The 57,671-nt window shown below is 54.0% G+C and carries 52 protein-coding genes and 1 pseudogene (2 of these 53 running past the window's edge); 16 read left to right on the forward strand and 37 right to left on the reverse strand.

Translation table 11 applies throughout. From position 1 onward, the window contains the following. The 4 genes and pseudogenes from HV213_RS15580 to HV213_RS15595 form a co-directional block, all read left to right on the forward strand. Positions 1–366 carry the 3' end of an MFS transporter gene (locus HV213_RS15580; RefSeq protein ID WP_181482393.1) on the forward strand. Its footprint begins 1,287 nt before the window's first position, so only the last 366 of its 1,653 coding nucleotides appear in the window; the start codon falls outside the window, past its left edge; the stop codon is at positions 364–366. 21 nt (positions 367–387) lie between these two features. Then, positions 388–1,473: an HlyD family secretion protein gene (locus HV213_RS15585; RefSeq protein WP_181482394.1), complete on the forward strand. Its 1,086-nt coding sequence runs from the start codon at positions 388–390 to the stop codon at positions 1,471–1,473. Then, the gene (locus HV213_RS15590; protein ID WP_181482395.1) at positions 1,470–2,849 is read left to right on the forward strand and encodes an efflux transporter outer membrane subunit; all 1,380 of its coding nucleotides are present in this window, start codon (positions 1,470–1,472) and stop codon (positions 2,847–2,849) included. The genes HV213_RS15585 and HV213_RS15590 overlap by 4 nt, the downstream gene beginning before the upstream one ends. Before the next feature lie 10 nt (positions 2,850–2,859). Further along, positions 2,860–2,973 (forward strand): annotated as a pseudogene (locus HV213_RS15595) (methyltransferase); the annotation flags it as partial. A 65-nt stretch (positions 2,974–3,038) separates the two neighbouring features. Here the strand turns inward: HV213_RS15595 and HV213_RS15600 are convergent. From HV213_RS15600 to hrpA, 4 genes are all read right to left on the reverse strand, one after another. Continuing rightward, positions 3,039–3,866 carry an RHS repeat domain-containing protein gene (locus HV213_RS15600; protein WP_181482396.1) on the reverse strand — a complete coding sequence of 276 codons (828 nt, stop codon included), beginning with the start codon at positions 3,864–3,866 and terminating at the stop codon, positions 3,039–3,041. 353 nt (positions 3,867–4,219) lie between these two features. Continuing rightward, the gene (locus tag HV213_RS15605; protein ID WP_181482397.1) at positions 4,220–5,056 is read right to left on the reverse strand and encodes a hypothetical protein; all 837 of its coding nucleotides are present in this window, start codon (positions 5,054–5,056) and stop codon (positions 4,220–4,222) included. Between the two features lie 32 nt (positions 5,057–5,088). Further along, positions 5,089–5,925 carry a hypothetical protein gene (locus HV213_RS15610; RefSeq protein WP_181482398.1) on the reverse strand — a complete coding sequence of 279 codons (837 nt, stop codon included), beginning with the start codon at positions 5,923–5,925 and terminating at the stop codon, positions 5,089–5,091. Positions 5,926–6,076: 151 nt separating this feature from the next. Beyond that, entirely contained in the window at positions 6,077–9,922 is a 3,846-nt protein-coding gene (gene hrpA / locus HV213_RS15615) for an ATP-dependent RNA helicase HrpA (RefSeq protein ID WP_249415951.1), read from the reverse strand. 260 nt (positions 9,923–10,182) lie between these two features. On the opposite strand from hrpA, the gene azoR reads away from it, so the two are divergent. Further along, the gene (azoR, locus tag HV213_RS15620) at positions 10,183–10,788 is read left to right on the forward strand and encodes an FMN-dependent NADH-azoreductase (RefSeq protein ID WP_110274817.1); all 606 of its coding nucleotides are present in this window, start codon (positions 10,183–10,185) and stop codon (positions 10,786–10,788) included. Between the two features lie 37 nt (positions 10,789–10,825). On the opposite strand, the gene HV213_RS15625 is transcribed toward azoR, so the two are convergent. The 20 genes from HV213_RS15625 to paaA form a co-directional block, all read right to left on the reverse strand. After that, complete coding sequence (locus HV213_RS15625; RefSeq protein ID WP_181482400.1) at positions 10,826–11,233, reverse strand: GFA family protein; 408 nt, start codon at positions 11,231–11,233, stop codon at positions 10,826–10,828. 216 nt (positions 11,234–11,449) lie between these two features. Beyond that, complete coding sequence (locus HV213_RS15630) at positions 11,450–12,133, reverse strand: hypothetical protein (protein WP_181482401.1); 684 nt, start codon at positions 12,131–12,133, stop codon at positions 11,450–11,452. 25 nt (positions 12,134–12,158) lie between these two features. After that, positions 12,159–12,563 carry a hypothetical protein gene (locus HV213_RS15635; protein ID WP_181482402.1) on the reverse strand — a complete coding sequence of 135 codons (405 nt, stop codon included), beginning with the start codon at positions 12,561–12,563 and terminating at the stop codon, positions 12,159–12,161. After that, complete coding sequence (locus tag HV213_RS15640; RefSeq protein WP_181482403.1) at positions 12,539–13,864, reverse strand: phosphatase PAP2/dual specificity phosphatase family protein; 1,326 nt, start codon at positions 13,862–13,864, stop codon at positions 12,539–12,541. Before HV213_RS15640 ends, HV213_RS15635 begins: the two co-directional genes overlap by 25 nt. Next, positions 13,854–15,614 carry a bifunctional alpha/beta hydrolase/class I SAM-dependent methyltransferase gene (locus HV213_RS15645; protein ID WP_181482404.1) on the reverse strand — a complete coding sequence of 587 codons (1,761 nt, stop codon included), beginning with the start codon at positions 15,612–15,614 and terminating at the stop codon, positions 13,854–13,856. The genes HV213_RS15640 and HV213_RS15645 overlap by 11 nt, the downstream gene beginning before the upstream one ends. A 30-nt stretch (positions 15,615–15,644) precedes the next feature. Further along, positions 15,645–16,562, reverse strand: a complete 918-nt coding sequence (locus HV213_RS15650; protein WP_181482405.1) for a phosphatidate cytidylyltransferase — start codon at positions 16,560–16,562, stop codon at positions 15,645–15,647. Continuing rightward, entirely contained in the window at positions 16,559–17,161 is a 603-nt protein-coding gene (locus tag HV213_RS15655; protein ID WP_181482406.1) for a CDP-alcohol phosphatidyltransferase family protein, read from the reverse strand. The genes HV213_RS15650 and HV213_RS15655 overlap by 4 nt, the downstream gene beginning before the upstream one ends. Positions 17,162–17,279: 118 nt before the next feature. Further along, complete coding sequence (gene paaY / locus HV213_RS15660; RefSeq protein ID WP_181482407.1) at positions 17,280–17,876, reverse strand: phenylacetic acid degradation protein PaaY; 597 nt, start codon at positions 17,874–17,876, stop codon at positions 17,280–17,282. Between the two features lie 159 nt (positions 17,877–18,035). Continuing rightward, positions 18,036–18,956: a phenylacetic acid degradation operon negative regulatory protein PaaX gene (gene paaX, locus HV213_RS15665; RefSeq protein ID WP_181482408.1), complete on the reverse strand. Its 921-nt coding sequence runs from the start codon at positions 18,954–18,956 to the stop codon at positions 18,036–18,038. A gap of 144 nt (positions 18,957–19,100) precedes the next feature. After that, the gene (gene paaK, locus HV213_RS15670; RefSeq protein ID WP_181482409.1) at positions 19,101–20,417 is read right to left on the reverse strand and encodes a phenylacetate--CoA ligase PaaK; all 1,317 of its coding nucleotides are present in this window, start codon (positions 20,415–20,417) and stop codon (positions 19,101–19,103) included. Positions 20,418–20,445: 28 nt separating this feature from the next. Further along, a complete protein-coding gene (gene pcaF, locus HV213_RS15675; RefSeq protein ID WP_181482410.1) occupies positions 20,446–21,651 on the reverse strand; it encodes a 3-oxoadipyl-CoA thiolase in 1,206 nt (401 codons plus the stop codon). Beyond that, complete coding sequence (gene paaI / locus HV213_RS15680; protein WP_181482411.1) at positions 21,651–22,073, reverse strand: hydroxyphenylacetyl-CoA thioesterase PaaI; 423 nt, start codon at positions 22,071–22,073, stop codon at positions 21,651–21,653. The genes pcaF and paaI overlap by 1 nt, the downstream gene beginning before the upstream one ends. Beyond that, the gene (locus tag HV213_RS15685; RefSeq protein WP_181482412.1) at positions 22,066–23,484 is read right to left on the reverse strand and encodes a 3-hydroxyacyl-CoA dehydrogenase; all 1,419 of its coding nucleotides are present in this window, start codon (positions 23,482–23,484) and stop codon (positions 22,066–22,068) included. Before HV213_RS15685 ends, paaI begins: the two co-directional genes overlap by 8 nt. A gap of 3 nt (positions 23,485–23,487) precedes the next feature. After that, complete coding sequence (gene paaG, locus HV213_RS15690; protein ID WP_181482413.1) at positions 23,488–24,276, reverse strand: 2-(1,2-epoxy-1,2-dihydrophenyl)acetyl-CoA isomerase PaaG; 789 nt, start codon at positions 24,274–24,276, stop codon at positions 23,488–23,490. A 2-nt stretch (positions 24,277–24,278) separates the two neighbouring features. Then, a complete protein-coding gene (paaF, locus tag HV213_RS15695; protein WP_181482414.1) occupies positions 24,279–25,046 on the reverse strand; it encodes a 2,3-dehydroadipyl-CoA hydratase PaaF in 768 nt (255 codons plus the stop codon). Next, positions 25,043–26,113, reverse strand: coding sequence for a 1,2-phenylacetyl-CoA epoxidase subunit PaaE (gene paaE / locus HV213_RS15700; protein WP_181482415.1), 1,071 nt, complete (start codon positions 26,111–26,113; stop codon positions 25,043–25,045). Before paaE ends, paaF begins: the two co-directional genes overlap by 4 nt. Positions 26,114–26,120: 7 nt before the next feature. Continuing rightward, positions 26,121–26,621, reverse strand: a complete 501-nt coding sequence (gene paaD / locus HV213_RS15705) for a 1,2-phenylacetyl-CoA epoxidase subunit PaaD (protein WP_181482416.1) — start codon at positions 26,619–26,621, stop codon at positions 26,121–26,123. 12 nt (positions 26,622–26,633) lie between these two features. Next, on the reverse strand, positions 26,634–27,389 hold the full coding sequence (paaC, locus tag HV213_RS15710; protein WP_181482417.1) for a 1,2-phenylacetyl-CoA epoxidase subunit PaaC: 756 nt from the start codon (positions 27,387–27,389) through the stop codon (positions 26,634–26,636). Positions 27,390–27,396: 7 nt separating this feature from the next. Then, on the reverse strand, positions 27,397–27,684 hold the full coding sequence (paaB, locus tag HV213_RS15715) for a 1,2-phenylacetyl-CoA epoxidase subunit PaaB (protein WP_062773507.1): 288 nt from the start codon (positions 27,682–27,684) through the stop codon (positions 27,397–27,399). A gap of 11 nt (positions 27,685–27,695) precedes the next feature. Continuing rightward, positions 27,696–28,625 (reverse strand): 1,2-phenylacetyl-CoA epoxidase subunit PaaA, encoded by a 930-nt coding sequence (gene paaA / locus HV213_RS15720; protein ID WP_181482418.1) that lies wholly within the window; start codon positions 28,623–28,625, stop codon positions 27,696–27,698. Between the two features lie 285 nt (positions 28,626–28,910). On the opposite strand from paaA, the gene paaZ reads away from it, so the two are divergent. The 4 genes from paaZ (at position 28,911) to HV213_RS15740 (ending at position 39,495) form a co-directional block, all read left to right on the forward strand. Beyond that, complete coding sequence (gene paaZ / locus HV213_RS15725) at positions 28,911–30,959, forward strand: phenylacetic acid degradation bifunctional protein PaaZ (RefSeq protein ID WP_181482419.1); 2,049 nt, start codon at positions 28,911–28,913, stop codon at positions 30,957–30,959. Between the two features lie 328 nt (positions 30,960–31,287). Beyond that, on the forward strand, positions 31,288–33,555 hold the full coding sequence (tynA, locus tag HV213_RS15730) for a primary-amine oxidase (protein WP_181482420.1): 2,268 nt from the start codon (positions 31,288–31,290) through the stop codon (positions 33,553–33,555). 514 nt (positions 33,556–34,069) lie between these two features. Further along, positions 34,070–37,063: an archaeal ATPase gene (locus HV213_RS15735; RefSeq protein ID WP_228288539.1), complete on the forward strand. Its 2,994-nt coding sequence runs from the start codon at positions 34,070–34,072 to the stop codon at positions 37,061–37,063. A 32-nt stretch (positions 37,064–37,095) separates the two neighbouring features. Further along, positions 37,096–39,495, forward strand: coding sequence for an amidohydrolase family protein (locus HV213_RS15740; RefSeq protein ID WP_181482421.1), 2,400 nt, complete (start codon positions 37,096–37,098; stop codon positions 39,493–39,495). Between the two features lie 988 nt (positions 39,496–40,483). On the opposite strand, the gene HV213_RS15745 is transcribed toward HV213_RS15740, so the two are convergent. Beyond that, positions 40,484–41,712, reverse strand: a protein-coding gene (locus HV213_RS15745; protein WP_110129298.1) for an IS3-like element ISEc36 family transposase whose coding sequence is annotated in 2 segments (ribosomal slippage) — positions 40,484–41,397 and positions 41,397–41,712 — 1,230 coding nt in all. Because the reading frame shifts where the segments join, the coding sequence is not laid out codon by codon here. 108 nt (positions 41,713–41,820) lie between these two features. Here HV213_RS15745 and HV213_RS15750 point away from each other — a divergent pair. After that, positions 41,821–42,018 carry a SymE family type I addiction module toxin gene (locus HV213_RS15750; protein ID WP_181482422.1) on the forward strand — a complete coding sequence of 66 codons (198 nt, stop codon included), beginning with the start codon at positions 41,821–41,823 and terminating at the stop codon, positions 42,016–42,018. 141 nt (positions 42,019–42,159) lie between these two features. Here HV213_RS15750 and HV213_RS15755 read toward each other — a convergent pair whose 3' ends face one another. Further along, positions 42,160–42,573, reverse strand: a complete 414-nt coding sequence (locus HV213_RS15755) for a helix-turn-helix domain-containing protein (protein WP_275944295.1) — start codon at positions 42,571–42,573, stop codon at positions 42,160–42,162. Further along, positions 42,573–42,887: a type II toxin-antitoxin system HigB family toxin gene (locus HV213_RS15760; RefSeq protein ID WP_181486429.1), complete on the reverse strand. Its 315-nt coding sequence runs from the start codon at positions 42,885–42,887 to the stop codon at positions 42,573–42,575. Before HV213_RS15760 ends, HV213_RS15755 begins: the two co-directional genes overlap by 1 nt. Before the next feature lie 343 nt (positions 42,888–43,230). Here HV213_RS15760 and HV213_RS33745 point away from each other — a divergent pair, with 343 nt between their 5' ends. Together HV213_RS33745 and HV213_RS15765 are read left to right on the forward strand one after the other, a co-directional pair. After that, complete coding sequence (locus HV213_RS33745; RefSeq protein ID WP_442788168.1) at positions 43,231–43,485, forward strand: hypothetical protein; 255 nt, start codon at positions 43,231–43,233, stop codon at positions 43,483–43,485. Further along, positions 43,416–43,661, forward strand: coding sequence for a SymE family type I addiction module toxin (locus tag HV213_RS15765; protein WP_442788169.1), 246 nt, complete (start codon positions 43,416–43,418; stop codon positions 43,659–43,661). The genes HV213_RS33745 and HV213_RS15765 overlap by 70 nt, the downstream gene beginning before the upstream one ends. A gap of 289 nt (positions 43,662–43,950) precedes the next feature. Here HV213_RS15765 and HV213_RS15770 read toward each other — a convergent pair whose 3' ends face one another. After that, positions 43,951–44,817 (reverse strand): arylamine N-acetyltransferase family protein, encoded by an 867-nt coding sequence (locus HV213_RS15770; RefSeq protein ID WP_181482425.1) that lies wholly within the window; start codon positions 44,815–44,817, stop codon positions 43,951–43,953. 283 nt (positions 44,818–45,100) lie between these two features. Here HV213_RS15770 and HV213_RS15775 point away from each other — a divergent pair, with 283 nt between their 5' ends. Together HV213_RS15775 and HV213_RS15780 are read left to right on the forward strand one after the other, a co-directional pair. Further along, positions 45,101–46,015 (forward strand): LysR family transcriptional regulator, encoded by a 915-nt coding sequence (locus HV213_RS15775; protein WP_181482426.1) that lies wholly within the window; start codon positions 45,101–45,103, stop codon positions 46,013–46,015. Positions 46,016–46,207: 192 nt separating this feature from the next. Continuing rightward, positions 46,208–46,690: a glutathione peroxidase gene (locus tag HV213_RS15780; RefSeq protein ID WP_181482427.1), complete on the forward strand. Its 483-nt coding sequence runs from the start codon at positions 46,208–46,210 to the stop codon at positions 46,688–46,690. Positions 46,691–46,777: 87 nt separating this feature from the next. Here the strand turns inward: HV213_RS15780 and HV213_RS15785 are convergent, their stop codons facing one another. Both HV213_RS15785 and HV213_RS15790 read right to left on the reverse strand, forming a co-directional pair. After that, positions 46,778–47,983, reverse strand: coding sequence for a serine hydrolase domain-containing protein (locus HV213_RS15785; RefSeq protein WP_181482428.1), 1,206 nt, complete (start codon positions 47,981–47,983; stop codon positions 46,778–46,780). 141 nt (positions 47,984–48,124) lie between these two features. Then, positions 48,125–48,721: a DUF1989 domain-containing protein gene (locus HV213_RS15790; RefSeq protein ID WP_181482429.1), complete on the reverse strand. Its 597-nt coding sequence runs from the start codon at positions 48,719–48,721 to the stop codon at positions 48,125–48,127. 269 nt (positions 48,722–48,990) lie between these two features. On the opposite strand from HV213_RS15790, the gene HV213_RS15795 reads away from it, so the two are divergent. Both HV213_RS15795 and gap read left to right on the forward strand, forming a co-directional pair. After that, positions 48,991–49,971 (forward strand): GlxA family transcriptional regulator, encoded by a 981-nt coding sequence (locus tag HV213_RS15795; RefSeq protein WP_181482430.1) that lies wholly within the window; start codon positions 48,991–48,993, stop codon positions 49,969–49,971. Positions 49,972–50,049: 78 nt separating this feature from the next. Then, entirely contained in the window at positions 50,050–51,060 is a 1,011-nt protein-coding gene (gene gap / locus HV213_RS15800) for a type I glyceraldehyde-3-phosphate dehydrogenase (RefSeq protein ID WP_181482431.1), read from the forward strand. A gap of 324 nt (positions 51,061–51,384) precedes the next feature. On the opposite strand, the gene HV213_RS15805 is transcribed toward gap, so the two are convergent. From HV213_RS15805 to HV213_RS15835, 7 genes are all read right to left on the reverse strand, one after another. Next, positions 51,385–52,368, reverse strand: coding sequence for a hypothetical protein (locus HV213_RS15805; RefSeq protein WP_181482432.1), 984 nt, complete (start codon positions 52,366–52,368; stop codon positions 51,385–51,387). A gap of 580 nt (positions 52,369–52,948) precedes the next feature. Then, a complete protein-coding gene (locus HV213_RS15810; RefSeq protein ID WP_181482433.1) occupies positions 52,949–53,764 on the reverse strand; it encodes a phytanoyl-CoA dioxygenase family protein in 816 nt (271 codons plus the stop codon). Between the two features lie 23 nt (positions 53,765–53,787). Continuing rightward, the gene (argE, locus tag HV213_RS15815; protein WP_181482434.1) at positions 53,788–54,957 is read right to left on the reverse strand and encodes an acetylornithine deacetylase; all 1,170 of its coding nucleotides are present in this window, start codon (positions 54,955–54,957) and stop codon (positions 53,788–53,790) included. Then, positions 54,950–55,624, reverse strand: coding sequence for a DUF1028 domain-containing protein (locus HV213_RS15820; protein ID WP_181482435.1), 675 nt, complete (start codon positions 55,622–55,624; stop codon positions 54,950–54,952). Before HV213_RS15820 ends, argE begins: the two co-directional genes overlap by 8 nt. Beyond that, the gene (locus tag HV213_RS15825; RefSeq protein ID WP_181482436.1) at positions 55,621–56,055 is read right to left on the reverse strand and encodes a RidA family protein; all 435 of its coding nucleotides are present in this window, start codon (positions 56,053–56,055) and stop codon (positions 55,621–55,623) included. The genes HV213_RS15820 and HV213_RS15825 overlap by 4 nt, the downstream gene beginning before the upstream one ends. Before the next feature lie 23 nt (positions 56,056–56,078). Beyond that, positions 56,079–57,338: a flavin-containing monooxygenase gene (locus HV213_RS15830; protein ID WP_181482437.1), complete on the reverse strand. Its 1,260-nt coding sequence runs from the start codon at positions 57,336–57,338 to the stop codon at positions 56,079–56,081. Positions 57,339–57,507: 169 nt separating this feature from the next. Continuing rightward, positions 57,508–57,671: the end of a LysR substrate-binding domain-containing protein gene (locus tag HV213_RS15835; RefSeq protein WP_112215697.1), read on the reverse strand. Its footprint extends 751 nt past the window's final position; only the last 164 of its 915 coding nucleotides appear in the window; its start codon lies off the right edge, out of view; the stop codon is at positions 57,508–57,510.

Below are 57,671 nucleotides of genomic sequence, written 5' to 3' on the forward strand. Positions count from 1 at the left end.
AGCCAGAATATTGGCGGTCTGCTGGGCTCCGCTATTCTCGGCACCTTCCAGACCTGGCGGGAGAAGTTTCACTCCAGCCAGCTTGCCGACCAGCTCACCACGCTTAATCCGCTGATCACCGAACGCTTACAGCAATACAGCCAGATGTACCAAAGCCAGATTGGCGACAGCACGCTGCTGAACGTTCAGGCCACCACGCTGCTGCAAAACGCCGCCACGCTACAGGCCAATATTCTCGCTTACAACGACACGTATCTGCTGACGGCGGCGATTTCCGCCGCCACGCTGGTATGGGTTTTCTGGCGCTTAATAAGATTGCGTATTACCGCCCGCATCGCGCTGAAACGCGCGACGGGCAGCAAATAAAATTTTCACTCTGGAGTTATTATGAGTCAGCAGGATGCGGCCAAACAGCAGGCCAACACCCGTAACAATATTCGCGTCGTTTCCATCTTTACCGCTGCAGCGATTGGTATCGTCGGCGTACTGGTTATTCTCTACGCCTGGCAGCTACCGCCGTTTACCCGCCAAAGCCAGTTTACCGATAACGCCTATGTGCGCGGGCAGACCACCTTTATCAGCCCGCAGGTTAACGGCTATATCACTCAGGTGAAGGTGCAGGATTTCAATCAGATTAAAGCCGGAGACGTGCTGTTTCAGATTGACGATCGCATTTATCACCAGCGCGTTCACCAGGCGGAAGCTCAGGTGGCGATGAAAGAGGCGGCGCTGAAGAATAACCTGCAACAGCGTAAAAGCGCCGAGGCAGCGATCGCGCGTAACGAAGCGGCGCTGCAAAACGCCCGCGCGCAGAATCTTAAAACGCAGGCGGATCTGAAACGCGTTCAGGAGCTGACCGCCGACGGTTCCCTTTCCATTCGCGAGCGCGATTCTGCCCGCGCCAGCGCGGCGCAGGGCAATGCGGATATTGAACAGGCGAAGGCAACGCTTGAGATGTCACGTCAGGATCTGCAATCGACCATCGTTAACCGTGATTCGCTGGTGGCCGATGTCGCCAGTGCCAAAGCGGCGCTGGAGCTGGCGCAGATCGACCTGCAAAACACCCGAATAGTCGCTCCGACTGACGGCCAGCTAGGACAGATTTCCGTCCGGCTGGGCGCTTACGTCACCGCCGGGACGCATTTGACCTCGCTGGTGCCGCCGCAGCACTGGCTGATCGCCAATCTAAAAGAGACCCAGTTGGCGCAGGTGCGCGTTGGGCAGCGGGTGACTTTCACCGTCGATGCGCTCAACAGCGAGAAATTCACCGGCACCGTGCAAAGTATTTCTCCGGCTACCGGCGTTGAATTCAGCGCCATTTCGCCGGATAACGCCACCGGAAACTTTGTCAAAATCGCCCAACGCATTCCTGTGCGTATCGCCGTAGATGAAGGGCAGAAAAACCACCAGCGGCTGCGTCCGGGGATGTCGGTGCAGGTCACCATTGATACGCGCGGGGAGGAGAAACAATGATCCGCCCGCTCACCCTCGCCGTCATTCTCGCGTTGGTTGGCTGTCAGTCTGCCGACATCCAGCAAGCCGCCCCCACGTTACAAATCCCCGCCGCCTGGCGCGCGGATGTCGGTCCAGGCAGCCCGGTGGAAGGCGTGTGGTGGCGCAACCTTCATGACAGCACGCTCAATCTGTATGTCGATCAGGCGCTGCGTTACAACAGCGACGTGCTGATTGCCCGCGAGCGGGTGAATGAGTATCAGGCGCGGGTTTATGCCGCCGACAGCAGCTTATTTCCCTCTCTTGACGCCGGACTAACCGGCACCCGCACGCGCTCGCAGTCGGCAGCGACCGGCCTGCCTGTTCATAGTACGGTGTATAAAGGCGCGCTAACCGCGAGTTACGATGTTGATATCTGGGGTGCAAACCGCAGTGCCGCCAGCGCGGCGGAGGCTAGCCTTGAGGCGCAAAAGGCCGCTGCCGCGGCGGCGAACCTGACCGTCGCGACGTCGGTGGCGGTTGGCTACGTTACTCTGCTCTCGCTGGATGAACAGCTGCGGGTGACGCAGCAAACGCTGAAATCGCGGGAAGATGCGTTTAATCTGGCGAAACGCCAGTTTGAGACCGGCTACACCTCCCGTCTGGAGCTAATGCAGGCGGATTCGGAACTGCGCTCCACGCGGGCGCAGATCCCGCCATTGCAGCACCAAATCGCCCAGCAGGAAAATGCGCTTAGCCTGCTGATCGGGTCTAATCCTGGAGCCGTTAAGCGCAATGAATTCGCCCAGTTGACGCCGCTGACGCTGCCGGCACAGCTACCGTCAACGCTGCTTAACCGCCGCCCGGATATCGTTCAGGCCCAGCGTCAACTGATCGCCGCCGACGCCACGCTGGCGTCCTCGCAGGCGCAACTGCTGCCGTCAATTAACCTTACCGCCACCGGCAGCATGCAGGACCGCACCCTGCCCGATCTGCTCGATAATCCGCTACGCTTATGGAGCCTGGGCGGCAGTATTTTGGCACCGCTCCTCAACCGTCAGGCGCTAAATGCTCAGGTGGATGTGTCGATGGCCCAGCGCAATCAGGCGCTGTACGGCTATGAGAAAACGGTACGCAGTGCGTTTAAGGAGGTGAACGACAGCCTCGATGCGATTGGCCGCTACGGCGAGCAGTTGACGGAGTTACAGGAGCAGGAGAAAGTCGCCCAGGAGACGCTGCGTATCGCCCAGAACCGCTATCGCAACGGTTACTCATCTTACTTAGACGTGCTGGATGCCCAGCGTACGCTGTTCTCCACTCAGCTCAGCGTGGTGCAGGTGAAAAACAACCTGCTGCTGGCGCAAATTGACTTGTACCGGTCGCTGGGAGGTGGCTGGTCTGATTCATCAGGGATGTAATACGGGAATAGTTAGAGAGTTTATCGCGATGATGGGCAGCGATCCGCGCCTGACGGTCACGGCACTGCAAACGGTGGGCAGCAAAGGCTGGGATGGTTTTACCCTGGCTTGGGTGAACGCGTAATTAACCTGAAAATCCGGATTGCGGCGCTAATCCACGATCCGGATCAGACTGGCTATTGTTATTAGTTAATTCTGATAATGGATTTGTGTATCAGACCGCATACGTCTCTTTTCCGCAATATCGCCCTTCGGCGTAATGTCCGTCTCAACCATATGACTTACTGTACAGTTACCCACGCGATCCCAGGCAGAACATACATCCTGTCGCACTAATTTTGCCTTAGCATTTTCGCGCACCACTTCAGTAGACAGCCAGCGCCCGCGGTCATCCCAGCGCAGCGTCTGGGTTCGATGCATTGCAGAGGTGCCGATTAAGCGACCGTTTTCATCATAATGAAATTCAGTCGTGTAATTTTGCGAGGTTTCATCGTCGTTTATTGTCTCGCGCAGCAGGCGGTTGGCGTCGTCGTAGTGATATTGCCAGGAGTACTGCCCACGCGTTTCACCGTTAACCGTCTTTTTTTCCTTCATCCAGGCGATTCGTCCAAGATCGTCGGTATAAAAATGACGCCTGGAAATAATAAGGGTCCCATGGCTGCCTTCTGCAACGCTCTCCTGTATCCACCCTTTTTCTTTACTCTGCTCCTGTTGGGTGAGCGTCATTTTTGTTTTGATCGACACCGCGCCAATACCTGAATAAGAAGTCACGACTTGCTTCTCCAGCAAACCACAGTGAGAAAAATCCAGCGTTTCACGATAGCTATTGGTATTACCGGCAATATGGACTATTTGCGGATTGCCAGCCAGCGCCGGGGACTGCGTCATAATGAGAACATTAGTCCTGTTGATAGCCAGTTGCGTCCGATCGCAGGAATTCCATTTCCATAGCGTAAATGCAACGCCGCAGGCTACGATGGCCAACGCCAGAAAAACGACTTTCGATTTTTTTCGCATGGCTATTCACTTCCCTGTGAATCATTCCCGATAATGAGACTGATGACAAACCTGTTTTATACCCGTCATACTTCAATTTGCTTATGTGTTGGCTACGCTCGCTCACCCCAGTCACATAGTTATCTATGCTCCTGGGGATTCACTCCCTTGCCGCCTTTAAGCAACTAGAATTATTTAGGGTATAGATATTGGGCGGTGGCTGACGCCTTGCACGGCCTACAAAACCCACAATATCATCATGTTCCGAATTTTCCGTAGGCCCGGTAAGGCGCTAGCCGACACCGGGCAATTCCAGAGAGGCGCACTTTGTCAGCAATTTGATAATCATTTCAACTTCGGCAGATACAATACGTTTATTGATACTCATACTGATATTTCCGCTGTAAGCGTTGCCCCTTTTCCACATATTCCCCATCCGCTGAACGTATTTTCGTAATAATATCAGCCAGCGTACAGTTTCCGATGTTGTCCCAAGCGGAACACACATTTTCCAGAATCAGTTTGGCATTGCCGTACTCAGCCTCGTCAGATAACCAGCGTCCTTTACGGTCCCAGCGAGACTGACGGACGTAAGCAGTGGAGGCAACGCGATTTAAGCGACCATTTTCGTTATAGCTAAAATCGGTGAAAACCTTCTGCGGTGAATCAACATCATATTCCCGAACCAGACGATGCTGGTCGTCATAACGGTAGCGCCAGGTTGTTATGTCGTTCGGTTTCCCCTTCCCTGTCTTGTATTCCTCTGACCAGGCGATCCGCCCCAATTCATCGGTATGGAAATAACGGTTTGTCGTTAAGGTAGACTCTTTTTTATCGCTATCAATGACAATCGTGATTTCCTGTACCCACCCTTTACCGTCATCCTCGCTGTTGCGGCTAAGTTTGATTTTACTGCTTGATGCCATACCACCACCAAAATCACTCTCCCGTGTAGATACACGACTTTCCAGCATACCGCAGCGGGAAAAGATCATCTTGGTGTGATACTGATTATCCTCGCCGGAAATCTGCACGCTACGTAGCTCTCCCGTAAACGGCAGCATCCTTGTCAAAATAAAAAAATTCGCTTCATTGATGGCCAGTTGTGCCTTATCGCAGGCCGGACTGTTTTGCCATTTCCATAGCGTAAATGCTGCGCCGCAGGCCACTACGCCCAACACCAGAAAAACGATTTTCGATTTTTTTCGCATGGTTGTTTACTTCCCTGTTAATCATAAAAATATCACTCTAAATTATTCGGCTGATAGTGTATTTGATAATTCACCTGCATTTCTCGTTCGGTTCCCGCGCGATTTGCATCCGCTTCCCACATATTGATTACCGTACAGTTTCCTACAACGTCCCACCTTGCGCATTTATCCTCAAACCGCATCGTATTACTGGCCGCATTCCCCTGAAGCATACTGGACAACCAGCGCCCTTGTTCATCCCAGCGCAGCAAGCGGGTGCGGGCCCCTTCGGTAATATGCGCTAAGTGCCCATTGATATCGTAGTAATATTCGATAATGATATCCGCCGGAAAATCAGCGTGTTTCATCACTTCACGTATCACACGGTTCTGATCATCATATAGATATTGCCAGGCCGTCGGTTCCCTTTGCTCTTCACCAACACGATATTGACCTTTTGCATGGGTGATCCTGCCCTTTTTGTCGGTAGAGTAATGTCGGGTATCGACGCCAGTCCTGTTCTTATACGAGCCATCAGTTGTTATCTCCATTAGCCATCCCTGCCGTTTATCACGCGTAATATGAATTATCGTTCGCATCGTTTTATTATCACCAATATCACGTTCTTCCGTTTCAGAGCGATTTTCCAATCTTCCGCAGCGGGAGAGAGACATGGAGCCGGATGACTCATAATAATAAAGCTTTCCACGGCCAGAAAACTGCATGGTAAGAGAACCTTCGTCAGGCATCATTGGCGGCATTTTTGTCAGAATAATATAATTTGAATTATTAATAGCCAGCTGTTCTGCCGAGCAAGCGGCCCCGGCCAGGGCTGGAGTACAAAATACGGCGGCTAAACTTGTAATAAGCCCTATTAATTTATTATTCATATGTAATCTATTTCCCTATAGATAAAATCAATGATCTAATGTCGTAGTTTTGCTTCTTGCAGTCATATTAATAGATGCAATAAAAATAATATCAGGTCGGCATGGCGTTTTCACTCCCCGAAAAGAGAATGAAAACGCCATTATCAAGACATCAGGCCGCGATTGCGTCCATCGCCTGCAACACTCGCTTATCCGAAATCGGGTACGGCGTACCGAGCTGCTGGGCAAACAGGCTGACGCGCAGTTCCTCGATCATCCAGCGGACTTCCTGCACGTCGTCATCCTGACGGCGCGCTGGCGGTAGCTTATTCAGCCACTGCTGCCACGCCTGCTCGAGGCTCTCGACCTTCAGCATCTGCACGCGGTCGCGATGCGGGTCGATAGCCATTTTCTCCAGACGTTTTTCAATCGCCTGTAGATAGCGCAAGGTATCGCCCAAACGGCGGAAACCGTTGCCGGTAACGAAACCGCGATAAACCAGCCCGCTCATCTGCGATTTGATATCCGACAGCCCCAGCGCCATGGTCATATCCACGCGGCCTTTCAGACGCTTGTTGACGTTAAATACCGCGGTCAGAATCTGCTCGACCTGTTTGGCTATTTCCACCACCGTCTCGTTCAGCTCGGCGCGCACTTTTTCATGCAGTACGGCAAAGCCCTCTTCCGTCCACACCGGCCCCCCCGCTTCATCGATCAGCTTATCGACGCCGCAGGAGATGCAGTCATCAATCAGATCCAGCACTTTACCGTACGGGTTGAAATAGAGCCCCAGCTTGGCTTTGTTCGGCAGCTTCTCGTGCAGATACTTAATCGGCGACGGAATGTTCAGCAGCAGTAAACGACGCAGACCGCGCCACATTGCCTGCTGCTGCTCCAGCGGATTATCAAACAGCTTGATCGCCACGCTGTCGCGTTCGTCCACCAGTGCAGGCCACGCTTTCACTTTGTAGTTACCACGCTTCTGCTCGTAGCTCTCCGCGAGGGTGCCAAAACTCCAGATATGCAGCCCACTCTGCTCGATACCATCGTCGGCCACCGCCGACAGCGTCTCCTGCACTTTCCCCTTCAGCGCATCCTTCAGCGCCTGGAGCGAACGTCCTTCCTGCAGCTTCTTGTTCTTATCATCCACTACCCGGAAGGTGATTTTCAGGTGATCGGGCACCTGATCCCACTGCCAGGACTCGCGGTCGATAGTCACCCCGGTCATCCGGCGCAGTTCCCGCTCAAGAGAATCCAGCAGCGGTAGCTCAAGCGGCGTGGCTCGGCCTAAAAACGCTTCTGCATAGTTGGGCGCGGGGACGAAGTTGCGGCGAACCGGCTTCGGCAGCGATTTAATCAGCGCGATAACCAGCTCGCGACGTAAACCGGGGATCTGCCATTCAAACCCAGCGTCTTCGACCTGATTTAATAAAGGCAGCGGAATATGCACCGTCACGCCGTCGGCGTCGGCACCCGGTTCAAACTGATAGGTGAGACGCAGCTTCAGGTTGCCCTGATGCCAGAAGTTCGGATAGTCCAGCTTGCTGACCTGCTCCGCCCCCTCTTTAATCAGCATGCTCTTCTCAAAGTTGAGCAGATCCGGCGTCTCGCGACTCGCCAGCTTCCACCACTTATCGAAGTGGCGCGCGGAGACAACGTCATGGCTGATGCGCTGGTCGTAGAACTCAAACATCGTTTCGTCATCGACGAGAATGTCGCGGCGGCGCGATTTATGCTCCAGCTCTTCGATTTCGTTGCGCAGCTTCAGGTTGTCGCGGAAGAAGGCGTGACGCGTCTGCCAGTCGCCCTCCACCAGCGCGTGGCGGATAAACAGCTCGCGGCACAGTGCCGGGTCAATCTGGCTGTAATTCACCTTACGCGCGGCAACGATTGGCAGGCCGTAAACGGTGACCTTTTCGGTCGCCATCACCGCGCCCTGCGCGCGCTCCCAGTGCGGTTCGCTGTACGAGCGTTTAATCAGATGCTGCGCCACCGGCTCAACCCATTCCGGGTCAATACGCGCGGCAATGCGTCCCCACAGACGGCTGGTTTCCACCAGTTCAGCAACCATCGTCCACTTCGGCGGTTTCTTAAATAGCCCGGAACCAGGGAAGATGGAGAAACGCGCATTACGCGCGCCAGTAAACTCCTGCTTATCGGCGTCTTTCATGCCAATATGCGACAGCAGGCCGGTCAGCAGCGCAACGTGAATTTCCCGATATTCAGCAGGTTCGCTGTTAACTGGTATACCCAGCTCTTTGACCACCTGACGCAGTTGGGTGTAAACATCCTGCCACTCGCGCACGCGCAGATAGTTAAGGAAATCGACCCGGCACTGTCGGCGGAACTGATTCGATGACAGCGCTTTCTGCTGTTCGCCGAGGTAGTTCCACAGGTTTACAAACGCCAGGAAGTCAGACTCTTTGTCGTGGAAACGGCGATGTTTCTCATCGGATGCCTGCTGTTTATCCATCGGCCGCTCGCGCGGGTCCTGAATGGAGAGTGCCGAGGTGATGATCATCGCCTCGCGCACGCAGCCGTGTTTTTGCGCTTCCAGCACCATCCGCGCCAGACGCGGATCGACCGGTAATTGACTGAGCTGACGGCCCATTGGCGTCAGCTTATACGCAGTCTGCTGCTCGTCGGTGGTAATCGCCCCCAACTCTTCCAGCAGGCGCACGCCGTCCTGAATATTGCGCTTATCCGGCGCTTCAACAAACGGAAACGCGGCGATATCGCCCAGCCCCAGCGCGGTCATTTGCAGGATAACGGACGCCAGGTTGGTACGCAGAATTTCCGGGTCGGTAAACTCCGGGCGCGACAGAAAATCATCTTCGGAATAGAGACGAATACAGATCCCTTCCGACACGCGACCACAGCGGCCTTTACGCTGGTTAGCGGAGGCCTGCGAAACCGGCTCGATCGGCAAACGCTGCACTTTGGTGCGGAAGCTGTAGCGGCTGATACGCGCGGTACCCGGGTCGATAACGTACTTGATACCCGGTACGGTCAGCGAGGTCTCCGCGACGTTGGTCGCCAGCACGATCCGCCGCCCGCTATGAGCCTGGAACACGCGGTTCTGTTCGCTATTGGAAAGCCGCGCATACAGCGGCAGCACTTCGGTGTGGCGCAGATTCAGCTTATTGAGCGCATCGGCGGTATCGCGAATTTCACGCTCGCCGCTCATAAAGATCAGAATATCACCGGCACTTTCGCGCCCCAGCTCATCAACCGCGTCGAAAATCGCTTGCAACTGATCGCGCTCGGTGTCGTCCGCATCTTCGACAATCGGACGATAGCGCACTTCTACTGGATAAGTTCGACCAGACACTTCGATAATCGGCGCATTATTGAAATGCTTTGAAAAACGCTCAGGGTCAATGGTCGCCGAAGTGATGATGATTTTCAGATCTGGACGGCGCGGCAGCAGCTCACGCAGGTAGCCAAGCAAAAAGTCGATATTCAGGCTGCGCTCATGCGCTTCATCGATGATGATGGTGTCGTACTGCATCAGCAGTCGATCCTGCTGGATCTCTGCCAGCAGGATACCGTCGGTCATCAGCTTGACCATAGTATTGTCGCTAACGTGGTCGCTGAAGCGGACTTTATAGCCGATGCAGCCGCCCGGCTCGGTTTGTAGCTCTTCCGCAATACGGTTGGCCACGGTTCGCGCCGCCAGACGACGCGGCTGAGTATGGCCGATTAAGCCTTTGACTCCGCGCCCCAGTTCCATACAGATTTTCGGCAACTGAGTGGTTTTACCAGAACCGGTCTCGCCCGCCACAATCACCACCTGATGGTCGCGAACGGCTTCGAGAATCTCTTGCTTTTTCTGGCTAACCGGCAGGTTTTCCGGATAGGTGATCTCAGGTCGTGCGGCTTCGCGCAGCAGGACTCTCCCTGCCGCCTGTTCAATTTCTTGCGCCATCTCCTGAAGAATGGCTTGTTGAGCTTCAGGATTTTTAACCTTCTTCACGCCATGCAGGCGACGGGCGAAGCGCGGTTTATCGCGCAACATCAGGCCGTCAAGCCGTTGCAGGAGCTGTGAGAAGGTGAGTTTTTGTTGTTCTGTCATAGCGTTATCGGGCAGCGCACTGCCGGGAAAAATCTCTTTTGAAGTATCGCGTTAGAGTACCACATCCGCGCATTTCGTGCCTTGTTCAAAAAAATTGAACACAGAGTTCGATTTATTGCGCTTTCTCTGTGGCATGATTGTGAATACAGTGTCAACAAGCACCAGGGCATCAGCCCGTCAATCACATTAATAAGGAAACACCCATGAGCAAGGTATTAGTTCTGAAATCCAGTATTCTGGCAGGGTACTCGCAATCTGGTCAGCTGTCCGACTATTTTGTTGAACAATGGCGTGAAAAGCACGCTGAAGACGTTATCACCGTGCGCGACCTGGCAGCAAATCCGATTCCGGTACTGGATGGCGAACTGGTTGGTGCTCTGCGTCCGAGCGATGCGCCGCTGACTCCGCGTCAGCAGGAAGCCCTCGCGCTTTCTGATGAGCTGATCGCTGAACTGCAGGCGAACGATGTGATTGTTATCGCCGCGCCGATGTACAACTTCAACATCCCAACCCAGTTGAAGAACTACTTCGACCTGGTGGCGCGCGCTGGCGTGACCTTCCGTTACACCGAGAAAGGTCCGGAAGGTCTGGTCACTGGTAAACGCGCCGTTGTTGTGACCAGCCGCGGTGGCATCCATAAAGATACCCCGACTGACCTGGTGACGCCGTACCTGTCTACCTTCCTGGGCTTTATCGGCATCACCGACGTGAACTTCGTGTTCGCTGAAGGTATCGCCTACGGTCCGGAAGTGGCTTCTAAAGCGCAGTCTGACGCAAAAGCCGCCATCGACAGCGTTGTTGCTGCATAAGGCTGAATGCCTCCCGCTTCACTGCGGGAGGCATATTTTACTCTTTCTCGTAGCGCAAATACCCTGCCACGCCGCCGCCCCCATCCTTTGGATGATTGATCCCATTGCTCACCTCTACGCAAGGAAAATCAAAAGGCGATACGCCCTCAATGCATGCCACATTCACGCCATACTGCTGCGGATTCGAACGCCGCTGATGAAACGTGTAGATCCCGCACACCGAGCAAAAAAAGTGCACGGCTTCGCCAGTATTAAAGCGATACTCCGTGAGCTTATCTCGTCCACGTAATATATCGATTCCTGCAAGCGGAGCAGAGACCGCCACCGCTCCCCGCATCCGACAGTACGAACAGTTGCAGCGCCGAATGGTATTGAATCCATCGCTGAGTTCAACGGTAAATGCCACCGCGCCGCAGTGGCACTGAGCGGACAGTTTTTCAGCCATAGCGTCTTCTCTCTTCAGGCATTGGTCGTACAGCCTGTATTAGGGTGAATGTAAACAACAACCTGAGAACATACTTAACCATTCACGCCATTAATGCCAGTATCAACATCATCTATGTTGCGGTTCGCCGTTTACCCGGAAGCGGCGCTACGCACCGGTCCGTAGGATCCACAAACAAAAGGGCCATCGGACGATCGCCGCAGATAATCCATACCGCTAGTATCTCATCGCGGGCAGGTTGTTTATCACAATAAAATAACCTATTAGCTGGAATGGCGCGGTCACCACATCCCCGACCAAGGCAAAAGGATACAGAAGACCGAGCGCAGAAAATTTCGAGCCTTCTTTCTCTAAGTTAATCGTCGCCGGTAAGAAGGTCACTTTATCTTTACCGCCAGATTTGCTCTGTAATACGCCGGAGACATAATTCATTCGATAAATCAGTTCAGGACGTTCATCACCCTGGTAAAGACGAAAACCAGAGGCAATCAGCACCTGTTTCTCTTTCTCAGTCAATTGACGATCTCTTACGATATAGCTAATTTCAATCGGCCCGTTGCTGGAAAATTTATGCTTCGAATTCACGTGGAACGTAGTCAAACCCGCATAAAATGATAAATAATTGATATCTATAACATTTCCAACATCTTCTTTTGCCAGAAAATCAGCGAGTGCCTCTCCATCGGAGGTTATCTGATAGGTGTATTTGTCGCCAACCAGACTTAACGTATTCCTCTTTTCCATCCCGTTACTGCTTGCCCGCATCGCGTAAAGCGAGTCTTTATCAATGGTATTGGCGCTTTTACTTCGCTCAATCTTCTCTGACAACCCCATCGTCATACAGCCGGATAAAAGCGGTGTCAGTAATAACAGCGCGCCGATAGTTTTCCATTTCATCATTGATCTTCCTGATTGCTATTTCATATCAAAACATTAAAGCCAGTATCCACATCATCCACGTTGCGGCGACAGCCATCAGCGTTCGGCGAAGCTGTTTGAGTGCGCCCTGCTGGCGCTCGATAAACGTCAGTTCACGCAGTCTTGCACGCCGCCAGATAAAAGCCAGCGCCTCTCCGGCCTGGTCGTTATTCTCCTGCGTGATAAGCGTGAAATAGCGTGCATCCAGCCAGATTCGCCAGCAGCCAAAAAAGACGATGCCGCACAACAACACGATGACGGCGCGCATCACGCCCGGTGGCGCGATAAACATCGCCCATAGCAATGGCGGAGTGGCAAACAGCAGCAAATAGCGCCAGCTGGCCAGCGTATGCTGAAGCAAACGATACTGAAGATCTGCCTCGATTGTTACATTGTCACTTTCTGTTGCCATTGCCGTAGTCTCTCCAGATGTTCATTCGTCAGCACCACCTGCGGGCGACATCGGCGCAGAGACGCCACCGCCTGCTCTGCCGTCGCCACGTGCCCGTAGCACAGGAGCCATGCTGCCACCACCATCGCGCTGCGCGACAATCCCAGCGCGCAGTGAACCAGCACCGATCCCTGCTCCTCGCGCAGCGTTTCCAGCATCGCTACCGCCAGGCGCAGCTCGGCTTCCTCCGGCGGCACCAGATCCAGCATCGGTATGCAGTAATAAGCACGTGATAAGGTTGCGCGGCTGCGCGGAAACTCACAGGTCAGATCCAACACCGCATGTTGCTCAGGCGTGCGGCGTGGATAGCTGCCCAGGTAAACACCCGCAGCGATGGCGTTCACCGGCGGCAGACGGCGTGTGAACCAGCGCATCGACAACCACATACCAACGCGCCACGGTAGCGTCAGCCAGTACACGGCTGGCGGCAGTCGCCCCAGCTCATCTTTTCCCATGGTCGCCGCGCCAAACCCGCCATAGCCGCGTCCGGCAATCAGCAGCGCCAACATCGGCCAAAGCAGCACGATCGGCAGCCAAACGGACCAATGCATTAACAGCATTCCGATCAATATGCAGAGGACAAAACCCAGCAAGTAATAGCGCGCCAGCCTGAAGTGGGTCACATCCGGCTGCTGCCAGCGCCAGCGACTTTGATAAGGCACCATCCAGTCGATTAACATCCCCACCGCGAGCCCGGTCACAATATCGATGAAATGATGCTGCCAGGTGGTCAGTACCGAAACCGCAATCAGTAAAAACCAACCACTGCATAGCCTGCGCCAGCCGCCGGAAAGGTGGCGGCTGAAATGACGCCACAGCAGCCAGCAGAGAATAATATGCAGCGATGGCGACTGATTATACGGCAGGTCGAACTGCTCAAGCTGGCTGAACAACCAGCCCGCCGCGCCGGAAACCGGTGGGCGCGTAAAGCTAAACTGCAAGGGGAAAAGTGCAAATCCGACGCAGGCGAGAACCGAAGCTAACACCAGGCGGTGCACCAGCCGCCGCTGCTCGAAACGCGTCGCGCAGATAAACAACGACAGCCCGTAAAACAGATCCAGACTCCAGTAAGGAATAATGCTCCACGGAATAAAGGGGATCGCCGACTCCCAGCCAAACACGATGCTGCCAACGTCATGGGTCTGAGCATCGCGATAAGCGGTAAATAGATTCAGCTTGCCGTAGGTGAAGAAGAAAAACGGTGCCAAAAAGAGTAACCAGCCAACCGCCTGCAGCATAACCTTACGACGTTCAGTCATCACGGCGCACCGCCATGGAAACGGTGAAAATTCCCCACTCGTCAATCAGCTGCGTACATTTCTCAAAGCCCGCTTCGCGCACCAGTGCATCCATTTCGCCCTGGGTACGCACCCGCATCACCCACGCTTTGCCATCTTTATGGCTGGTCAGCGACCAGGCGATGGTTTTTAACTGCGGGTGCCACGGCTGGCCGGTGTAAATCAGCACCCCACCAGGCGGGATAGCCTGCGCAAGGCCTTTTAGCGACTCACGCACCGGCGCATTTTCCGGGAACAGCTCGTACAGCCCGGAGACAATGCCCAGCGTCGGTTTCGGCTCCAGCGCCGCCAGCTCCGCGCGGTTAAAGGCATCGCCCTGCTCAAAGCGCGCGCGGGCTGACATATCGCGTTCGGCGATCATCTGCTGGCCCTTCTCAACGTTCAGCTCGCTGTAATCACGCAGCAAAATGTCGCTTACCGTCGTTTCTGCCTCCAGCGCATCGAGCACGTAGCGCCCATGTCCGGCGGCGATATCCACCACTCGCACCGGCATGCCTTGTGCTGAGAGTTGCGCCACTGCTTGCTGAATCAACTGCTGGAGATGGACCTTACGCTGACGAATACCGCGCCAGCCAACGCTATTCAGGTAATTTTTATCGATGTGTCGCCCCAGCCAGCTACTGCCCTGCGGCTGGTTACGGTAGACGTAATCGAGGGTGCTGCCAGAGTCAAAACCGGTTGTAAAACCCAGGCGAACACCGGCAGATTGCGTGCCCAGCATCCTCATCGCATAACGCAGCCCCCGGTAAGCTAAATCGTCACAGGAGTAAGGCTCCGGGCCGCCGTTCAATTGCCGCCAACTATCCGCCCCCGGACTCCAGCGATCTTCCTGAGAGTAATCGAAAGGCTGCGGCGGCTGCGCGTACAGCACATCAAGAAACGCGCGTATTTTGTCGAACGCCAGCGCGCGGTCGCGCTCACCCAAGGTATCGTGATAAAAACCGGGCAGCACATGCATTTCTTTCAGCGGGTGACGCAAACGCTGGTAAAAATCACGCTGCGGCTTACGGTGAACCACATAATCCGCGCCGGAGACAAGCATCAGCGTCGGTAACGTTATCGCCGCCGCGTCGCTCACCAGCCGTTCCGCCGTGCGATAGAGATCGAGCAAGATATTGACCGCAATCGCCCGCGCAATCAGCGGGTCCTGGTTAAAACTCGCCACGCGCTGCGGGTCGTGCGTCAGGTATTTTCCTTTTACATAGGAATTAACAAAAAACAGGCCGCGCAGCTTGTGCATCAATCCCAAACCCGCACGCGCAAACGGAACGTAAAGCTTGACCTTAAACGCCGGTGAAGCCAGCACCAGGCCGCGAATATTCGGCGCATAATCATGGGCCCAGGCGGCGGCCAGCACAGCGCCAACGCTTTGCGCGATCACCGTAACGTCCAGCATCTCAGCCTGAGAATTCACAGCTGTAAAGCGAACAAACTCATCGACATCGCGCACCGAGCGCGCCAGCGAGGGACTGAACCCGCGCTCTCCCGGAGAGCGTCCGTGGCCACGTGCATCCCAGGCGTAAAAATCGGCCTCGGGCATGCCCAGTTCATCGACAATATGCTGCAAACGCCCAGAGTGCTCGTGCCCCCGATGGAACAGCACAATCACTTTGCGCGGCGCTCCCGTCGCCAGGGCTGGCCAGTAGCGATAAAACAGCGACGTGTTGTCGCTGGTGACAAAATGGTGTTCCTGCGCAATACGAGTCTCAACCATGAGATTTTTATCCTTGTGTACGCCGTAGCGTTAGTAGCAGAAATAGCGAATAAAGTGGAAAAACACCGGTGCGGTGAAAATCAGTGAATCAAGCCGGTCAAGAATGCCACCGTGGCCAGGGAGCAGCGTGCCGCTATCTTTCACGCCCATATCGCGCTTCACGGCCGACATCACCACATCACCGCAAAAACCGGTGACGCCGATGATCACCCCCGCCAGCAGCGACATTCCCCAGCCGAGCGGCGTCATTAACGGCCCCAGCAGCAGTGCGGCCAGCGTCGTAGAGCCGATCCCGCCCAGCAGCCCGGCCAGCGTCTTATTCGGGCTCACTTTTGGCGTCACCTTGATGTGCCCCAGCGATTTGCCCCACAGATACTGGGCGACATCGTTGAACTCGGTGAGCCCGACCAGGAACAGCACCAGCAGCGCGCCGGTTTGCAGACCATCAGCGGGAAGAACCAACAAAAAAGCGACATGACTCACGGCAAAGACGGTGGTCATCAATCCCCAGTGCAGCTGCGCCGCACTGTGTAAAAAGCCCTGCGTCTCCCCCACCAGCACCATCCGGGCAGGCAAAAAGAGAAAGGCATAAACCGGAATAAAAATAATGAACAGTCCATACCAGTCGATGCCGATTAACCCGTAGTTAATGGGGATAGCGATAAACATCCACAGTACGGGCATCCGGTCGGAGTGGCGCGCGGGTACCAGCGTCAAAAACTCCTTTAACGCCAGTGCGCTCACCAACGCAAAGAAGGTTAACACCAGCCAGCGCGGGCTGATGAGCGCCAGAGAGAAGAGAACGGCAATCACCCACCAGGTGCGGATACGTAGCGTTAACTCACGCCAGTCTTTATTCGGTTTGCACCAGACCAGCAGGCCATTAATGAGCGTCGCCAGCAGCAGCACGGCGAAGACCGCGACCAGCGATTTTTCCAGCAGCATCATGGGTGATTCCCCGGTAGCACGCTGCGACAGCGGTTGATGATGGTCCAGACCAACAGCAGCGTGACAATCCCCCAGGCGACATTGCACCACGCGATCAACTCAGGCCAGCCGCTCAGCGCCAGTCCCCAGGCACCGAACACCAACGCGCGATCGCTTTTGCCCATCGGTCCGGCATAGCTGCGCACGCCGTTAATCGCCTGCGCCAGCACCCCGGCGAATTCGCTGAGAATGGTGAAAAATAACATCGACAGCACCAGCTGCGGGCTGCTGCCAGGCAACAATATAAAGGGAAGATAGAGCGCGATATCAGATAAGACATCGCCGAATTCATTCAACAGCGCGCCGAGCCGGGTCTTCTGATTACATTCCCGGGCCAGCATGCCGTCCAGCGCATTGAGCGCCATACGGATAAACAGCACCACCGGCAGAAGCCAGAACAGTTCGGGATTGGGGAACAGCAGCAACAGGCCGCCGGTGAGAAATGAGAGCGCCATCGCGGCCAGGGTAACCTGATTAGCGGTGATCTGTTTCTTCGCCAGGCAGAACATTAGCGGACGCAACAGCGCCTGAAATGCCGGTTTCACGCAGTAGAGGGTCATTATCAATCCTTGATAAAAACAAAGAACCATACTGCATCAGAGCGCTATCTGACCGCTACTGTGCTTACTGCAACAGCGCCAGTTTCGGAATTAATTCAGACTCTGGCGCGGGTTCTTATTACAGCTGCGACTTCGGCTTCAAATCTTCATCAAACTCCAGCCGCTTGCGGTCGGGCTCCGCTTTGCTCAGCGGTTGCACTTCAGAAAGCGTATTCTGACAGCGTTCGACCAGCACCTGATACTCACGCGTGCCCTGCTTTTTCCACTCAAGCTCCTGCTCGGTTAAAGTGCGAATCGCCTTTGCCGGGCTACCGACGATCAGATGGTTGGCGGGCATCTCAGCCCGGGCTTTCACAAACGCCGACGCGCCGACAATGCTGTTTTCGCCGATCGTCGCCCCGTCGATAATCACCGCGCTCATGCCGACCAGCGCATTACGCCCAATCACGCAGCCATGCAGGATCGCGCCGTGGCCAATATGCCCGTCTTCTTCCACCACCGTGTCCTGCCCCGGAAAACCGTGCATTACGCAGTTATCCTGAATGTTCGCACCATCTTTCACCACAATGCGGCCAAAATCACCGCGCAGACTGGCGTTGGGGCCAACGTAAACCCCTTTGCCGAGGATCACATCGCCGATCAGTACGGCAGTTGGGTGAACGTAGCTTTCGTTAGGTACGACGGGGATCATTCCGTCCATCTGGTAAATCGGCATGGCTTCTCCTGTATTGGCACGGTGCACTCCCTCTCCCTTAGGGAGAGGGCCGGGGTGAGGGTTAATGCACTTTGCCCCCTCACCCTAGCCCTCTCCCCAGAGGGGCGAGGGAACAGTGCGGCAATGTTTTCTCTACAGTGCAAATAGTTGGCATCTTTTTTAGGCTAATCCACCAAAGCGTTGATAATAAAGCGGCCCCGGCGCGGGCAGTTCGCCCACCGAGCTTTCGCCTTTATCACTGACGAAAATCTGGGCGCCGGGTGCAACGCGTTGATAGATATTGATACACAGCTGGCGCGCGGTTTGCCCCAGCCAGTGGGCAGGCAGCAGTTCCTCTGGCAGCAACGGATCTTTTAGCACCACGCGACGATAAAAATGGATCAGCAGTAAACGGACCTGGAAGCAACGTTCCGGCGTCAGTTCATCCGGCTCGGCATCACGCAGCAGCGGCAACAGCGGACGAAACAGGGTGATAAACGCCTCGTACATGGTGTTCTGTTCGGTCAGGTGCCAGCACCCTTCTACCCGTTCGCGAAGCGCCGCACGGGAGAGCGCTAACGGCGAGTGGGCTTCAAAGCAGATAACGTTTTCCGCCACGCCCGCTTCATGTAGCAACGATTGCACGTCCGCCAGCTTTTGTGACGGCGAGGCCAGCAGACTTGGCGCGAGGACGCCGAATCCCTGCCAGATCAACTGCTTTTTGACCTCCGCGAGGGTGTTTTTTTCTAACCCTTCCGAGAGTAACAGCAGCCAGGTGCCGTCCCATTCCGGGGCACCGGCGCGATAAATTTTACTTTCGGCGCGGCGCGTCAGGCGTAAACCTTTGTCGCTCAGGCGATAGAAGCTGCGGCGGCCAATGCGCACCACGTCCAGCCACTCTTCTTTGTTGAGGCGAAACAGCGCGGTACGTACAAAGCGCTCGCCAAAGCCGAGTCCTTCAAGCAGTGCCGCCACGCTGCCGAGCCAAATTTCCCCGCCACGCTGGGATAAGCAGTCGCCGTATAACGAGGCGATAAGCGAGGTGCCGCTCACCGGCATCGCGGTCACCGCCTGCTGAATAAAGCTATCGAGTTTGTCCATATGATTCATTCTGTTGTTATTTTTGTCCTTTTCGAATCATAGCACAGGAAATCCCGGAGGCGGTGCTACGCACCTGTCCGGGCTACGGGCTTGAGGCATCAGGTAGCCCGGACAGGCGCAACGCGCCGCCTCCGGGAGAAGGTATTAACCGTTAGCGGCAGCTTTGCGCAGGTCAAACACCCGGCACGCTTTGCCTTCGGAGCGCGGAATGCTGCCGCAGTTAACGATGCTGACGTCGGTGGAAATCCCGACCATCGACTTAATACGGTGACGCAGATGGTGGCAAATCTGGCAGCGTTGCTCATGGTCCAGCGCCAGACCGCTCTCTTTTAGCTCCACGCGTACGGAAAGTGAATCAAGATGCCCACGGCGATCCACCTCCAGCTGGTAATGCGGCGCCAGATGTTCAATCTTGAGGATCTCTTCTTCCAGCTGCGACGGGAAGACATTAACGCCACGAATAATCAGCATGTCATCGCTGCGCCCGCTGATGCGATCCATCCGGCGCATAGTGCGGGCGGTGCCCGGCAGCAGGCGCGTCAGGTCGCGGGTGCGGTAGCGGATCACCGGCAACGCTTCTTTGGTGAGCGTGGTGAACAGCAGCTCACCATGCTCACCGTCGGCCAGCGGCGTGCCGTCGTCCGGGTTGACCACTTCCGGGAAGAAATGGTCTTCCCAGATAGTCGGGCCATCGCCAGTTTCAATACATTCCATCGCCACGCCAGGCCCCATCACTTCAGACAGGCCGTAAATATCCAGCGCGGTAATGCCGAGGCGACGTTCAATTTCTGCCCGCATTCCCGCCGTCCACGGCTCGGCGCCAAACACGCCAGTACGCAGCGAGCAGCCGCGCGCGTCGCCGCCCATCTGGCGTTCGAGTTCTTCAATCAGGTTCAGGCAGTAAGACGGCGTCACCATGATCATGTCGGGCTTGAAATCACGAATCAGCTGCGCCTGCTTCTCGGTTTGCCCGCCGGACATCGGGATCACCGTGGCCCCTAAACGTTCCGCGCCGTAATGCGCGCCCAGGCCGCCGGTAAACAGGCCATAGCCGTAGGCCACATGGATTTTGTCTTTCGCGGTGCCGCCCGCCGCACGCAGTGAACGCGCCACGATATTGGCCCAGGTGTCGATGTCGTTTTGCGTATAGCCGACGACGGTCGGTTTGCCGGTGGTACCGGACGACGCATGGATACGCACCACCTGCTCCATCGGCACCGCAAAGGTGTCGAACGGATAGTTATCACGCAGGTCCTGTTTGGTGGTGCAGGGAAACTTGCTCAGGTCACTCAGCTCACGAAAATCATCCGGATGAACCCCCGCCGCGTCGAACTTACGGCGGTACATCGGCACATTTTCATAGGCACGTTTGAGCGTCCACTTCAGACGTTCGGTTTGCAGAGCCTGTAATTCGTCACGCGATGCAGTTTCAATCGGATCTAATGTTGTTGTAGTTGTCATTTTGTAGGGTATCCGCAGGTCAATTAGCTCACACTCGCTCGAGGATCAGGGCAATGCCCTGGCCCACGCCAATACACATCGTACACAGCGCATAGCGTCCATTGCGTCGTTCCAGTTCCAGCGTTGCTGCCAGCGCTAAGCGCACGCCGCTCATGCCCAACGGGTGGCCTAAGGCGATGGCGCCACCGTTGGGATTCACGTGTTCAGCATCATCTGCCAGACCGAGCTGGCGCATCACGCCCAGCGCCTGAGCGGCGAAGGCTTCGTTCAGCTCAATCACGTCCATATCGTTAATATTCAGCCCGGCACGCTCCAGCACTTTACGCACTGCCGGCACCGGCCCCAGCCCCATAAACTTCGGTTCCACACCCGCCGTCGCCATTGCCACGATGCGTGCTCGCGGCGTCAGCCCCTGCGCACTAGCCTGTTCTGCGCTGGCAATAATCATCGCCGCCGCGCCGTCGTTCACGCCTGAGGCATTCCCGGCGGTGATCACGCCGCCTTTGCGAAACGGGGTTTTCAGTGAAGAGAGTTGTTCGAGGGTGGTTTCCGCACGCGGATGTTCATCATCACGCACCGCGCTAACCGCGCCCTTCTTGCCGATAATCTGCACTGGCACAATTTCCTGCGCCAGAATGCCGTCGCGCTGAGCTTGTGCCGTGCGCTGCTGACTGCGATAAGCAAAGGCGTCCTGGTCTTCGCGGCTGATATTTAACAATTCAGCTACATTCTCCGCCGTTTCCGGCATGCTGTCAGTTCCAAATTGTTGCTGCATGAGCGGGTTCACAAAACGCCAGCCGATAGTGGTATCAAACATCTCCGCCTGACGCTGAAACGGCGAGGTGGCTTTGCCCATCACAAACGGCGCGCGGGACATGGATTCCACGCCACCGGCAATCAGCAGATCCGCATCACCGGCTTTAATCGCCCGAGCGGCAAAACCAATCGCGTCCAGCCCGGAACCGCACAGGCGGTTGATGGTCGTGCCCGCCACCGTGTGCGGATAACCCGCCAGCAGCGTCGCCATATGCGCCACGTTACGGTTATCTTCCCCCGCCTGATTGGCGCAGCCGAAGATCACATCGTCGATGGCGCTGGCGTCAAGCGCGGGGTTACGGCTGAGTAATTCCCGCAGCGGGATAGCCGCCAGATCGTCGGCGCGAACGCCGGCCAGCGCGCCGCCGTAGCGACCAATCGGGGTACGAATGCCGTCACAAATAAACGCGTCACGCATTAGACTTCTCCTGTAATAGTGCCGCCGATGCGGTGCGATTTGCCGCGAAACAGGGCCACGGTTTTTTGCTGCTGATTGGTAATTTCAATGTCATAGACGCCGTTTAGCTTTCCCTGCTGTTTCACCCGCGCAGTGGCGGTCAGCAGCTCACCAACAAAGGCCGGACGCAGGAAATCGATACTGGCGGCAGAGGCCACCGCCGCCAGCCCCTGACTGTTGCAGGCGTAGGCGAATGCGGTATCAGCGAGCGAAAAAAGCTGTCCGCCGTGGCAGGTTTTATGGCCGTTCAACATATTCGGTGACACCGCCATGGTCATCTGCGCGTAGCCTTCGTCCATTTCGATAATCTTGATACCCAGCGTTTTGGCACAGGTGTCGTTCTCATACATGGTGCGCGCGTTGCGCCAGGCTTCATTACTCATGACGCATCTCCAGTAGCGCTTTTTCGCGCAGCAGCGCGCTCGGGCGATAACGTTCTTCGCCGTAGTGCTGTTGCAGGTTTTCCAGCAAACGCAGGACGCGCCCCCAGCCCAGTGATTCCCCCCAGCCAATCGGGCCTTGCGGGTAGTTGACACCCAAACGCATGGCGGTATCGATATCCTCGGCGCTGGCGACGCCTTTTTGCAGCGCGTCCAGCGCTTCGTTCGCCAGCATCGCCACCGTGCGCCACACCAGCAGGCCCGGATAATCGGCGATGCGCAGCACCTTTTTGCCCTGCTGCTGGTAGAAATAAACCGCTTTGTCGGTGGCGGCTTGTGAATTGATGGCAGCACTTGCCAGCACTACCGTGTCGCCCGCCGCGTAGTCGTACAGCACCACCGGGCGGTTGTGCTGTACGCTTAAGGCCAGCGCGGTTTCGCCAGTGGTTTCCAGCAGCAGCACCTCGTCCAGTTCAGTGACAACGTCACGCTTAATATTCTTTGCACCACTCGCTGCTGGTACCGCAGCCAACGCCAGTTCCGGCGCTGCTTCAACAGGCCAGCGATAAACGCCGTGACCGCTTTTCTTGCCCAGACGCCCGGCAATAGCCAGCTCCTGTTGCAGCAGCGACGGCAGAAAACGTCGGTCCTGCCAGAAGGCGTTAAATACCGAACAGGTCACCGCAAAATTGACGTCCTGGCCGATAAGGTCGGTCAGCGCCAGCGGCCCCATCGGGAACCCGCCGCCGTCGCGCAATGCGGCGTCAATCACCTCAGGCGTAGCCACCTGCTCTTCCAGCGCTCGCCAGGCTTCGGCGTAAAACGGACGCGCCACGCGGTTGACAATAAAGCCCGGCGTTGAACGGCAGCGCACCGGCTGTTTACCCCAGGCGCTTACGGACTGGCACAGTTGCTCAACCACTTCGGCTGAGGTCGCCAGCCCGCTGACCACTTCGACCAGCTTCATCACCGGAGCGGGGTTAAAGAAATGCAGACCCGCTACGCGCTCGGGATGTTTAATGCCAGCGGCAATGGCGGTTATGGAAATCGACGAGGTATTGCTGGTCAACAGCGTCGACGGGGAGCAGATCTCCGCCAGTTGGCTGAACAGCGCCTGTTTGATCTCCAGACGCTCGGACGCCGCTTCAATCACCAGTTGCGCATCCGCAAGCTGATTCAGTTCAGTTGCCGGAGTAATACGCGCCAGCAGCGCCTGCGCCTGCTCAACGCGGAGTTTTCCACGGCTGACGCGGGAAGCCAGGCGCTGGGCGATACCGTCAACAGCGCGGGTAATCGCGTCAGCGGAAATGTCATACAGCAGCACCGAATGCCCGGCGCTGGCAGCCACTTCAACGATGCCTGCGCCCATGGTGCCGCCGCCAATCACGGCGACGGTGTGGAGTGTTTGCGTCATGGCTTATTTCCCGCTGAACTGTGGAGGACGTTTGCCGAGGAAGGCGCTGACGCCCTCGCGATAGTCGTCGCTGCGCCCGGCAAGGCGCTGGAAATCGCGCTCAACGTCTAGCTGGTCATCCAGGGAGTTGGTTTCCGCCAGCTGTAACGCTTTCTTGATGAGCCCTAAGCCGTAGGTGGGCTGGGAAGCCAGATGGCGCGCCAGCGTCAGGCTGGTATCTTTAAGCTCTGCGTCATCCACCAGTTGCCAGATCATGCCCCACTGCGCGGCTTGTTCTGCGCTCAAGCTGTCGCCCAGCAGCATCAACCCCATCGCGCGGGCGCGGGTGGTGACGCGCGGTAATACCCAGCTACCGCCGCAGTCCGGTACCAGACCGAGTTTGCTGAAAGCCATCACAAATTTCGCAGAACGCGCCGCCAGCACGATATCGCAGCCCAGCGCCAGCGTGGCACCAGCACCTGCCGCCACGCCGTTGACCGCACAAATCACCGGCTTGGGCAGCGCGGCTAAGCGACGCACCAGCGGGTTATAAAAACGCTCCACCGACATGCCTAAATCCGGAGCGGGGCCGCTCGGGTCAACGTTACGGTCGTTCAGGTCTTGTCCGGCGCAAAAACCGCGCCCGGCACCGGTAATCAGCAGGCAGCGAATGGTCTCGTCGCGTTCGGCCTGCTTGAGACTCTCGGACAACTGCTGGTGCATGGCGTCGTTAAAGCTGTTGAGTCGGTCCGGGCGGTTCAGGGTGATGGTCATCACGCCCTGGTCGATATCGCTAAGAATGAATGCGTCCACGGTTAACGTCCTTTGAAGGCTGGGGTGCGTTTTTCTAAAAAGGCAGCGATGCCTTCGCGACGGTCTTCGGTGGCGCTGAGCAGCGTAAACAGCTGACGTTCCTGGGTTAGCCCGGCCTGCAAACTGACCTCCTGCGCCAGACGTAACGACTGTTTGGCGGCACGCAGCGCCAGCGGTGAGTGGCGAGCGATGGTCGCCGCCAGTGTCAGCGCGTATTCGTCAGAGAGGTTGGCCGGATGGATATCGCTGACCAGCCCGGACTGCTGTGCCCGCTGGGCGTCAATGCTTTCACCGCTCAGTACCATGCGGCTGGCCAGAGCTTTGCCGACGCTACGAATCAGGCGCTGAGTCCCACCGGCCCCCGGCATGGTGCCGAGGGTGATTTCCGGCAGACCAAAGCGCGCGTTATCCCCGGCGATCACCAGGTCGCACAGCAGCGCCAGCTCGCAGCCCGCGCCCAGCGCGTAGCCGTTGACCACCGCAATCAGCGGCTTGTTAAAGGCATCGATACGCGCCCATAAGCGCGGACGAATATCATCAAAGGTGGCGGGCAAATCTTTTTCTGCCATTTCGTTAAGGTCTGCACCTGCCGCGAAATAACGGGTATTACCGCTAATCACGCAGACACTAATGCTCTCATCCGCCGCCGCACTTTCCAGCGCCTCGGCAAGCTGGGTCAGCAGCGCGTCATTCAGCGCATTACGCGCCTGCGGACGGTTTAGCGTTAGCTGTAAAACGCGGTCGTGACGGGTAATAAGGAGTTCGCTCATGCCATCCCCCGCGCATCAAAATCCACCACCACATCGCCGCTGGTTGGCAGCGCCTGACAGCTCAGCACATAGCCCGCAGCCAGTTCATCGGCTTCGAGGCTGTAGTTGGCTGCCATCGCCACTTCGCCGCGCACCACTTTGCATTTGCAGGTAGCGCAGACGCCGCCTTTGCAGGCAAACGGCAGGTCGGCACCCTGACGCAGTGCGGCATCGAGAATGCTGTCATCTTCCGCAGAGAGCGAAATCAGACGCTCGCGACCGTCCTGACGCAACGTCACGGTGCGCCCTTCGGCCTGTACGCCGGTGGCGCGTTTAACGCTGGTACCCGGCGTATTGAAACGCTCCAGGTGAATGGCTTTTTCCGGCATTCCCAGCGCACGCAGCGTGGTTTCAGCGTCATCCATCATCGCCGACGGGCCGCAGATAAAAGCGTCGTCAAAGCGGCTGAAATCGAGCAGGTGCTCAGACAGCGCGCGCAATTTGTCGCCGTCGATGCGCCCCTGTAACAGGTCGCTGTCCATCGACTCCTGGCTGAACAGATGGATCACCTGTAAACGCTGCGGATAGCGGTCTTTCAGATCGGCCAGCGCCTGACGGAACATCATGCTGTGGCTGCTGCGGTTGCTATAGATCAGGGTGAAGCGGCTGTCGCTTTCCATCGCCAGCGTGGCTTCGATAATCGCCATCATCGGCGTGATCCCGGAACCGGCGGCGATCGCCAGATAGTGGGCGCTGCGATCGACCTGTGGCTGGTAGCCAAAGTGACCCTGCGGCACCATCACCTCAAATTCCATGCCCTGCTGGATATCGCTCTGGGCGAAGCGTGAAAAACGGCCACCGTCGATGGCTTTCACCGCCACGCTGATTTCTGCCGGTGAGCGGCTGCGACAGATGGAGTAGCAACGGCGCAGTTCTTCACCACCAAGACAGGTTTTCAGCGTCAGATGCTGGCCCGGACGGAAGGCGTAGGCGCTACGCAGCGCGTCGGGAATGGCAAAGGTGATGGTCACCGCATCGCGGGTTTCCGGCTCGACCTTTGCCACGGTAAGCGAATGAAATATTGTCATCGCGACCTCAAATACATTTAAAGTAATCAAAGGGTTCACGGCAGCTTTCGCAGCGATACAGCGCTTTGCAGGCCGTGGAACCGAATTCGCTAATCAGCGAGCTGTGGGTGCTGCCGCAGCGTGGACAGAGCACATCCTTTGGCATTTCGTCGGCGTGACAGGCATGGGCCTGCGGCGGGCTGATGCCGTACTGACGCAGGCGCTCGCGGGCGTCCGGGCTCATCCAGTCGGTAGTCCACGGTGGGTCAAGCTGCAACACAATGTGCACCGGGGTGTAGCCGTGCTCGGTCATCACCGCGCGAATTTCACCTAACAGATGTTCGGTTGCCGGGCAGCCGGAATAGGTTGGCGTGAAGCCAATCACCCAGCCGTCGCCGTGACGATCTACACTGCGGACCATGCCGAGGTCTGTAATGGTCAGCACCGGGACTTCCGGGTCGGGGATAGCGCTTAGCAATCCCCAAACGGTGTGCACCTCAGCGGGCGCGATGGCGGCAAGACGTTGCATAGCGACCTCCGTTTACCACTGTTGACCGGGGTAAGCACGCTGCAGGTACTGCATCTCGGCCAGCATCGGCCCCAGATGTTCGCTGTGTAGCCCCTGTTTGCCGCCGCTGCGAAACGCCGCTTCTTGCGGGATCTGCAAACCGGAATCGAGCAGCGCGGTGTGTACCGTCGCCTGCCATTGGGCCTGTAGTTCACGCGGATCGACGGCGATCCCCTGCGCAATTAAAGCGATCTCCAGCTCATCGGCCTGGAACAGCTCGCCGGTGAAGCGCCACAGGCTATCAACCGCCTGCTGCATCAGGTTTGCCGAGTGTTCGGTGCCGTTGCCCAGACGTTCCAGCCAGCCGCGGCTAAAGCGCTGGTGATAGCGCACTTCTTTCAGCCCTTTGGCGGCGATGGCGGCAAGCTGTGCGTCACGGCTGTTGACCAGGCGGCTGAATAGCGCCACGTGCCAGACGTCGATAAAGAACTGGCGGGCGATGGTGTCGGCAAAGTTGCCGTTCGGCTGTTCGACCAGCAGCAGATTGCGGAACTGACGTTCATCGCGACCAAAGGCCAGCGTATCTTCGTCGCCGCTGCCGTTAAGCTCGGCGGCATAGCTGAGAAAATTGCGCGCCTGACCGAGCAGATCGAGGGCAATGTTTGCCAGCGCCAGGTCAATCTCCAGCTCCGGCGCATGGCCGCACCACGCGCCTAAACGCTGGGCCAGCACCAGGCCGTTATCGCCCAGACGCAGGGCATAGGTGGCAACGGGATTCAGGTTATTCATCGTTGCCTCACATATGTTCCATGCCGTCTGGCACGGTGTAGAACGTCGGGTGACGGTAAACCTTGCTCTCTGCCGGGTCGAAAAACGCACCGCGTTCTTCCGGCTGCGAGGCAACAATTTCACTCGCCTTCACCACCCAAATCGAACAACCTTCGCTGCGGCGGGTGTAGGCGTCACGCGCATTTTCCAGCGCCATCTGGTCATCGGCGGCGTGCAGGCTGCCGACGTGACGGTGAGACAAACCTTGTTTGCTGCGGACAAACACTTCGTATAACGGCCAGTATGTTTTGCTCATCTTTATTCTCCTTAGGCGGCGCTGCGGGCCTGCTGTTTTTCGGCATGCGCCAGCGCGGCTTCGCGCACCCATGCCCCCTCTTCCCAGGCCTTGCGTTTTGCGCCCAGACGCTCGTGGTTACAGATGCCACGACCGTTGATGACTTCATTGAGTTCCTGCCAGTCAATTTCGCCGTAGCGGTAGTGACCGGTGGCTTCGTCCAGTTTCAGGTCGGCGTCCGGCACCTGCATGCCGAGGATTTCCACCTGCGGGACGGTGTTGTCGACAAAGCGCTGACGCAGTTCGTCATTCGAGTGCAGTTTGATTTTCCACGCCATGCTGCGGGCACTGTTCGGCGAGTTGTCGTCGCTCGGGCCGAACATCATCAGCGCCGGCCACCAGAAGCGGTTGATGGCGTCCTGCAACATCTGACGCTGTTCTTCGCTCCCTGCCGCCAGCGCCATGCAGGATTCAAAACCCTGGCGCTGGTGGAAACTCTCTTCTTTGCAGATTTTGACCATTGCCCTGGCATACGGGCCGTAGGAAGTGCGACACAGCGCCACCTGATTGACGATCGCAGCACCATCGACCAGCCAGCCGATGACGCCGATATCCGCCCAGGTCAGGGTTGGATAGTTAAAAATGGAGGAGTACTTCATCTGCCCGTCGAGCATCTTCTGATACAGATCTTCACGGGCGCAGCCGAGGGTTTCGGCGGCGCTGTAGAGGTACAGGCCGTGCCCGGCTTCGTCCTGCACTTTCGCCAGCAGAATCGCTTTGCGGCGAAGCGTTGGGGCGCGAGTTATCCAGTTACCTTCCGGCAGCATGCCGACGATTTCTGAATGCGCGTGCTGACCAATCTGGCGGATCAGCGTTTTGCGGTAGGCGTCCGGCATCCAGTCCTGCGGTTCGATGGCGGTATCCTGCGCGATGCGCTGGTCAAAGCGTTTTTCTTCTGTCACGTCATCACCTTATGATTCCGATAAATTCAACAAATCAATTTTTGCGAATCACTTTGTTGTATAAAAGTTACATCTTAGTTAAATAAAACCACAAATTTTGTTTGTGCATTTTGTGATGAGTACCGCAAAGGCTTTTGATAATCCCTTTATAAACAGGATGATGTCGCTACTGGAGAAAGTGTTCGCGATCGCATTGTTAACAAATTATTAAAATCAGGCTTGCATTTTATGATTCAGAAAAGAACTATTTATAGCGAGATTACGTAACACATCTGGAGAATAACCATGCAGCAGTTAGCCAGCTATTTGTCCGGCGCCTGGCAGACCGGCCGGGGCCGCACCCGCACCATTCATCACGCCATCAGCGGCGAAGCGCTGTGGGAAGTCACCAGCGTTGGGCTGGATATGGCGCAGGCGCGCCGTTTCGCCATCGAGCACGGCGGCAAAGCGTTACAGGCGATGACCTTTATTGAACGCAGCGCAATGTTAAAAGCGGTGGCGAAACATCTGCTGGAGCTGAAAGCCGATTTTTATGCCATCTCCGCCGAAACCGGCGCGACGCGCGCGGATAGCTGGGTGGATATTGAAGGCGGTATCGGCACCCTCTTCACCTACGCAGGTCTCGGCAGCCGTGAACTGCCGGACGATATCCTGTGGCCGGAAGATGAGCTGATCCCGCTGTCCAAACAAGGTGGCTTTGCCGCGCGTCACGTGCTGACCTCAAAATCCGGCGTGGCGGTGCATATCAACGCCTTTAACTTCCCCTGCTGGGGCATGTTAGAAAAGCTGGCCCCCACCTGGCTTGCCGGGATGCCTGCGATTATCAAACCGGCCACCGCCACCGCGCAGCTAACCCAGGCGATGGTGAAAGCGATTGTCGATAGCGGGCTGGTGCCGGACGGCGCAATCAGCCTGATTTGCGGCGGCGCGGGCGACCTGCTCGACCAGCTTGATCATCAGGACGTGGTGACCTTTACCGGCTCGGCAAAAACCGGGCAGCAGCTGCGCGTGCATCCCAATCTGGTGGCGAAGTCTGTCCCCTTCACCATGGAAGCGGACTCGCTGAACTGCTGCGTGCTGGGCGACGATGTGACGCCGGAACAGCCGGAATTTGCGCTGTTTATCCGTGAAGTGGTGCGTGAGATGACCACCAAAGCCGGGCAAAAATGTACCGCTATTCGCCGGATTATCGTGCCGCAGGCGCAGGTGAAAGCGGTGAGCGAGGCGCTGATTGCCCGTTTGCAAAAAGTGGTGGTCGGCGACCCGGCGCAGGAAGGCGTGAAGATGGGCGCGCTGGTCAACAGCGAGCAGCGTCAGGACGTGCAGGACAACGTGAATCGTCTGGTGGAAGCCGGATGTGAAGTGTTACTAGGCGGCAAAGCCGATCTCAACGCCGCCGGGGCCTTCTTCCCGCCGACGCTGCTGTTCTGCCCGCAGCCAGATGAGGTGTCGGCGGTACACGCCATTGAAGCATTTGGCCCGTTGGCGACGCTAATGCCGTATCAGAATAGCGAGCACGCGATGCAGCTGGCGCGCGCCGGTGAAGGTAGCCTGGCAGGAACGTTAGTCACGGCAGATGGCGCACTGGCGCGTGCGTTTATTCTCGGTGCTGCCCGCGCCCACGGACGTATTCAGGTGCTGAACGAAGAATCTTCCGTCGAATCCACCGGCCACGGTTCCCCGCTACCACAACTGGTACACGGCGGCCCGGGACGTGCGGGCGGCGGCGAAGAACTCGGCGGCCTGCGGGCGGTAAAACACTACATGCAGCGCACCGCGATTCAGGGCAGCCCGACCATGCTCGCCGCCATCGGCCAGCAATGGGTGCGCGGCGCGCAGGTGGCAGAAGACCGAATCCACCCGTTCCGCAAATACTTTGAAGAGATCCAGCCGGGCGACAGCCTGCTGACCCCACGCCGCACGCTGACCGAAGCGGATATCGTCAACTTTGCCTGCCTGAGCGGCGATCACTTCTACGCTCACATGGACAAAATTGCCGCCGCCGAGTCGATTTTTGGCGAGCGCGTGGTACACGGTTACTTCCTGATTTCTGCCGCCGCCGGGCTATTTGTTGACGCGGGCGTCGGCCCGGTTATCGCCAACTACGGCATGGAAAACCTGCGCTTTATCGAGCCGGTAAAACCGGGCGATACCATCCAGGTGCGCCTGACCTGCAAACGCAAAACGGTGAAACGCCAGCGCAGCGCCGATGAGAAAGCCACCGGGGTGGTGGAATGGTCGGTGGAGATTTTCAACCAGCATCAGCAGGCGGTGGCGCTGTACTCGATCCTGACGCTGGTCGCGCGTCAGAACGGGGATTTCCCCCAACAGTAACTCGCACGGGCGGCCCCCTTGTGCTCCCTCTCCCTTTTGAAGGGAGAGGGTTGGGGTGAGGGTTACGGCTCCATAATTAAAAATAAAAAGAGTTTTCTTCATGTTTATATCCTGCCTGCCCCCTCACCCTAGCCCTCTCCCCAAAGGGGCGAGGGAATCGCACTGTGCACCGAGTTAGCATCTTCATTGAACCTGTAAAAATAACTGGCATAACTGACCAATAACCTGGCAAGCGTGAGCAAACGTGTCGTGACGTTCGACTGTTAGGTTAAGAGACTGGAACCGAAAAGCCTGGCACGGCACAACATAACGATAAGATGAGGTCACAATGTCTAACGCTTTGATTCAAAAGACACGCAAAACCGCACTGGCGCTAGCTATCGCCCTGTGTTGCGTCGGGACTGGCCCCGCGTTCGCCCACGGTGGCGAAGCGCATATGGTCCCGATGGACAAAACGCTGCAGGAGTTTGGCGCTGACGTTCAGTGGGATGACTACGCGCAGGTGTTTACCCTGATTAAAGACGGTGCCTACGTGAAGGTGAAGCCGGGCGCGAAAACCGCGATCCTCAACGGCAAATCACTGAACTTACAGGTGCCGGTAGTGATGAAAAACGGCAAAGCGTGGATTTCTGAAACCTTTATCAACGACGTTTTCCAGTCCGGGCTCGATCAGACTTTCCAGGTCGAAAAAGTCCCTCACCCGCTGAACTCGCTGTCATCAGCAGAAATTGGCGAAGCGGTCACTATTGTTAAAGCCGCGCCAGAGTTCCAGGCCAACACCCGCTTCACCGAAATCTCCCTGCACGAACCGGATAAAAAAGCCGTGTGGGATTTTGCCCTCAACGGCACGCCGGTTAATGCCCCGCGTACTGCCGACGTGGTGATGCTCGACGGCAAGCACGTGATTGAAGCGGTGATCGATCTGCAAAATAAAAAGATCCTCTCCTGGACGCCGATTAAAGACGCGCACGGCATGGTACTGATTGACGATTTCGTCAGCGTGCAGAACATCATTAACGCCAGCACCGAATTTGCTGACGTGTTGAAAAAACACGGCATCAAAGACACTACCAAAGTGGTCACCACCCCGCTCACCGTCGGTTACTTCGACGGTAAAGACGGCCTGAAGCAGGACGCACGCCTGCTGAAAGTGGTCAGCTACCTCGATACCGGCGACGGCAACTACTGGGCGCACCCGATTGAAAATCTGGTCGCCGTCGTTGACCTTGAGCAGAAAAAAATCATCAAGATTGAAGAAGGTCCGGTGATCCCGGTACCGATGCAATCCCGCCCATACGATGGCCGCGACCGCGTCGAAAAATCGGTGAAACCGCTAGAAATCATCGAACCTGAAGGCAAAAACTACACCATCACCGGCGATATGGTGCACTGGAAAAACTGGGACTTCCACCTGCGCCTGAACTCGCGCGTCGGGCCGATTCTCTCCACCGTGACCTATAACGACAACGGCAAAAAACGTCAGGTGATGTACGAGGGATCGCTCGGCGGGATGATCGTGCCTTACGGCGACCCGGATGTGGGCTGGTACTTCAAGGCGTATCTGGATTCCGGCGATTACGGCATGGGCACCCTGACCTCGCCAATCGTGCGCGGCAAAGATGCGCCGTCTAACGCCGTGCTGCTGGATGAAACCATCGCCGATTATACCGGCGCGCCGTCCACCATTCCACGCGCCGTCGCCATTTTCGAACGCTACGCCGGGCCGGAGTACAAACACCAGGAGATGGGCAAACCGAACGTCAGCACCGAGCGCCGCGAACTGGTGGTGCGCTGGATCAGCACCGTCGGTAACTACGACTATATCTTCGACTGGGTGTTCCACGAAAACGGCACCATCGGCATCGACGCCGGGGCCACCGGGATTGAAGCGGTGAAAGGCGTGCTGGCAAAAACCATGCACGATCCGAGCGCCAAAGACGATACCCGCTACGGTACGCTGATCGACCATAATATTGTCGGCACCACGCACCAGCATATTTACAACTTCCGCTTAGACCTCGATGTCGATGGCGAAAATAACAGCCTGGTGGCGATGGACCCGGAAGTGAAGCCAAACACCAGCGGCGGCCCGCGCACCAGCACCATGCAGGTGAATCAGTACAGCATTGAAAGCGAGCAGAAAGCGGCGCAGAAGTTTGACCCAGGCACCATCCGCCTGCTGAGTAATACCACCAAAGAAAACCGCATGGGCAACCCAGTGTCGTACCAGATTATCCCTTACGCGGGCGGGACGCATCCGGCAGCGACCGGCGCAAAATTCGCCCCTGACGAGTGGATTTATCACCGTCTGAGCTTTATGGATAAGCAGCTGTGGGTCACCCGCTATCATCAGGATGAGCGTTACCCGGAAGGGAAATATCCGAACCGCTCGATTCACGACACCGGGCTGGGGCAGTATGCGAAAGACGATGAGTCGCTGGATAATAATGATGACGTGGTGTGGATCACTACCGGTACCACCCACGTGGCGCGCGCCGAAGAGTGGCCGATTATGCCGACGGAATGGGCGCATGCGTTGCTGAAACCGTGGAACTTCTTTGACGAGACACCGACGCTGGGTGAGAAGAAGAAATAAGGTGATTTGAGCGCTAAACGGCGATAAATCCGGGGGGTGGGTTTATCGCCGTTTTTTTGTTTGAGGGGCTGGTTTGTGCCAGAAGCAGACATTGGTTGTTCATGTGGATAAATACTAATAGTTGTTTATTTTCGCCATAAAACAGGTTCGCGTTGAGCAAATAAACAGGCAACACTCATTTGTTGCTGAAGAAGGTAAGTCCAGACAATTTAGGTACTTAGGGTAGAACAACCTAAAAACAAATGGCTAGAAAAAAGTAATAATTTACCAGCACGCTGTTAGTAACAGGAGTATTAATTGATTGTAGTTAATATTTATCAATAAGTTAACGCTAGTATATTATCAGTTAGAACTAGTGGAGGTGTGCCGACACAATATGAGCATGTCATGCTTTACCCTCGGTCCCACACTCCGTACAGTAATGTCTGCCCGACAAAATGAACCGTTCAGTCGCGTGGATGGGGGTAATGAATGCGGTGGTCAGTTTTACCTTCGCTGCAGGTGGTTTTGTAAGATGGATCGTGGCGAAGCGCGCTCCAACGAACTGATTGAAGCTAAGGTCAATGAGCATTGCATAAATCAACGCAGTGTAAATTTAAAGCACCAGTCTAATGCTCAGGCTGGCAAAAAATCAAAAAAATGGATCGATACGAACATGACAGACAGCGTACAGGCTGAAACGACCGAGGGAAAAATCATCATCAACTTGTTTGCGCCCAATCTTCCGGGCAGTTCCAAAGAAGATGATCTCATTCAGAAATCTCTGCGTGATCAGTTGGTCGAGAGTATTCGGAACTCGGTTACCTCTCCTGACACCGATAAGTCTGCTGGGCTAACACGGTTTATTGATGAGTCCGGTCGTAATGTATTTTTTGTGGATGGTACTCGCGGTGCGGGTAAAACCACTTTTATCAATAGCGTGGTCAAATCTCTGAACAGTGACAAAGGTGATGTCAATGTCAGCATCAAGTGTTTGCCGACCATCGACCCTACCAAGTTGCCGCGTCATGAACCCATTTTGGTCACTGTGACTGCCCGTCTGAATAAAATGGTGTCCGACAAGTTAAAAGGATGCTGGTCGTCGAATGACCATAAAAAACAAAAAGAACAATGGCAGAATCACCTTGCGCAGCTCCAGCGTGGTTTACATCTGCTCACAGACAAGGAATATAAGCCGGAATATTTCAGTGATGCTTTGAAGCTGGATGCCCAGCTTGATTACTCCATTGGTGGCCAGGATTTGTCAGAAATCTTTGAGAAGCTGGTTGAACGTGCATGTGAAATTCTCGGCTGCAAGGCCATTTTGATCTCGTTTGATGATATTGATACTCAGTTTGAAGCGGGGTGGGATGTACTTGAATCTATTCGTAAATTCTTTAATAGCCAGAAATTGTTGGTGGTGGCGACAGGTGACTTGCGGCTATATTCGCAATTGATTCGCGGTAAGCAATACGAAAATTACAGCAAAACTTTGCTCGATCAGGAAAAAGAGAGCGCCCGCTTAGCCGAGCGGGGCTATATGGTTGAACACCTTGAACAGCAATATTTATTAAAACTTTTTCCGGTACAAAAGCGTATTCAACTGAAAACTATGTTGCAACTGGTCGGCGAAAAGGGAAAAGGCGGTAAAGAGAATATCAAGGTTAAAACTAAGCTTGACATGCAGGATATTGCTGCCATAGATGTCCGGCAAGCGATTGGCGATGCTGTTAGGGAAGGCCTTAATTTGAGAGAGGGCTCTGATGCAGACATGTATGTGAATGAATTGCTAAAGCAGCCAGTGCGGTTGTTGATGCAGGTGCTTCAGGATTTCTACACCAAAAAATATCATGCTACATCGGTAAAACATGATGGTAAACAAGGCAGCAATGAAAGATCTGATGAGTTATCAGTTCCGAATTTACTTAGAAATGCCTTATATGGTTCGATGCTAAGCAGCATTTATCGAGCTGGGTTAAATTATGAACAACATCGATTTGGTATGGATTCGCTCTGTAAGGATATATTTACCTATGTAAAGCAGGATCGTGATTTTAATACTGGATTTTATTTGCGGCCTCAGTCTGAAAGTGAAGCATTAAGAAATTGCTCTATTTACTTAGCCTCTCAGGTAAGTGAAAACTGTCAGGGTAGTCTGTCTAAATTTTTACAGATGCTTTTAGTTGGTTGTGGTTCCGTCAGCATATTCAATCAATTTGTGACCGAGTTAGCACAGGCTGAAAATGATAGAGAAAAATTTGACCAGATTGTTAGTGAATATGTAGCTTATATGTCTGTTGGCAGAATTGAAAGCGCCTCACATTGGGCTAATCGATGTTGTGCGGTGGTTGCAAACAACCCTAATGATGAAAAGGTTGGCGTTTTTCTTGGCATGGTGCAGTTAAATCGTAAATCACGCCAAAAGATGCCCGAGGGTTACAAAAAATTTAACATTGATACTGAGAATGGTTTGGCAAAAGCCGCAATGGCGGCTTCCTTGAGTACGGTAGCTTCAAATAACCTTATGGATTTCAGTAGTGTTTTTAATCTGATTGGTGCCATTGCAGATATCTCTGCATGTCGTCGTGAAAGATCTGCCATTACTAATGCTTTTAATAAAGTTGTAGCTCAGACAACATGTATTGTTCCCCCATGGAGCGAGGCTGCTGCTCGTGCAGAAATGAAAGGCTCAAGTAAAAGGGCGGATAAAGATGCTGCTGTTTTGGATGTTGACCTTGATCCCATGGATGATGACGCAACTGATGACAGTCAACAGGATGACAATCAGCAGGATGGCACATCGGCATTTTCTGATGCCATTACAAAAGTTGAGCAATGGCTTAATAAAGTAAATGAAATTGAGATTGAAATTCGTCCGTCGGCACTTTTGATTGGTAAAGTATGGACTCGGTTCTATTTCAACCTTAATAATGTGGCTGATCAGCATAAAACCAGGCTCTATAAAGATGCAGAGCATGGACTAATGGCCAGTCAATCAAATGCTGCGAAAATTATGCGTTTTAATGTTTTGGCTTTTCTTCATGCGGTATTGGTTGAAGAGAGTTTATATCATTCAGTTAGTAATGGGGAATATATCGGTGAAGGGTTAAGACTAAATCCAGTCACTTCGGTTGATGAGTTTGAGAAAAAGATAAATGTAATGAATAGAAAATTGAAAGTGGATAAGAAAAAATGGAAAGATACCCATCCATTGTTTTTCTTATTAATTAGCTGTCCAATTCTACATCCGTTCATTTTTCCTGTAGGGGGGGTTAATTGTTCTGCCAAAGCACTGAGCAAGGAAGTAAGTTTCCTTAAACTGATTGGTGAGATTGTTGGATATAAATTACTTTCCGAAGAAGAATGGAATTATTTATCTGAAAATGATAATCGAAAAAGAAGCATTAAACAGCTGGCGTCTCAAAACACTATAACATCGCTGAATTCTTCCACAATCGTTGGAGCATCATACGATAAGGCTACACCAGCTAGGAAAACTAAGTTGCCTTCGATAAGTGACAACGTATAAAAATAATAATGGCCTTCGTATAAGGATTGGGTATGGAAAGGTTTCTTCTTAACTCGGCATTGCTGTTGGATCGGCTGAGCACCGTCTCGTTAAATGAGATATCACTTGATGACAGGGTGGAGTTATCCGTGTTCCTTACTCAATACGAACAAACGCGTAGTTTGCCTGATCATGTAGCCAAGTCGGCTTGGTCATCCCTGGAACAGCGACTCAAACAGCGAAATATGAAACTTGGTCCAGTAGCGGCCTTGCGCCTAATCGCTGAAAAATTTGTTAAAAACGAGAAAGACGGCCCTAGAACCGATCTTGCTTTGTTCTCGGAATGGCAAACGCTGATGAGCCGAGTGTCGTGCCTGCCAATTATGGCGTGTCATCAGGTCTTTAACTCTGGGCCTGCCAGCCAGGAATATAGTTTTCGCTGGCCTTTATACCCATATCACCCGACGGTTGAGGACTACATTACCCGTGAACGCCTACACGAAACTCACCAACATCTGAATGGCAGTACCAGTGCGGAAGAGTGTTGGCTGGATGCACTCAAGCACCCAGAAGTTAGCATCAGAGATTTTGATAAGGGCTGGGCATCTCAAGAGATGAAACAACTCTGCGCCCAGATTGCCCCCTCTCTGACGCCTGAAATCTTCAAGGATCGTTTGCAAATCGCTAGCAATATTCGCGAAATTCTTTGTCGGGTCGCTCAGGGCGTTGAGTTACCAGCGTGGATAGCATCAATGCAGAATCCGCAGCAGTTAGCGGATAGCACAATTCTGCATTATGACCAGGAGTATGGGTTTGCGACGGTTTGGCCAACTGACGACAAATACACTCAGGAGTCTGAATTTTGCTGGCTAACCGCGTTGTTGGAAAAATGGCGGTATGGTGCGCCCGAAGGATTGGAACGACTGCTTTGGATTTACCTTCTGATTCAAAATCAGTACCTGTCCTTACTGGTTCAGCGAGACGATTTTTTCGGTTTTGATCAGTTCCAGAAATACACCATGACGGAGCTGAGAGAAGAAACCGAGAAATCTTATTTGTCTCGTTTCAAACATGCGCATGGCGCCGGCGTGTATTCTCAGGTGCGTTATCTGGAAGGACGTTTTGCTCCGAAGAGCGACCCCAGCAAAATGCAAAAATTGATCTTCAGTGTGTTAAGAGGGTATTGGGAATACCTGAGTGCTCATATGCCTCTTGAATGGGTGCATGATAAGCCGCTGACTGTGTCGCAAGTACTCGATAATCTCGAACGGGTTGAAACTAATGGCAAGTGTGCAGAGCTGGCGCTAGTGCCGCACTTTATCAAAAGAAAGCCAAAAAAGGGAGAGGTTTATCCTTACGCATTACTATTCAAGGACCTGAAGAATCAGGCCGCTATCTTGATGGACATGCTGAAGCATGAGCCGCGCTTAACACGCTGGATTCGAGGAGTGGATGCTGCTGCTAATGAGATGCATGCTCCACCAGAGTTGTTTGGACCTTTGTTCAGAGTGCTGGCTAAATCGGGTGTTGCTCATTTTACCTATCATGTTGGCGAGGACTTTCCGCATCTGATCAGTGGTATTCGATCAATTGATGATGCCTTGAGGTTTTTGCCGTTGCGGAATGGCGACCGTCTTGGTCACTGCACGGCGATTGGCATCACACCTGGCATCTGGAAACGCTCTTTGCCATTGTCTTTGTCCATGACCAAAGAAACGCGACTGCTCGATTTGATATTTATCTGGCGGGAACTTCGAAGTCATCCGGAACTGCTGCGTTACGCTAGTGATGCAGCGATTGAAGCGGTTCATTTGGCCCATGAGGTATTTTCGCTGGAAGAAGAAATCTCGATTACCACCCTTGATCAGGTGTTTGAGTTGCGGGGGATGTTGGCTGAATCGGAAGGCCTACTGGGTGAACTGGATGGGCCATTAAAACCCAGATCCCTATGGTTGGAAGAGTACGAGCGCGCCAGAGAGTTGGCTAAAACGGCAGGTATGAAAAGGCCGCTGAAGTTTTATAAGCAATGGCTTACATCTGACAATGCGCAAAAGCAGCGTACTGAATATGTTGAAGTTGCCCTGGAATATTTGCCGGATGAAGCAGTTATTGCATTACAACAAGCTGTAATGGCAAAAATGGCAGACCGTAACATTGCGATAGAATGCCCTCCAACCAGCAATACTCGCATTAGTCAGTATCGAGATGTCAGCGAACATCATATCTTTCGCTGGATAGGCTTGCCGGGTGAGGCAGTTGAAGGTGACGTCCCTATGTCTATTTGTTTGGGATCTGATGATCCGGGGATCTTTGCAGCGGATTTGAAATCCGAGTTCTATCATTTGTTCGTTGTGTTAACCCGAAAGTTCGGTTTGTCGCCAGCGGAGGCTTTGAGAAAGGTGGCAGAGGTGAACGAGAATGGGCGGATTTATCGCTTTCATGATGTCAGCTAGCATGTATACATCGAGATTCTGTAACTGTTCAAGATCCGCAGGGCTCATTGGTACCCCTCTATAAGATATTGTCGCGGAGCTGGGAAATATGTTTCTCGGTCGACATTTAACTCCCGAAGATCATTTTTCTTGTTAGTCTGGGAGAGAGTTTTGTCGTCTATGCATGTGGCCTTTCATTGCAATCTGGATCAAAGAAGCTATTGATATCACCCGCAAATGGCCTTGGGCCAACGGTGCCACGCCGCCAAGGCCCCTAAATTAGGCTATTTATCAATTCTATATATCTTAATGAGTTACAATAGCTAACGAACAATTAGACGGGCACACCGGATACTCAGAGCGCACAATGAGTTCGGCACATAACAAAACAAGCCAATCGGACTGCTTTGCCGCTCGCTGCATTGAACTTTAACGTCCTCTTCTCGCTCTTAGCGGTCGTTATGCCCCCTTCAGGCATATCTGGTTCGATACAGCAGCCCACCATCATGGAATATAAAAGCATGAGTTCAACGCCTTCCCCACTGCATTACCGTTGTATTTCGCTCATTTCTGCGAGCCGCCTTCCAGCAAACGGTATTGCCCGGCGTGGGTAAGCGTTGTATCGTATTGTTGTACCTGCAAAATCAGGTGCCGGGATTAGCCTCCTGACCTAACTTCATCGGCGACACTTGCGCGTTAGCGCTTTTTTTGTGTCGTGCGTACTGCTACACCTCAATGGTGGGCCGGACGGGGGCATCGAAAGATGCGCCGGTGCGATGAGGCCGGTAAGGCTAACTCTGTTCGGTTCCACCACCCACGAGATTAGCCTCTCCGGTGGTGGTAATAACACCCTACTCATCGGAGGCTGCCCCATGGCAACACCCCTCACCCCTGTCTGCACTTCAGATACCGTCCCTGATTTCACCCACTGCGAGTTTTATTCCCATGTTGAAGCGCGCGCGATCTCTTTATACGGCGAGTGGATGGCCCAAGCCGGATGGATTGGCCCCTATATTTCCATACACTTTTTATCACTTAACCCATGACTGGTTCGTCGCCGCAGATATTCCCGTGGCGAACGATACCCCAGTGCACTATGCGGATGCCATTCGTTGTAATGTTCGAAGGCCTCCGCAAGGTTCTTTACCGCTGTTAACCCGTCGGGTTTCGGCATGATGCTGATGTAATCGCGCTTCATCGTTTTCACGAAGCTCTCTGCCATCCCGTTGCTTTCCGGGCTACGTACCGCCGTATGTTTAGGCTCCAGTCCTACCATTCTGGCGAACTGACGCGTCTGATAAGAACGGTAGGCTGAACCGTTGTCTGTCAGCCACTCAACTGGGGATGTCGGCAGGCTGTTACCGAAGCGACGCTCCACGGCACCCAGCATGACGTCCTGCACGGTTTCACTGTCATATCCACCGTTACTGGCCGCCCAGTAAAGTGCCTCGCGATCGCAACAGTCCAGAGCGAACGTGACCCGCAGTTTTTCACCGTTATCACAGCTGAACTCGAAGCCGTCAGAGCACCACCGCTGGTTACTTTCTCCAACGGCCACTTTCCCTGTATGCGCCCGCTTCGATGGCGGTATTTCCGGTTTACGCTCAAGCAGCAGCGCATTCTGACGCATGATGCGGTATACGCGTTTGGCATTGATCACCGCCATGTCGTCAGTTTCTGATTGTCTGCGCAGCAGTGCCCATACCCGACGATAACCATAGGTGGGCAGATCGCCGATAACGGTATGGATACGGGCCAGCGCGTCAGTATCATCAGGCTTGCGCTTGCACCGACGATCCTGCCAGTCCTTCGACCGACGGGCCATGGCATGCAGTTGCGCACGTGAGACCCGGAGGCAACGACTGACAAGGCTTATTCGCCATCCTCCGGCAACAAGGGCACGTGCGCTATCCACTTTTTTTGTCGGCCATATTCAACGGCTTCTTTTAGCAGCTCGTTTTCCATGGTTTTCTTGCCCAACAGGCGCTGCAGCTCTTTAATTTGCTTCATCGCAGATGCCAGCTCCGACGCGGGCACAACCTGTTCTCCTGCGGCAACGGCTGTAAGGCTGCCTTCCTGATACTGCTTACGCCACAGGAACAGCTGACTGGCAGCAACGCCATGCTGACGGGCGACCAGCGACACGGTCATTCCGGGCTCAAAACTCTGCTGAACAATGGCGATTTTTTCCTGAACACTTCGCCGTCTGCGCTTCTCTGGACCTAAAACATCAATCATTCGGACTCCAACGACTAGTCTAAAAACTAGTATTAAGACTATCACTAACTTAAGTGATACCAACTGTCTGGAGATTCAGGGGGCCAGTCTACCGGATTTGTTAACGGGATGCCGGTTAAAATTCGCGTGATGAAAGACTGCATTGTGATTACCCCGCAAAATACTCGCGAGCTTTGGGGCTGTCTTGAAGGTATGAGCGCAACCTATATCAATCAGCGCAAAGTAAAAACATGGCTTAAAACCTTTCCGGGGGCCTTGAATGATACCGGAGAGATTCCGGCGATTAAGCGACGTAAGCGCTTCTGACAACAGGGGCAAATGTTTGCTAATGGAAAAGCCGTTGTGAGTCACCCGCGACCATCAGTAATCGCATTATCCTTAAGGGATATGGACGGCACACTTAAAAAACCCGGCGTCGTGGCCGGGTTAGGTTTTGTCGATTGCGGGTTAAATGAAGGCTGCGGGCGATACATTAAACCGGCTAGACAGCTTTCTAATGTGGTTTACACTTAACTGACGCTCGCCATTCAATACACGTGAAACCATAGATTTGCTGCCGATTTCATCTGGAAAATCAGAAATGGTGAGATGGTGCTGATCCATTAGTGTACGCAGAACAGCCAGCCCAGCCGGGATAGCATCCATTTCAGCGCGTAGCGCCTGAAACTCAGGTTGCTGGTTTTCATACTCACTTATACGAGCACAAACAATGTCCAATAGTGGGCTTGACGGGGTTTCAATCAATAATTCTTCAACCAGCGCCAGGGCATTGTTGTAGTCTTTTTTGCTGGGACTATCCCCCAGCAGAGGAACGGCAGCAACAAGGGCTTGTGTTGCTTTTAGTGCTTCGGTGGCAATCATCATTTTTTCCCCTTCGTTCGGTGCTGCGCTGTGAATTTATCGTACTCTATATGATTAAATATATGCCGGATGTATAACTTTCGGCTCTCAAAAAATATGAGTGCAATGACGCGTAAACTGTTGTTTGAAACGTTAATAACGTAATGCTTATCAAGGTACTTAAAGTTATCCAGTGATGGATAATACTGTCTTAATGCTTCTGGCGTTGGACAGTTTGCCTTTTCGATGGTGCGACCAAACAGCAAAATTTCTTTCCTGTGCTGCGGGTACCTTTCGCATCCCTCACTGATTGCCAATATGTCAACCGGGGTTATGATTCCACCCGCATAAAATTAGCAAACAGTGTATCTCCAACATGCCTGGTTCGATACACCAGACCACAATCACGGAAGATGAAAGCATGAATTCAACGCCTACCCCACGACATTACTGTTAACTATCGCTCATTTCTGCGAACCGCCTTCCAGCAAACGGTATTGCCCGGCGTGGGTAAGCGTTGTATCGTATTGTTGTACCTGCAAAATCAGGTACCAGGATTGGAACCCTGTCCCAACTTCATCGACGACATAACGCGCGTTAGCGCTTTTTTTATGTCGTGCGCACGGTCACATCTCAATGGTGGGCCAGGCGGGGGCATCGCAAGATGCGCCGGTGTCGATGAGGCCGGTAGTTCCAACCCCGTCTGGTTCCGCCACCAATGAGATTGGAACCTCTGGTGGCGGTCATCATCACAACTCATCGGAGGCTGCCCCATGGCAACACCCCTCACCCATGTCTGCCATTCAGACACCGTCCCAGATTTTACCCACTGTGAGTTCTATTCCCATGTTGAAGCGCGCGCGATCCCTTTATACGGCGAGTGGATGGCTCAAGCCGGATTTGTTAACGGGATGCCGGTTAAAATTCGCGTAATGAAAGACTGCATTGTGATTACCCCGCAAAATACCCGCGAGCTTTGGGGCTGTCTTGAAGGTATGAGCGCAACCTATATCAATCAGCGAAAAGTCAAAGCATGGCTGAAAACCTTTCCCGGCGCGCTGCAGGATACCGGGGATATTGCGCTGATTAAGCGACGTAAACGCTTCTGACAACAGGGGCAAATGTTCGCCTCTGACGAGTGGGAAAAGTCGCGCGTCTTTAGCGGATCAACGGCGATAAAACCGGGTTAGGTTTATCGCCGTTTTTTTGATAGGCGAGTTTGTATCAGCCCCAGACATCAAACATCAAACATGGGTTCATGTAAGGGATCGTGTGATTAGTGCAGTTGCAATACTCATAAGATTTCGCTCGCTGCCGAATAACGAGCAAATCAAATACTCGACTGTTGGAACTACGTGCAGCGATACCGCTCCGGCCGGTCGTCAACAATTTGCGGCTTTACGCACCTTCACGAGCCTGGAGCCATTCTTCGTGGATCTTCTGTACTTTACTCCACAGTTTTTTAAGCGATATCTCAGAAACGTTTTCGAAAGTCAGACCGAATTCATCTCCCAGCACGTCCTGCCACTCTGGTAAAGATGTTGAGGTGTGAGTCGTCACGGCTTCGCCATCGGTTTTTGTCAGCACACAACCTCGCATAATCGTTTTGCCATGTGGTTTCCGAAGCTGTGCCGTAACAACTTTGGCATATCCCGATTCTGGGGAATGCATATTAAAGTGATGCCGGTCTACGAAATCATCCATAGAAGCGCGTTGCTCAGCCATATTCACTCCCGCGATCCAGCACGATGGATCGGCAATGAGATGCCAATCACCCACGCCGCCCTTGCCCACGGCTTCCATGCCAAACTGCATCGAATCCTGGCAAACGGTCGTATTCATCAGAGGCATTTGTTCATGGAGCGCATCACCAAGGCCGACATCCACCCACCATCTCCCGTTAGGATTAGTTTCACTCGGCAACCCCTCAGCGATGATAGCTGCATGGTTTTCCAGTTTTATATGCTCAGGGCCTTCTGCGCCGTGGACGTTTGCTGGGTGAAGACTCACACGATAACCAAGGTGGGTGAGTAGCGTATGTAAGCCGCCATTCAACTGAAAACAATAACCCCCTCGTCGGGTTGTTGCCGCTCTTCTGAAACTTTCCATGGCGTCAATTCCCCAATCCTGCCCAAGGTGGATCCAGAATGTTTCGTAAGGGATCCGCTCTACATGCGCTTGATGTAAACGGGTAAGTGCCTCAATGGAGGGCTTTTCGGCGTCAAGGCCAAGGCGAGCCAGATAGGCTTTTACTAAATCGTTCATGCTAATGTCATATTCCTAAGTCTGTGCGAGGTTGCTCAGCGATATCATCGTCAGATTAACAGTCTGTAGATATTGTCTTGTCATTTTTGAGAGCTTATCAGCACACAGATTTTGTGTTTTAAAAGTCCTGATGGCGTCAGATACATGCTGAATCGACTCCATATTAGACATCTTTCTATCAATACAGGCATTTCCAACTGAAAGTGACTGTATTTTAATATCCACATTCAGTACTGTGTAGCGTCTAAATTGAGAATTATGCTTTCATATTTGAGAGGACTGGATGGACTTAAATGCCTTAAAAATGTTTGTTCTGACAGCCCGCTGCGGTAGCCTTTCTGCAGCAGCGCGAGAAAACAACATACCGCTTCCGACGCTAAGCCGTAGGATCGCTGAACTTGAACATGCGCTGGATGTTGTTCTGCTCGAACGAACGGTAAAAGGTTGCAGAGCAACAGAGGCGGGGAAAAAATTGCTGGATCAGGCCAGTTCGGCCATTGATACGCTTAATGATGCCGAGCAATTCCTCACCACTGCCGATTCCCGCATTACAGGTCGATTACGCCTGACAATGCCTCAATCACTTGAACCGTGGTGGGAGATCATCAGGCAGTTCCAGCGGTTATATCCGGGTATTGCCATTAATGTTTATACGACTGAACGTCGAGTGGATTTAGTTTCTGAAGGTATTGATGTCGCGCTGAGGGTTGGAAGCATCTCTGATGATGATGTCGTTGCGAGCCATCTCATGGATTTCAGGCATATTCTGGTCGCCAGCCCGGCGCTTTTTCAGGGCAGTGAACACCCCAAAGAACCGTCAGACCTGATGAAGTACCCCTGTGCCGCCTGGGGTTCGGTGATAGGCGCGCGCCCGGTGTGGATGCTCGGTGAACATACCTACGATGTTCCAGCGACCTTCATCGTCAATGATTATCTTCATCTGCGCTCAGGAGCCCTTGCGGGTGACTACATTACCGAGTTACCTGCTTTTTTTGCTGCGGAATACATTCATAGTGGAAAACTGATTGAGGTTTTACCTAAGACACGCTTACCCTTCTCATCATTGAATCTGGTTTATAAAAAACACAGACATGTTTCCACGGCGGCCAGAGCCTACATAGAATTCTGCAAGGATAATGTGCATGTGCTAAGGGAAAAAAGCCGCGTTCCCTCAGATAGTGAAAATGTGGGTCCTTAACCTTATTATCAGTTAATCAAACTGATGGCGTAGAAATTATTAATATCGTTAACTTTCGGTTATTTGTACGAGTCGCATAACAGCAAACTGAAGAGTTTCTTGCCCTCCTCCTTCGACTTTACAAATATGTATCATATAAGTTCTAATTGTGTGAATAATCCTGCAAAGGCACTTCACCGTGAGGATTTCAAGATGGCTCCCTTTCATCAACTGACGGCCACCAGCCTGCGTGGCGAACGCATCCCCATGGCAGACTATGCTGGCAAGCTGGTACTGGTGGTGAATACCGCCAGCCATTGCGGTTTCACGCCACAATATGCAGGGCTTGAAGCGCTCTACAAAAAGTACGCCGCACAGGGTCTGGTGGTGCTGGGTTTCCCCTGCAATCAGTTCGGCAAGCAGGAACCCGGCGGTACTGATGAAATCGCGCAGACCTGCCACATTAACTACGGCGTGAGCTTCCCGATGTTCGAGAAAGTAGAGGTCAACGGCGCAGCAACGCACCCGCTGTTTCGTTATCTGAAAGAGGAATTGCCCGGCGTACTGGGTGGGCGGATCAAGTGGAACTTCACTAAATTTTTGATCGGACGCGACGGTAAACCGCTTAAACGTTTTGCCCCCATCACGACCCCGGAGAAGATGGAAGCCACCATCGTTGCTGCGCTTAAAAGCTAAGCATTGCTGTCTTCGTGTGAGGATGAGGTTCGCGCCAAACGCTAATCAACAAAGGGATACGACATGCGGTTTAACTCTTGCAAAGGATTAATTCTTTGCAAAATGGTTGCCGGGGCTACTGTCGTCATTTTTCGCCATATCCATTAATAACGCGATACCAATATAATTGCTCCAGTTAAAGGTATTTTGCAGTACCACTACCGCATTGCCTTTTTCCTTATCAAAACCGATAAAACTGGAATAGCCCCCAATATACCCTACCTGATAAGTGATTTTTTCCTGTTCGATAAAGTCGGTGGCCCAGGCAATCCCCTGTAAACCGTCGGGTCGTTGAATATCGGTATTGCTGACTTCGTCAAATACGCTATCCAGTAAGCGGTTGTTGGTCGTCGATACATGATAGCGGGCATAGGTGGCCAGATCTTCGGCGTTACTGTATAAACTCGCAGCCGCCACCATGTTGTTAGAAAAATGCCAGTCTGGAGTGAGTTGTCCGCGCGCAATGAATTTAGGCTGGTCACCCGCGTGGCCAAGCGCGCGCTGCGGATATCCTTTTAACTTCTGCGGCGTAAAACTGCTATCAGCCATGTGCAACGGTCGAAATATATAGTGCGAGGCTAAACTCTGTATATCTTCGCCGGTTTTATGTTTCAGGATATAGCCGATCAAAGCGTAGCCAATATTGGAATATTCCGGCGTTTTATCCTGTGGTGCCCGCCAGTTGGCCAGATAATGCAGCACGTTATCGCTATCCAGTTCACCATAAAAATTCTCCCCGCTGCCCAAATAACCGATGAATTTTCCCAACATCGGAATATCCATATTCTGACGCGGCAGGCCGGAGGTGTGAGTCACCAATTCCAGTAGAGTAATTTTTTGTGCATCCGCGCTAAGCGGCGTATCTGGCGCAAGCAATGTCGCCAGATTATCATCCCAACGCAGTCGCCCTTCATTCACCAGACAAGTCACCACTTCTGCCGTGATCCCTTTGCTGAGCGAGCCGAGGGCAAACAGAGTATCAGGCCTGACCGGGTAGCGATGAATCGCATCAGTTACGCCCCAGTTGTAAAACTGCGGTGAACCGTGGTTGTGGATCACCGCGACCGTCATCCCAGGAACAGATTTTTGCGCCATATAGTGACGCACCACGCTATCAACGTCGCCGTCCAGCGACTGATGAGTGAGGAGTTCCTGGGTACCTGCCGGGGATGACATTTGCGAAAGCGTACCGCAACCGCTAAGTGACGGGATAACAATCACAAGCCAGCGAAATGATTTAAGTCTGTTCTGCATACTTCTTAATGTGAGCGGGGGCGTTTGTGTGCCGGAAATGTACCACACTTAGCCTGCCGGAAAGCAAGAAAGGATAAGTTACACAACGGAATTGTAATCCCTTTACTGAGTGAGCCGAGGGCAAACAGAGTAGTCAGAATCTCAGCCGATAACAATCTGGATGCCCGTACAATGGCCCCCATTGGTCGGATGGAAGTCAACAGAACAGGCTGTAACCACCACATAGAGATCTGTTTCAGCAAGTAGAACGACATTCCCACCGGGTGGATTATTCGAGGCGAGTACCTCAAGCTTACCGTCAACCTGGGGTTCTGAGCATTGGAAAAAATTAACCGGGTCAGGAACGATGGGAAGTGATATGTCAGCCTTCCGAAGTGCTCCAAGCATATTGTCGCGACAGTTCGGATGGCCGGGCAAGCCAGCCCGTTCGTAAAGACCGGGGTTACAAGCCGGGAAAAGCATATCGTGCGGGCATGGTGAGTTATCCTGCATTAAGGTGAGTAAAGGTCTCGCTTTTACACTGTAAAAAGACTCACCTGGCGCGGGGAATAATCGCTCTGTTATATCTCGAGTCTGCGAGGTACTTAGCCAATCAATCTCACCTGTGCCCATAGAAATTGCCCATAAGTCTGCAACCTGTTGGCCTTCAGGATCAATTACGCGGAAGGTTTGGCCTTTTGCAATCCAAAAACCGCGGCCTTCCTGTGGAGGAATATCTATCTTTACCTGCTCGCTCATTTCCTGACATCCATTCTGAATATAAGCATGGAAGGTTAACAAAATTGTTGCGGGGTAACTAATAAATGATTAGGGAATCAACTGCAATGTTATGCAAAAACGTTCTGAGTCTTCAGCATTTCCGCTCCTCGCTCAAGGCAGTTCCTGGCTGTTGCCGCTAACACGTTTGAACCACCAGCAAGAAACGACACCATCACTGCAGCAGGAATATCTTTTCCCTCTACACATGCTCTGTTGACTTATTCTGTAAAAAGATTACTTTTCAGGACATGAAAAAAATACTCATCATTGTCCCCGATGGCGGCATGCTGTTTGAATCCGCCGGTATTGCCGACATTCTGATGCAGGCCAACCGTCTGCATCCGGAAGGTGCTACGGACATCTGTTACCAGGTCCAGCTAGCGACAACCCAGCCGCATCAGGTGATTCATGGTCAGTCCGGTTTAAACCTGCTGGCCGATCATCGCCTGCATGAGATAGACCCTCGCGAGCCCCTCGATACCATCATGATTACCGGCAGAGGTCAAAATCCGCAGGAAGGGATTGCGGTGGTTGACTGGCTGCGTCTTGCCGCTCCCCATGCTCGCCGCATTGCCTCCATTTGCGGTGGTGCGATGCTGCTGGCGCAAACCGGGCTACTGGACGGCAGACGCGCCACCACCCACTGGAAGCTACTGGAATCCATGCAGGCGGAATATCCTCAGGTGCGCGTGGAAGGCGGTCCGCTCTATATTCAGGATGAACACATCTGGACCTCAGGCGGGGTTAGCTCCGGCTTTGACCTGACGCTAGCGCTGGTTGAAGAGGATTACGGCTTCAGCCTTGCGCGCGACATCGCTCAGGATTTCGTCATGTATCTGCGCCGCCCCGGCGGCCAGCTGCAGTTTAGCCGCTACAACCTTCAGCAGACCAGCACCCTGGGCCCGATTAACGATCTGCTGGCCTGGCTGCTTGATAACCTCACCGCCGACCTTAGCGTGGATAAACTGGCGGAAAAAGTCGCCATGAGTCCGCGAAATTTTACCCGCGTGTTTACCCGTGAAACCGGCGCTTCGCCAGCGCGCTACGTCGCCGAAGCCCGTCTCGCCGCTGCCCGACAGCGTCTGGAGCAAACTAACGAGACGCTGGGGCGTATCGCCGAACAAACGGGATTTGGCAGCAGCATTAACCTGCGGCGGCTGTTTGAAAAACAACTTCACCTCACACCTGGTGAATATCGCCAGCGCTTTCACTGTCGTAAAATGGCGTAAAGTGATCCTTTTTTGTCATTTACGCCAATCACTGACCGGCCTACATTAGCTCCATAGACAACAGATAAGGAGTTGATCATGGTAAAGGTCGGTATTAACGGTTTTGGCCGTATCGGACGCAACGTACTGCGCGCTGCATTGGATAACCCGGATATTCAGATTGTGGCAATCAACGATCTGACAGACAGTAAAACGCTGGCGCATCTGTTGAAATACGACTCGCTGCTCGGAAAACTCGACGCCGACGTTACCGCCGGTGAGGGGCAACTGGTGGTTGACGGTAAACCCATTACCGTGTTCAGCGAACGCGACCCGGCCAATATCCCGTGGCGTGAGCGTGAAGTCGATATCGTCATTGAAGCCACCGGCTTCTTCACTGACCGTGATAAGGCGGCGGTGCATATCCACAGCGGTGGCGCAAAGCGCGTGATTATCTCTGCTCCCGGTAAAAACGACGATTTAACCATCGTGATGGGCGTTAACGATGGGCTCTACTCCCCGGATAAACACTTTGTCGTCAGCAATGGGAGTTGTACGACCAACGGCCTGGCACCTGCCGCACAGGTTCTGCACCAGCATTTTGGTATTAAACATGGTCTGATGAACACCACCCACGCCTACACTAACAGCCAGGCGCTACACGACCAGCCGGAAAAAGACCTGCGTGGTGCCCGCGCCGCCGCGCTGTCGATAGTGCCTTACTCCAGCGGTGCCGCGAAGGCACTGGGCAAAGTCATCCCTGAGCTCGATGGCCGTTTAACCGGTTACTCGCTGCGCGTCCCGGTTCCGGTAGTGTCCATTGTCGACCTGACCGTCACGCTTGAGCAGGATGTGACGGCAGAAGAGGTCAATAATGCGTTTCGTGAAGCCGCCGCGACGGGACCACTGAAAGGGATCCTCGGCTATAGCGATGAACCGCTCGTCTCAAGCGACTACCAGGGTGACCCACGCTCTTCCATTATCGACGGTCTGTCAACACTGGTGATTGGCGGCAATATGGTCAAAATACTGGCGTGGTACGACAACGAATGGGGATTCTCAAACCGCCTCGTCGACCTGGCGCTGTTGATGGCAAGGCAGGAAAGCTAAGCCAGTGAGGTTTTATTCATCGGTGAAAGCACACGCAATTGACTTGTATGATGAACTACTCCACACGATATCGGGGATATTGCGCAGGTGAATCGTAGCAAGCACATGTGGCTGCCTCATGAAAAGCATAAATGCCCTCAAGGGGCATTTATGCTTTTGCTGCAATGCGCGGAATGCAAATATTTTCTGGTCAGGTATTCCTGTTGTCCTTGGAAATATTTAATGCACAAATAACGCGATCAAAATAATGATAGGAATAGGCACACCCAGAAAGAAAAGCAATATTGAACGCATAGGTTCCTCCTTTATAATGAATATTGAAAGCTATAAATCACGCTGACGGCCGCCATAGGTTGCGCAGAGGCTGGCAACAAACGCACCGATTAACAGAGAAATAAATGACCACAGGGTGATATAGCTAGTGGTTTTTCTGGCAGTATCTGCGGCCTGCTGCGCTTTATTTTTTGCCTCTTTCAAATTGGCCTGCGCTTTATCATAAACAGCCTGGACACGTTGCTCGGCCTCTTTCTGACTGATGCCAGTATTTTGAGAAACTAACTGCGCCACATAAGTCAGGTCATCCGGGGGAAGCGCGCCAGAATAAATACTGTTAGCAAAAATACCCGTAACCTCTGCTAATTGCGCTGGTGACTCGGTTCTTGGCGGCGCGGGCTGATTCATTGCCATGACGTCATTACCTGATGGATTTGCAGAAAGTCCGCTGTTTTCTGTCGGGGTGGGACCGGTCGCCCTAAAAAGTGAGCGGGTAAAATATTCCATCGATGACTTCGACAGCACAGAGGATTCGTCACCCGCATTATTCATGGCGGTTGCCGTCGCGCCCCCGGCAACGGAGCCCACCACTTTTGCGCTACCGCCAATGAGGGAACTGATGGTTGTGGTCAAAAGGACTGCGGATACAAGCAATGCGACGGCCCACGTCAAAAAACCATGCGCAGTATCGCGAAAATAAACTTCATTGGTATGAGTATCAACCCATTTCGTACGAAGGCGTCCGGCCAGGTATCCCCCCATTCCTGATGCCACGATTTGTGTAAATGTCAGCCATGCGATAGCGGCAATGCCTACGGTACCCGCCGCAAGGCCGTGATTTTCCCAAGGGGAAATGGAGGTAAGGCCTAATCCTGCGCCAAGCATAAGCAACATCAGCGCCAGCGAAGCCGCTGCAGCTGCGCCTGCAAATATTGCCCCCCATGATACCGCGCTTGCGCTGTTTACAGCTGCGGCAGGCAAGTGCCCGGCGGGTTCCTGATTGCCTAAATTGGTAGATTCGTAGATATTCGTCATTTACGTTGTCCTTTGGAATAACTCTTTAGTCCCGAAGTCGTATTGCACAAACGTCCACAGCAGAAGTTTACCTGCCAGATCTATGGCAACATCGAGTTGGGTAATAAACGAAGCAGCTATCACTACCGCTTGAATTACCGCTTGAATTGCGGGCGAATCGATATAAAGCCAATCATCTTAATTAATACGAATTAACGATGCATGAATTTAATCAACAATTTGATATTAGTAGAAGATATTATTTTAACCATTTTTTATCGCCAAAAATATCACATTGCAAGTGTAAGCAACTGTAAATAATAAGGATATATTTGAAGGTGAATTTGCCGCGATAATGTCCATTACAGGCAAACACTCTTAATTTTTCTGGAATTATCTTATTTTTGTGGCAGTCATCCTCTGAATACTTGCATTTATTAAAAATGGCGTACATTTCTATTTGCATTATCGATTATCTAATACGCCAGATTTAAACGTAATAAATTGCCTTACTGCGGCCAGGTTTACCTATCAACCTGGCCACAAGAGCCGCGCAGGGAATGTTCGCTTCTCGCCCATTGCCCAGCCGGCCTTATCATCGTTACCGTGGCCATACCTGCGGAAACTCGTCGGCGACCAGCGGCTCACCGTCGCGCAGCTTAAGGCCTGGAAACGGCGGCGATGTCACCCCGCCGCGATCGGCGAAAGTGGCATCGTCCCCCACCCACCGAGCGGAAAAAACCCGGCGCGAACGCGCGGTTGAATTCCCCTTTGCCCCATGCAGCGTACGAAAATGAAACGCCACCGCATCGCCCGGCTCCAGCGCCCAGTTCACAATGTCATAATCTTCCTCATGGGCATCAATATCCGGCAGCTCTTTAAAGCGCGTGTGTGCGTAGAGCTTTGAACCGTTAAACCGCGTTGGGCTGAATTCGTCATCCCACAGATGTGAACCACGAATGCAGCGCAGCGAAATCTCCTCCGCCACCGGATCCAGTGGGATCCATAAGCTCACGTTCTGCCGCCCTTCCACGCAGTAATAGGGCTGATCGTGATGCCATGGCGTAACGGTACTGCCGCCAGGCTGTTTCACTAGCGTGTGTTCGTGGAAAAACTTCGCCGTCTGCGAGCCCATTAGCGCCGCGGCGATTTCCGCCGCCGGAGACTGAAACACAAAATCCGTAAATTCCGGGATCCGCGCCCAGTTGCAGTAGTCCTGAAAAAACGGCGCGGAACCGTCCTTTGGGATCACCGTTCGCGCATGCCCATACTCGCTGGGATTTGCCATCAGCGCGGCGACGCCGCCCGACAGGCTCTCGATCCACGGCGTAAATACGCCCTTGAGTAGCACCACGCCATCCGCCTGCCAGCGGTCGATGGTCTGTTGATCAATACGCGGGGAGTGCTGGTTTTGCATAGTCGCCATCCTGTGTTGATAGATCAGGTGAGAGAATCGGGGGTATCGGCGCGCATCCACGCGCAAAGGTTTTTCAACATCGCCATACAGCGTTCCATCTGGGAGATGCTGATATACTCGTCCGCCTTATGGCCCTGCTCCATGCTGCCCGGCCCGCAAATGAGGGTCGCAATGCCCGCCTCATCAAACAGGCCGCCTTCGGTACCGTAGGCAACCGTTGTGAGACTGTCGTTGCCGCACCACTGCGCCAGCCAGCGGGCAAAGTCCGACTGCGGGTCGCTCAACAGTCCCGGATAGTAGCTCAGCGGCTGGAAACGGATATCGCAACTCTGCGCCACCTTGCGCATCGCCGGGAGAAGATGCTCGCGGGCATAATCGCCCAGGGCGTCTGTCACCGACTGTGGTCGGGTGCCGGGCAAATAGCGGATTTCAAAATCAAACCAACAGGATTGTGGGACGATATTCAGCGCAGCGCCGCCGTGGAGGGTTCCCACCTGCAGCGTGCCAGATGGCGGGGAAAACCGGCTGTCCTGTTGCTGCGCGAAGCTTTCACCCAGCGTATCCAGCCGGTTAATCAGCTTCGCCGCATAGCTGATCGCATTAACCCCTTGCGGAGCATAAGCTGAGTGACAGGCGTGCCCCTCCACGCAGCAGCGCATGGCGAGTTTGCCTTTGTGCCCATAGACCGGACGCATTTCTGTCGGCTCGCCGATAATGCACAGCGCCGGTTTCTCAGCCGACGCGCGGAGAAAATCCACCAGGCTGCGCACGCCCAGACAGCCGACTTCCTCATCATAAGAAAACGCCAGATGCAGCGGCATTCGCAGCGGCGCGGCAAGAAACGCCTCCAGCGATGCCAGCACGCAGGCGATAAACCCTTTCATATCCGTGCTGCCGCGACCGTAATAGCGCTCGTCGCGTTCGGTCAGCGCAAACGGCGACACCGTCCACGCCTGGCCATCCACCGGCACCACGTCGGTATGGCCGGAGAGCATCACGCCGCCGGGACCCGACGGGCCGATTCGGGCATACAAGTTCGCTTTGCGCCCTTCGTCATCATAAAACAGCTGTGACGCTATGCCGCGCGCGTGCAAAAAGTCGGCGACCCAGGTAATCAGTGCCAGATTCGACTCGCGGCTGGTGGTATCAAACGTCAGCAGCTCTCCGAGGATCTCCCGCAGGCGATTACTCATCGCCCGGCACCCCGTAGGTCGGCGCTTCACGCGGGTCCAACGCGCGGGTGATGTACGCTTCCATTTGCGGCTCATAGGCCCGCCACAAGGCTTCCAGCGCCGCCACCGGGTTCTCCTCCGCCCAGTCCACGCGTAAATCAACGACTGGCCAGGCGTAATCTTCCACCACTTTCAGCGCCGCCGAGTGCTCCGGCCCCGCTTCGCCGCCCGCGTCAATTCCCGCCTGTAGAGCCGTAATCAAACGGCTGGCCAGTTCACCGGTAGCGCCTTCGAACGCCGCCGTCATAGCGATAATGACCTGCGGGTTGGCGAGCATATTTCCCGCCGCCACGCAGTTCTCGCCCTGCGCCACCTGCCAGATACCCAGCGTATGCTCGCCGCTGAAAACAGCGCTTTCACCGCTGGCGTCGATCACCACCACCTGGCGATAATCACTAAATCGGTCTTCGCCCAGCGCCTGCTTCAGGGCCTGCTCCGGGGGGAGCCCCGCTTCCAGCCCGGCAAGGATCTGCGGCCCAAGCGCGGGCAGCGTAATATTCTGGCTGGATACCGCGCCAACGCCAGGTAGCAGCCATGGGCAGCGAGCGCCGACGGCAATGCTCGACGAGCTAATCGCGATCCCTAGCTGACCTGATTCCGGGCACAAGGCGGAAATAGAAATGGTCATAACGCCCCCTGTTCATTCCAGTCATCAGGTATCACCGCCGTGACATCAATTTCCATCAGCCACTGCGGCTGCGCGAGAGCCGACACCACCACGCCGGTCGAAATCGGAAACACGCCTTTCAGCCATTTACCCACTTCCTGATACACCGGCTCGCGATAGCGCGGGTCGATAAGGTAGGTCGTCGTTTTGACGATATGCGTCAGATCGCTTCCGGCCTCTTCCAGCAGCTGCTTAACGTTTTTCATCGCCTGCTCCGCCTGAGCGCGCGGGTCGCCAAGACCCATCAGGTTGCCGTCAAAATCAGTTCCGACCTGGCCACGAACGTAAACGGTATTGCCTGCGCGTACCGCCTGGCACAGATCGTTGTTGAGCGTCTGATTCGGGTAGGTCTCTTTGGTGTTAAACATCCGAATGCGGGTATGTGTTGGCATATTTTTCGTCCTCAAATCAGGCATTAGCAGGAGGGTTGGTAGTGTTGATACTGGCGCTGAATGGCAATCTGATCGGCGATATATTTCGCATCGTGCCATACGCCCCAGATAAAGGTTGAGCCACGACGAGAAAGCCAGGGTAAGCCAAGGAAATAGACGCCCGGTTCGCTGGAGACACCGCGATGATGCTGCGGACGCTGCTGTTCATTGAAGGCGTCCACCTTCAGCCAGCGGTAATCGGTGGTATAGCCGGTGGCCCAAATAATGCTGCGCACGCCCGCTTTTTGCAGGTCGAGTTCAGCGAGCGGATGGGTCAGGCAATCAGGGTCGGGCAGGAAGAAGCGTGCCTCCGGCTCTTCTGGCAGCGTCAATCCGTTGCGGGCAATATAGTCATCGGCGGCATCGAGCAGCGCCAGATAGGAGGCGTCACCAAGGCGAATATTGTCCGCCAGATCGTCGCGGAAGAAGGCTTTCCCCTCGGTAAAGGATTGGGTTTGGCCAACCAGGGTAATGCCCTGGTGCGCCAGTTGTCGGAAATCGACGGTATTTCCGCCCCGCGCGCCGCTGACCGCAATCGTCACGTGCTCTTTTCCAGGTTGGTTGGCTGGCGCATCCCACAGTCCTAATACTCCCAGCCACCAGCAAAAATCACGCTGACGGTAGCGGCGCGGCGGGCGATCGTGTGCGCCAACGGACAACCACACCGCGCGCCCTGCCCGGCGTAACTCATCAGCGATTTGCACGCCGGAAGAGCCTGCGCCAACCACCAGCACGCCACCTTCCGGGAGGTGCTGCGGATTGTAATATTGCGCAGAATGAATTTGATGAACTGCGCTATCCTGCGGCGCGATAGCCGGGATCGTCGGGCGCTGGAATGGCCCGGTGGCGGCGACGATGCGCTGAGCCTCGATGATTCCCTGCGATGTCTCGACACGAAAGCCCGGACGCCCGTCTAAACGTTCAGCGCTGAACACCTCAACGCCGGTGCGTATCGGGGCATTAAACGTTTTGGCATAAGCGGCGAAGTAGTCGGCGATCTGCTCTTTGGCGACAAAACTGTCGGCATCGCAGCCGGGAAACGTCATGCCGGGAAACCGATCGTGCCAGGCAGGTCCATTGGCGACCAGCGAATCCCAGCGGCCGCTGCGCCAGGCCTCAGCGATGCGTTTTTTTTCCAGTAACAGATGGGGGACGCCGTGATGGGTCAGATGCTCGCTCATCGCGACGCCTGCCTGTCCCGCGCCAACCACCAGGGTATCGATTTCTGTAATCTGCTCTGTCATTTCTGTGTCCTTCAAGCACGGTTGTCCGGCTATTTGCCGGAATTGACAGAACTCAGGTTAAGTAAGTGTGATGAAATGGTAAAATATTATAAAACGTTCCTCTGAATAGAAATTTATGAGGCTATATAAACAATAAAAAATAATGCTTCCTGTTAGCAAAATAAAATAATCAGACCTGATGCGGCGTTAACTCAATGCTGCGACAATAATCCATAAAGAGCTGCGTCGGGCGCGTGGGTTCATTATTTGTCAGATGTGCCATAATTAATGTGGATGCCGGCATTTCATCGGCAATATCCAGCTGCACCAGCTTTTCACCATCATAGGTTATAT

The organism is Klebsiella sp. RHBSTW-00484, assembly GCF_013705725.1.
GTDB lineage: Bacteria > Pseudomonadota > Gammaproteobacteria > Enterobacterales > Enterobacteriaceae > Klebsiella.

Excerpts from the sequence above, each read along its gene's own strand:
- paaZ (WP_181482419.1), top strand. The coding sequence starts at position 28,911 with ATGCAGCAGTTAGCCAGCTATTTGTCCGGCGCCTGGCAGACCGGCCGG.
- HV213_RS15780 (WP_181482427.1), top strand. The coding sequence starts at position 46,208 with ATGGCTCCCTTTCATCAACTGACGGCCACCAGCCTGCGTGGCGAACGC.
- tynA (WP_181482420.1), top strand. The coding sequence starts at position 31,288 with ATGTCTAACGCTTTGATTCAAAAGACACGCAAAACCGCACTGGCGCTA.
- HV213_RS15630 (WP_181482401.1), bottom strand. The coding sequence starts at position 12,133 with ATGATGAAATGGAAAACTATCGGCGCGCTGTTATTACTGACACCGCTT.
- paaC (WP_181482417.1), bottom strand. The coding sequence starts at position 27,389 with ATGAATAACCTGAATCCCGTTGCCACCTATGCCCTGCGTCTGGGCGAT.
- paaD (WP_181482416.1), bottom strand. The coding sequence starts at position 26,621 with ATGCAACGTCTTGCCGCCATCGCGCCCGCTGAGGTGCACACCGTTTGG.
- HV213_RS15750 (WP_181482422.1), top strand. The coding sequence starts at position 41,821 with ATGCCGGTTAAAATTCGCGTGATGAAAGACTGCATTGTGATTACCCCG.
- paaB (WP_062773507.1), bottom strand. The coding sequence starts at position 27,684 with ATGAGCAAAACATACTGGCCGTTATACGAAGTGTTTGTCCGCAGCAAA.
- HV213_RS15820 (WP_181482435.1), bottom strand. The coding sequence starts at position 55,624 with ATGACCATTTCTATTTCCGCCTTGTGCCCGGAATCAGGTCAGCTAGGG.
- gap (WP_181482431.1), top strand. The coding sequence starts at position 50,050 with ATGGTAAAGGTCGGTATTAACGGTTTTGGCCGTATCGGACGCAACGTA.
- azoR (WP_110274817.1), top strand. The coding sequence starts at position 10,183 with ATGAGCAAGGTATTAGTTCTGAAATCCAGTATTCTGGCAGGGTACTCG.
- HV213_RS15650 (WP_181482405.1), bottom strand. The coding sequence starts at position 16,562 with ATGATGCTGCTGGAAAAATCGCTGGTCGCGGTCTTCGCCGTGCTGCTG.
- paaE (WP_181482415.1), bottom strand. The coding sequence starts at position 26,113 with ATGACAATATTTCATTCGCTTACCGTGGCAAAGGTCGAGCCGGAAACC.
- HV213_RS15810 (WP_181482433.1), bottom strand. The coding sequence starts at position 53,764 with ATGCAAAACCAGCACTCCCCGCGTATTGATCAACAGACCATCGACCGC.
- HV213_RS15735 (WP_228288539.1), top strand. The coding sequence starts at position 34,070 with ATGGATCGTGGCGAAGCGCGCTCCAACGAACTGATTGAAGCTAAGGTC.
- pcaF (WP_181482410.1), bottom strand. The coding sequence starts at position 21,651 with ATGCGTGACGCGTTTATTTGTGACGGCATTCGTACCCCGATTGGTCGC.
- HV213_RS15795 (WP_181482430.1), top strand. The coding sequence starts at position 48,991 with ATGAAAAAAATACTCATCATTGTCCCCGATGGCGGCATGCTGTTTGAA.
- HV213_RS15590 (WP_181482395.1), top strand. The coding sequence starts at position 1,470 with ATGATCCGCCCGCTCACCCTCGCCGTCATTCTCGCGTTGGTTGGCTGT.
- HV213_RS15655 (WP_181482406.1), bottom strand. The coding sequence starts at position 17,161 with ATGACCCTCTACTGCGTGAAACCGGCATTTCAGGCGCTGTTGCGTCCG.
- HV213_RS15825 (WP_181482436.1), bottom strand. The coding sequence starts at position 56,055 with ATGCCAACACATACCCGCATTCGGATGTTTAACACCAAAGAGACCTAC.
- HV213_RS15830 (WP_181482437.1), bottom strand. The coding sequence starts at position 57,338 with ATGACAGAGCAGATTACAGAAATCGATACCCTGGTGGTTGGCGCGGGA.
- HV213_RS15770 (WP_181482425.1), bottom strand. The coding sequence starts at position 44,817 with ATGAACGATTTAGTAAAAGCCTATCTGGCTCGCCTTGGCCTTGACGCC.
- HV213_RS15625 (WP_181482400.1), bottom strand. The coding sequence starts at position 11,233 with ATGGCTGAAAAACTGTCCGCTCAGTGCCACTGCGGCGCGGTGGCATTT.
- paaY (WP_181482407.1), bottom strand. The coding sequence starts at position 17,876 with ATGCCGATTTACCAGATGGACGGAATGATCCCCGTCGTACCTAACGAA.
- HV213_RS15605 (WP_181482397.1), bottom strand. The coding sequence starts at position 5,056 with ATGCGAAAAAAATCGAAAATCGTTTTTCTGGTGTTGGGCGTAGTGGCC.
- argE (WP_181482434.1), bottom strand. The coding sequence starts at position 54,957 with ATGAGTAATCGCCTGCGGGAGATCCTCGGAGAGCTGCTGACGTTTGAT.
- paaF (WP_181482414.1), bottom strand. The coding sequence starts at position 25,046 with ATGAGCGAACTCCTTATTACCCGTCACGACCGCGTTTTACAGCTAACG.
- hrpA (WP_249415951.1), bottom strand. The coding sequence starts at position 9,922 with ATGTTGCGCGATAAACCGCGCTTCGCCCGTCGCCTGCATGGCGTGAAG.
- HV213_RS15600 (WP_181482396.1), bottom strand. The coding sequence starts at position 3,866 with ATGCGAAAAAAATCGAAAGTCGTTTTTCTGGCGTTGGCCATCGTAGCC.
- HV213_RS33745 (WP_442788168.1), top strand. The coding sequence starts at position 43,231 with ATGAGGCCGGTAGTTCCAACCCCGTCTGGTTCCGCCACCAATGAGATT.
- HV213_RS15645 (WP_181482404.1), bottom strand. The coding sequence starts at position 15,614 with ATGGTTGAGACTCGTATTGCGCAGGAACACCATTTTGTCACCAGCGAC.
- HV213_RS15685 (WP_181482412.1), bottom strand. The coding sequence starts at position 23,484 with ATGACGCAAACACTCCACACCGTCGCCGTGATTGGCGGCGGCACCATG.
- paaK (WP_181482409.1), bottom strand. The coding sequence starts at position 20,417 with ATGACAACTACAACAACATTAGATCCGATTGAAACTGCATCGCGTGAC.
- HV213_RS15785 (WP_181482428.1), bottom strand. The coding sequence starts at position 47,983 with ATGCAGAACAGACTTAAATCATTTCGCTGGCTTGTGATTGTTATCCCG.
- paaX (WP_181482408.1), bottom strand. The coding sequence starts at position 18,956 with ATGGACAAACTCGATAGCTTTATTCAGCAGGCGGTGACCGCGATGCCG.
- HV213_RS15610 (WP_181482398.1), bottom strand. The coding sequence starts at position 5,925 with ATGAATAATAAATTAATAGGGCTTATTACAAGTTTAGCCGCCGTATTT.
- HV213_RS15740 (WP_181482421.1), top strand. The coding sequence starts at position 37,096 with ATGGAAAGGTTTCTTCTTAACTCGGCATTGCTGTTGGATCGGCTGAGC.
- HV213_RS15775 (WP_181482426.1), top strand. The coding sequence starts at position 45,101 with ATGGACTTAAATGCCTTAAAAATGTTTGTTCTGACAGCCCGCTGCGGT.
- HV213_RS15805 (WP_181482432.1), bottom strand. The coding sequence starts at position 52,368 with ATGACGAATATCTACGAATCTACCAATTTAGGCAATCAGGAACCCGCC.
- HV213_RS15585 (WP_181482394.1), top strand. The coding sequence starts at position 388 with ATGAGTCAGCAGGATGCGGCCAAACAGCAGGCCAACACCCGTAACAAT.
- HV213_RS15755 (WP_275944295.1), bottom strand. The coding sequence starts at position 42,573 with ATGATTGCCACCGAAGCACTAAAAGCAACACAAGCCCTTGTTGCTGCC.
- paaI (WP_181482411.1), bottom strand. The coding sequence starts at position 22,073 with ATGAGTAATGAAGCCTGGCGCAACGCGCGCACCATGTATGAGAACGAC.
- HV213_RS15790 (WP_181482429.1), bottom strand. The coding sequence starts at position 48,721 with ATGAGCGAGCAGGTAAAGATAGATATTCCTCCACAGGAAGGCCGCGGT.
- HV213_RS15635 (WP_181482402.1), bottom strand. The coding sequence starts at position 12,563 with ATGGCAACAGAAAGTGACAATGTAACAATCGAGGCAGATCTTCAGTAT.